This is a genomic window from Candidatus Omnitrophota bacterium (genome assembly GCA_040755155.1).
GTDB lineage: Bacteria > Hinthialibacterota > Hinthialibacteria > Hinthialibacterales > Hinthialibacteraceae > JBFMBP01.
In genome coordinates this window covers 57,672-115,342 of the sequence record JBFMBP010000029.1, presented here as the reverse complement: position 1 = coordinate 115,342, position 57,671 = coordinate 57,672, and the positions used below count along the sequence as shown (strand labels likewise).

The following is a 57,671-nucleotide window of genomic DNA, read 5'->3' as shown; positions in this document are numbered from 1 at the left end:
CACTGCGGCTTCAGCGATCCCAATTTGACGAAGAGAAAATCGTCCTCGCGCAGACAATACTCCAACTGCTGGGCGGACATATCCAGCAGCTCCAGCAATTGTTCATAGGGCAACAGATGCCAATTGCGGCGGATCAGGGTGATGTAAATGCGCTGAAGATCGCCGCCGATGGGCGTTGGCGCGGGCGGCAAGCCCATGGATTCCGCCGCGGCGCGAACATTTTCGGGAGTTGTATCCAAAACCTTCGCCAGGCGTTCCGCTCCCACGGCGGGCCAATTGCGAAAAACGAATGCGTGCATTCGGCTGGGAAAATGTGGAAACTCCAACGCTTGGGGAGCGCTTCCGGCGGGCAGGGAAATCTCAGCGGCTTGAGCGGCGGATAGGAGAAAAGCGGATAAAAGTAGAGCGATGCGAAGCATGATCGTCATCCTATCTATTAATAACTCATGTTACGCAGCCAATGTCCTTTCGCTTTCGGCGTTGGCATTTTATCGCCAATGAGAAGAAGCGTTCAAAAGAACAAGAAGGGCGTCATTTATTTGCGTTATTGAACCACGAAACCACGAAAAGGCTCGAATTCCACGAAATTTTCGAATCACGGATAGCGCGGATTTTTTTGGATTCCACGGAAAAGACCTTTCATGGCGCGATTCCTCTTTTACTTTTTGTTGCGCGTAACATGAGTTATTAATTCAAAATGAATCGTAAATTATTTCCTTTTTACCATAAAATCAAAATAAGGAATATGAAAGCCGTAAAAGAAAAGAGAGGCATGTTTTCATGCCCCTCTTTCCATTCGATCTTTTGCCGGTTGTTCAAGCGCGATTATTGAAACAACGACCAATCGGTGATTTCAGTAGCTTGAGGACCGGGAGCAAATAAGCCGAAGATATGTCCGATAGACAATCCTGGCTCGATGAAACTGGCTTCGAGGTTGCAGTCGAGAATCGAATCGACTTGTTCGACGACGTTGCCATTCTTCTCGAACCAGACAACGATGTTCCAGGCGTAGGAGCCGCCGCTGGTGATTATCAGGTCGAGCGTTTGGTCTCCATCGATGTCGGCGTAGCAAACGCCTTCTGCGCCGTGACCGGGAGCGCCTACCCATAACTCTTTCAGATTAGTCGCCCATTGGGTTGGTCCTAAGCGTTCGATCCATTGAATGGCGGCTTTGGCGGGGCTGTCGCCGTAGAACATGTTGCCGATGATGAAATCCATATCGCCGTCGCCGTCGAAATCGCAGACCGTCAATCCCGCCACGCCGCCCAATCCGGGATGCGACGCCCCCCAGTTCAATTTTCGCGACCAAGCGAGTTTCTTGTCGCCTTTGGCGGTGAGCGTTCCATCCGCATTGACCGTGTAAGCCTGATCGTAGATTTCGCACATCAGGCTTTTGGGACCCGCCTCATCGTTGTCTTCGGTCCAGGCGATATGCAATTCGTCCCCATCGTAATAAATATCTACGCCCAATGGACTGATATCGGCGACAGTGCTGAAGAGAGGCGGCTGAACGGATTCCCATTCCCCATTGGCGTTCAGGCGGCGGTGTTGGAATTCGGTTCCCGTACTGGGGAAATGACTGTCGCCTTGGGAAACGGAGAAGATGCCGCTCCAATCGCTTCGGCCTTTCAGAACGATCATGTCCATTCCCATATCGAAAACATTGGCGCTCCACTGTTCGCCCTGCACTTCCGGCGTCATAAAATGTTCTTTTTCAAGCGACCAGGCGGAATCGGCCTTGCTGTAGGTCCATTTGTAAACCCAATATTCCGTGTCGATATTGAAATCGTCCCAAGCTGTGGTCCAAAGGGTTAAACCATCTTTGACTGCGTTTTGGCAGATTCCCATGCTGGCGAAGCAGCAGAAAACCGCCGTTAGGCAATATGTTTTTACTTTCATTGTTCAATCCTTTCCTTTCGCGGAATCATCTAGTGGTTCAAGCATCGATTATGATTGAGAAACCAATGAAGAATACAATCGTAAATCTTGAAAAATGTAAATAAATCATTCTGGATGAACATACGATGAAAAAATGGCTTTCGTGAACTTATTTCGTTTTGGACTCCCCTGCTGTTTCGCCTTGGTTGAACGAGCCGAGTTCTCTAAACAACCTCCTTTCCACCGATATTTTTATGAGGATAGATTTCGGTATAGGGTAATCATAGAGAGAATCGAGAAATCTTGTCTATAAGGAAAATCCACTGATTTTCAAAGAAAAATCCCCTGGTTTGTTAAAGAGAGGCCAGGGGATTGGGAGGAATTAGTCATCGAGAGAGGTCAATCCTTCTCGAATGGCGAATTTCGTAAGTTTGGCGACAGAGCGAATGTTCAACTTGTCCATGAGATTTTGCCGGTGGCCATCGATCGTTTTTTCGCTTACACCCATCGAGGCGGCGATTTCCTTAGTCGAATAACCTTCCGCGATCTTCTGCAATACTTCGCGTTCGCGGGGAGTGAGACCGTCCACGCCATCCCCTTCTTGCCGGCAGAGACGGTTGACATATTCGTTCACAACAATATTGGTGATGCCGGGACTCAGATAGATTTTACCGTTGATGACGCATTGGATGGCCGCCGCGACTTCCGTTACGGCTCGGTTCTTCAAAAGATAACCCCATACGCCCGCTTTCAAGGCGCGTTCGACGAACCGTTTGTCGGCGTGCATGGAGAGAATGATAATCTTACTATCGGGATTTTTACGCAATATTTGTTGGGCGGCTTCGATCCCGTTGAGTTTGGGCATGCTGATATCCATGAATATCACGTCCGCTTTGGCGTCCAAAGCGAGTTCGACCGCCTGTTGTCCATCCATCGCTTCCGCGACGATTTCCAATCCCGGAACATTTTCCAGGGCGCGGCGGATTCCTTCAATCACGATGGCATGATCGTCGGCGAGAAGTATGCGGGTAGATTTCATCTTCACACTATGTTTCTTTTGGTCAAGGATGAACGGCAAACCATCATTATTCTTGAAAATAAATTCCATGCAACCAGGAAAATCCCCTGATTTGCGATGGATTATTACTTGAAAAAGTAGGATGGGTCGCGTTTTTTGACCCATCGATAATAATGAATGGAATCATTGATGGGTCAAACGGCGCGACCCATCCTACAATTTTAAATGTTTTCTTAAGAGCGCCGGCTGGAAATCTCTTGGCTGCATGGCATCGTCAAAACGATCCGCGTTCCTTTTCCGCGCGCCGAATCGCATTCGAAGGATCCCCCCAGATATTCGATGCGTTCGCGGATGCTGAATAGCCCGAAGCTGTGCCGATGAAGCGCGGAGGAATGAAGTTCGCTAAAGTTAAAGCCAGTTCCATGATCTTCGACGCAAAGGCTGACGCATTCCGGTTTGGACTGAATGGCTACTTTCGCGCAAAGGGCGCCGGAGTGTTTGAGGACGTTGAACAAGAGTTCCCGGACGGAGCGGAACAGAACGCCGCGGGCGTCTTCGCTGACGGTTTTAGGAAGTCCGTCGTCTTCCAATTCGATTTTCATGCCGTAGTGTTTTTCCATTTCTTCGATGAGCCATTCGAGGGCGGGTTCCAATCCCAATTCGTACAAAACGGGCGGGCTGATCTCGAAGGTCAAGGAACGGGCGTCGAGAATCGTCTGTTCCAATAGTGCCAAGGTTTGGTCGAAAATCCGGACGGATTGGGGATCGAGCGAATCTCTTTTGATCGTTTCAATCTGCATTTGGCAGGCGGCCAGGCCGTGGCCGATCCGGTCGTGCAGTTCTTCGGCGATCTGACGGCGGTCGCGTTCTTCGATCAAGGACATTTCCGAAGCGAAGGATTGGAGCTGTTGTTGATAGGAAAGCAGTTTCTTCTGCGCGTTCAAAAGATCGGCGGTGCGCTTGGTCACCAATTGTTCCAGGTTGATATGGCGGGAAATCGCATAGCCTACCGCCGAGAGCGTAATAACGCTGCCGGTGAATAGCAACAGCAAAAATATCGGCTCCTGATACCAGCGGCGGAGAACTTCGAATTGAAAAAGAGCGGGCGAAGCGGATTCGTTCCAATTCCGATCCATCGCCTTTACTTCAAAATGATGCGCGCCGGGAGATAAATGGGAGTAATTGGCGACGGCGTCTTCCGCAAAGGGCGACCATGGGCCGTTATCGATGCGATGGGAATAGAGCAATCGATTTTGCGGGGTGTATTTCCATTTGTCGATTCCGGAAAAAACGAATTTCGCCACGGCGCCGGGGGCGATTTCGTCCGCATTGACGTTGGGATCGATCAATACTTTGGGCGGATCGGGATCGGCTTCCGGGTGATAGAGATTCAGCCCGCGCGATGTCGCAGCCCAAAGTCTTCCTTGGCTGTCTTCAAATACTTTGAAGATGCAAAAGGATGATAATCCCTCCAGTTCGGAATTTTGGATCCACGAATTATGTTCGTAGCGGTAGATGCCATTCCATGTGGCGATCCAAATGGAGCCGTCCCGGCTGCGAATCATGGAGGGAACGCCATCCAGACCCGTGCGGATGACGGACCATTTTTCTCCATCGTATTCGTAGATGCCGTTGCGGTCGGAAAACCATAATTTGCGTTCGCCGTAAGGAAATATGCACATCACGGAATCGCCGGGATATTCGCCTCCCATAGTTTTATAGGTCCCATTGCGATAGACGCCGATTTTTTCGTCCGCCATACCGCCCAACCAAATCGCGCCATCTTGGTCTTCGTAGATGTATCGCAGTTGTTCGAGGTTCCATCGATCGCCCAGATCGGCGAAAGGCCGGAAGGAATCGCCGTCGTAGATTTCAAGGCTGTAAACGAATCGCTGGCGAGTGGAGGTTTTATCTTCGGCTTGAATCCAGATCGATCCATCTTTGCGAGGGAAAATCAGGCTAATTTTCTTGCCTTGCGGATGATTCACGACGCGAAACTGTTCCGTTTCGGGATCGAAGAGAAGCAGGACGGAGTTCGTATTGCGAATGGCGAGTTGACCGTTTTTGAGATAAGCGACGCCGTTGGGTTCCCATTGATAGGCGCTGAAACCGTCTGGCAAGGGATAGATTTTCCATTCTTGATTTTGCAAGCGCAACAGTTTATTGAACGTCGTAAACCATAATCTTCCTTGGGCGTCTACACACATGGCGGCGATATGTTCGTTTAAATTGGCGATGGTTTCGGGCGTTCTCCAGGCCGCCAGGGCAAAGCGGGCGATGCCCGGCGAGAGACTGATCCAAAAGGAATGGTTGGATTCGTAAGTAACTGGCGAGCCGCTTTCCAGGATGGGCAATTGGATGCTGGTCAAGGAAGGGAGTTGGATGTTCGTTTCATGGATTTCGTTGGGCTGGAAGGTCAGATAATCCAAAAAGGGATAATATTCGTCGGATTTCCAAAGCCAAAATCCATTATCCCTTCCCGGCCATCCTGCGAAGATATTTCGATCGGCGACGAATTTGATGCGCCATGCCGTATTGTCGAATTGCATCAAAACGCGCTTGTTGAAATGCGCCGATTGCGCCGAACCGTAGATTTGCCCGTTCTCGTCTTCGACGAGAAAATCGAGGTTGGAAACTTCGTATTCCGGCGGGAAAGGATAATCCGTCCAGGACGCTTCCAGGGAAGAGCGGCGATTTTTCAACATCCATCGCGCCATGCCTTGGCGCCCGGCGATAAGAACATCCCCATCCTTGGCGGTGAAGATGTTGGCGAATCGCAGCAGTTTCGTTTCGGCGGCGGATCGAATCGTATAGGTTTGATTGTGAATGGCGTCGAATTCGGCGAGCCGGTCGGGGAAACAAAGAAACACGCGGTCTTTCTCGACGGACAGAATTTTTACTTGCGTGGAATCGAAGCCATCCAGCGGATAAGCAATCCATTTTCCTTCCAGGAACAGTTTTAAGCCGGACGAATCGAACGACCAAAGCTGATTCTCCTGGCTTTCGAAGAGGGTTCGCCAAATGCCCGGCGAGGGAATTTTACTTACGGCGTAACCGTCGAGACAACTGATTTGATTGACGGATCCGTGGCGAATCCATATTTTCCCGTCATGGCCGACCTGGCATAAACCGCAGGTTTCCCGCAGTCCGTCCGCCGTCGTCCAATACCGCCAATGACCGTTCGGCTGCGTTTGGATTTTGAGAATCGTTGGAGAAAGGAATTGGCTGCCGGTAATGGGAACGCCGCCGCAGAAGCCATGAAAGAACGCCGCATCGGTTGTTTCCGCGGGCGGCTGGACGGTATAGGAAAGAACCAGCGAACCGATCTTGCCGCTTAGAGACCATATCAAAGTCTCTTTTTGCAGAAGGCCGCCGTGATTGATTTGACTCGCCGTCCACTTTGGGGGCAAATTTTCGGCGATCGTTAAATTACGATCTTGATCGGAAGGGCTTTGAATCGTCAACGTTACTTGGATGGGTTTTCCCAGCGAATATTCGTTGGACGAAAAAGAACGAACGGCGAGAATGGAATCCGGCGCGGCATTAACGGCGCTATTGGGAGATTGCGCCGAACATGGGAGAATAAACGCAAGGATGGGAATGAGAATCCTCAAGACCGAAATCGGTAACATCATCGAGCGCTTCATAACGAACGGTCTGTTCCATTCCTCGTTGTCTTTTTCAATTGATTTCAATAGTGCTTTGTTGAAAAAGCGCCCTCACCCTAACCCTCTCCCAGTGGGCGAGGGAACAATTTCCAATAAAATTAAGTACTAGGAGGAAGACTAATACGCCATTATGGATTATCGATCCTAACATAGAGTTTTTGAGATTACAATAGAACGCAGGAAACGGAAAAGACAGAGGAGACGATCATGAGATATATATTATCCATACTAGGCGGGATTTGTTTATTCATGAATATTTCTTCGGCGATGGGCGCAGAACCGTATAATGGAGGCCAAACCAACGATCCTATCCAAACCGGCGTTTTTCGATGGATTGCCAGCCCGCCGTTGGCTTCGCCCGCCGACCGCCTCTCCGATCCATGCTTTTCCGTGAAAGATCCGACCGTGGTTTATTACGAGGGCGCCTGGCATTTGTTCTGCACCATCCGCAGCCAAAAACGCACGCATCAGATTGAATATTCAACCTTCAAGGATTGGAATTGCGCTAATGAAGCCAGCCGGCATATTCTCTCCGTTACGAACGGTTATTTCTGCGCTCCTCAAGTTTTTTACTTTACCCCGCAGAAAAAGTGGTATCTGATTTATCAAACCGCCGACGCTTCCCGCAAGCCCGCTCTTCAACCTGCTTGTTCCACAACCGGCGACATCGCCGATCCCGCATCCTGGAGCAAGCCTACGCTGCTCTTTCGAAGCCAGCCGGACAATATAAAAGCCTGGATCGATTTTTGGGTCATTTGCGACGACGCCAAGGCTCATCTCTTTTTCACCTCGCTGGACGGGCGTCTCTGGCGCTCGGACGCCCTGCTGTCGGACTTTCCCCACGGTTGGAGCCAACCGGAGATTGTTCTCCAGGCCGACATTTTCGAAGCCGGACATATCTATTCCTTAAAGGGGCGCAATCAATATTTTGCGTTGATCGAAGATCAAAAGGGCAGCCGCCGCTATTACAAAGCCTATCTTTCCAAGACGCTGGATGGCGAATGGGCGCCCTTGGCGGATGCCTGGGATAAGCCTTTCGCCTCGCTCGCCAATGTCTCCGATAAGGACGGTCATTGGACGGATTCCTTCAGCCACGGCGAATTATTGCGCAGCGGCTGCGATCAAAAATTAGAGGCCGATCCCGGACAACTGCGTTTTCTTTTCCAAGGCGTCAGCGATGCGGCGATGGCGGGGAAGAAATATGGAGAGATTCCTTGGCGGCTGGGGATTCTGGAACCTGCCAAATGATAAATAGGTCTTCAAATATTGAATGAACCTGATATTGTTATGCCCATAATGGGCATCTGTCATTGGTGGAGATGATAACATGAAATTGCCTATCGCACAAAAAGGATTTACGTTGATTGAGTTGCTGATCGTAGTGGCGATTATCGGAGTCTTAGCCGCTATCGCCGTCCCCAATTTTTTGAATGCTCAAATCAGAGCCAAAATTGCGAAAGCCGTATCGGAACTCAATACGTTTACGGTGGCGAACGAGATGTACCGAACGGATAATGGAAATTATTATCCTCATACGAACGGACATTTTGCTTGGCAAAATAAATATCTAACCACGCCGATCGCTTACGTAAGCGCCGTGCCCAAGGATCCCTTTCAAGACAAACTGCGGCCAACGGACGCTATCGCTTCGCTTACGTTTTACGAATACCACAAAGATCCTATTTGGAACGAGGTTTACAAGCAAATGGGATTTTCCACGGGCGAGTTGGACTACCGAACGAGACATTTGCAAAGCCCGGAAAATATCAAGCGCATCGAAGCGGGGCGTCCCTTTGCATACGAGTTGTGGAGTCTTGGCCCCAATTACCAATTGGATTTTCCTTCGGGGCATTTTGTTTACTACGAGATGAGCAACGGCGTCGGCAGCGTGGGAGATATCGTTTGGATTAGACCGTGAATAGTTATACTTGGCAGGATTGATAATAGTATTATTACATTCGTATCCCCAAACTCTCCTCCAGCTGCTGACGTTTGTAGAGGCGGGCGTAGAGTCCTTCCGACGCGATGAGTTCTTCGTGTTTTCCTTCTTCGACGATTTGGCCTTCCTCCAGCACGATGATATGGTCAGCGCGCTTCACCGTTGAAATGCGATGGCTGATGATGATGGCGGTCGATTGGCGGATGGCGCTTTTCATGCCGCCGAGGATCGCTTCTTCCGTATCCGCATCCACCGCCGAAAGGCAGTCGTCGAGAATGAGGATGGGGCGTTCGAGAATCAGCGCTCGGGCGATGCCCGTGCGCTGCTTTTGGCCGCCAGATAATGTGATGCCGCGTTCGCCGATGAGCGTGTCGAGGCCGTCAGGAAAAGAGTCGAAATCGCGGGTGAGTTGGGCGCGTTCGGCGGCGCCGGCGATCTCTTCTTCCGGCGTTTTTTCCGGTTCGGATTCGCCGAAGAGAATATTGGCGCGGATGGAATCCGAAAAGAGAAATACCTCCTGCGAAACATAACCGATGGATCGGCGCAACGTCATCAATGGAATGTCGTTGATGTCTCTCCCATCGAAGAAGATCGTTCCCCGAGGAATTTTGTAAAGATGCAGCAGCAGATTGACGATGGTGGTTTTTCCGCAGCCGGTTGGACCGACGATGGCGAGAGTTTCGCCGGGACGGACATGGAAGGAAAAGTCTTTTAGCGCTGGGAGACGATTTTCTTCGTAGGCGAAGGTCAAGTCGCGAACTTCGATATCTCCTAGCAGAATTTCACTCGCATCTTCCGTTTCGGGAATTTCGATCTCCGGCTGAACGCATAGAACCGACAGGATGCGCCGCCAGGAAGCCGCTCCGCGATGGATGACGTTGATGATCCAGCCCAGCGCCACGATCGGCCACATCAACAATTGATAATAGATCGTGAACTGAATAAGGTCGCCCAGCGTTAGGCCGCCGTCGATCACCCGATAGCCGCCAAACCAAAGTATTACGACGACTCCCGCATTTCCGATGAAACGGGTGAAGGGAAACAGCAATCCCCGCAATTTGATCTGGTCGATATTGTAATCCACAAAGCGGTTATTCAATCGGCGGAAGCGTTCGTATTCCGCTTCCTCCTGGCAATAGGCTTTAATAACGCGGATGCCGTTGAAATTTTCCTGCACCTGGGCGCTCATGTCCGAGTAGACTTCCTGGGCTTGCCGGTAGGCTTTATGCAGCTGGCGAGTATTCAGATTGACGAAAATCAAGAGGATGGCGATCAGGATCAACAAGATGACGGAAAGTTTTGCGTCCACCGAGAACATCGAATAAAGGGCCAACGCCGTTACGACGACCGTCTGCCCCGGATACATGATTCCCGGCCCTATCAATAATCGAACCTGCTCTATGTCGCTGGCGAAGCGGGTGACGAGATCGCCCGTCTTTATGGAATGATAGAAGCGCGGCGTCAGGCGGGAGATATGCGAGAAGAGATCGTTGCGCATGCGCTCTTCGATGAAGCGGGATGCGCCGATGATGGCCCATCGAGCGTAGAAGAGCAACACCGCCGCGCCGGCCGCCAAGGCCAAAATCCACAGGCAGGAATGAAATAATTCTTCCCGCAAGCCGTTTTTTCCCAGGCTGTCGATAATCCGCTTAACCCAGGCGGGAATCAGAATAAGGACGTAACTGTAAAGGATTAACGCGAGCAGGCCGAGAACATTTTGTCTGGCTACAGGCCGCAAATATGCGAGCAATGTCCTCATGGGACTATGCGGCGAACGGGAAAACGCAGGATTCATAGTATATGGGAAGATATTCGATAATAAATCCGTTTCGGCAACGATCTTACTTTAGGTATTGTATTTCGGCGAGCCGGAAAGGATACCTGCGGACGGCGATTTTTTTCGGGCAGCTTTGAGGAATCGAGATAGAGTAAGGCTAGCTGGCGTTTTCCGGCAAGCCCATCAAACGCCGAAGCATTTTGAAGTGAGTGTGATGGCCTAGGCCAATCAACATGTCGCCTTCGCCGATTATATAATTGGAGGGCGGATTGATAAGGAAATCTCCTTGGTTGGGCCGAATGCCGATAATCATGACTTCCGTCTCCGATTTGATATGGGTTTCTTTCAACATTTTCCCCATCATAGGATTGCCCGATTCGATGAGAATCTCTTCCAGCAGCAAAGGTTCGCGGTCGCCGGGAACCAGCAAGGTTTGATCGAGAAAATCCACAATAGCCGGACGCAACGCCATAGCCGCCATGCGGGCGCCGCCGATGCGCGAGGGCATGACTACGCGGTTGGCGCCGGCGCGCATCAGTTTTTTCTGCGAGCCGTCCTGTTGTCCCCGCGCAATCACGAAGAGTTTGGGATTCAGCACCTTGGCCGTGAGGATGGTGAAGACGTTGGCGGCGTCGTCGGGAATGCAGGCGATGAGTCCGTAAGCCAATTCGATCTGAGCGTCTTTGAGCACTTGGTCTTCCGTGGCGTCGCCGACGACGAATAGTTCGTCGTCGCGAAGCGTATTTTCCAAAATCTCCCGATGGCGGTCGACGACGACGAATCTATGGATTTTCGATTCGCGGAGCCGTTGCACAACCTCCATCCCTACGCGGCCCAGGCCGCAGATGATGTAATGATTCTTCAGCGCTTTGATGTCTTTCTCCATTTTCTTCACCCGCACCGCTTCGGTCAGATGTCCTTCAACGATAAACGCCAAGGCGTTGGCTCCCGCCCAGGCGATGGTTACGACTGCGATGATGGCGAAAAAGACGGTGAAGACTCGCCCCCATCCGGTTTTGGGGACGAAATCCCCATACCCCGTCGTCGTCGCCGTTATGATCGACCAATAAACCGCATCGAGAAAACTATGAGGGCTGTCCCCTTTCCGTCCCTCTTCGACGCGGCCGCTTTCCGCGCTCTTTTCCAGAAAATAGAATCCCGTTGCGCCGATCGAGATGACGACGAAGACCAGCGCTAGCGAGAATTTAAAAGTTTGCAGGGAGGAAAGAGGCCTGTTTTTACGAAACATGGAAGCGTTGTTTTCCGCCGGATGCCGTTTTCTTGGTAATTGATTATCCTATTCGCCGATCATTCATTAAGTACTCGGCGGACTTAGAAGGCGTCGGTGGTCCAATACAGCCAACGCCGTTGAGACGCCAATTCTTGAATTCGACGGTCGAATTTATGAGCGCCGATGTCTTTCCACATGACGTAATTATGTTCGCTTTCGTTTTCGATTAAATCCCTTGCATCGAGAAAAAGGCCGAAATCGGGATTGTGACGGAAAAAACCTCGCAAGGAAAGGCAGTTCGTCTCTTCCGCTTTGCGAGCCATCGTTCCCAACAATTGCGTTAACGTCTCCTCGTCCGGATTCGAGAAGCCGTATTCCGAGATGGTCAAGATCGGTTTCTTTTCATTGTACTGCATGGCGTAAAAATACGCCGCCGGTTTTCCATCTCGTTCGATGACGGTGGGAATGTGGCCCATCCAAATCGAACGCGCCCGCCAATAATCTGGCGTGCGGCGCATGAGGCCGGAAATCCGCGCATGATTCTTGCCGTAAATTTCTTGCAGATAGAGGTAATCGTTTTCGCGAAGCGAGCGATGCCGGATCGGTTTTGGAATATAGCGCAGGATTTTTTTCACCGGGATATTCTGTTCGTACTGATTCACCGTTTTCCATCCCAGGCGTTCATAGAAGGGATGGATGGAGGTATAGAGCATCGATCCGCCCATCCCTTCTTCTTCCATTAAATCCATACCATAGCGCAGCAGCGCCGTAGGATAGCCTTTGCCTCGGCATTCGGGACGCGATCCAACGCTGCCCACGCCGCCGATGCGAACCGAAACGCCGTCGATATAAATCGAACGGTCGAAGATTTGGATGTGAGCAAGATAACGCTTGCCTTTAACGACGGCCAAGCTGAATTTCGTTTGACGCCAAGGGTCTTGCAGCGTGAGAGTGGAAAAAAGCGTGCGCGGCGTATTGGGAAAGGCCGTTTCCAGCACGTCCAATACGTTATGAAACTCTTCCGGCGGAACCGGAACGATGCGTTCGCCTTCAGGCAAAAGGGGTGGAGTAACGGATCGAATTTTCAATTTCGTTTCATGGTTATTAAAGCGAATCGGCGTAAAACGTTTGATAGGATTGATAATGAGGATTGGCCAGCAATCCTTGTTTCCGGCTGGTCGTCAACGTTAACTTTTCGGTCTCTTGGCGGATGGCTTCCGGACTGAGGTTCTCGAATTGCATATCCCACCAGACGCCCCTTTTCAAGGACGCGGGACGCTGGTTTTCATCCAATAGTTTCGCGAGCGCTTCCAGCGTTCCTTCCGCCAAGCCGTCCACGCGGTCGCAGACAAGAACGGAAGCGTCAACGCAGGACGGAAATGAATAGGGGCCGGATTCTTCTATTGGCTGTTCGGATTCCTCCATGCGCCAGATATGCTTATTGGGATTGGCGAAAAAGGCGGTTTTTTGAACGATGGTTTCGGCGATTTGTCTGGCTTGCTGGGGCGATCGTCCGGGAAAAGACATCTCCCAGAAATCGGATCGGCGCACCGATTTTAAGTGGACGGCGTTCAACCGGGTTTGCATTGTTTGCTGCGCCGTCCGGGCGACGTTGTCTGTAATTTTTAATGCAACGAAAAGATAGATGTAACTCATGATAAGTCAAGAATTTTATCTTATGTTCTCCGCTTCGGGAAGTCCTTCATCGTAATTAATGTAAAGATTGAACGAAAGTAATGACTTTATATTTTATTCATTTGTTTTGGGGTTGACATTCTTGATGGGAGGCCGATAGACTTCATAGTAGAGTAGTTCCAGTCCATTTAACAGATTTCTTTTTGAGTTTGAGGGTTAGGAATCCATCGCCTTTTTCCCGGCGAATGCGCATCCACGTCGTTGAGGATTTTTTTTTCGTATTCGGCTGGGAAAAATAGCTGTAATGGATTTCCAAAAATAAAGGGGATGTAAATGTATCTGTCGATTTCCTCCTATACCTGGCTTCCTTCCTCGTTCCTTGGCAAACTCTCCTTATTGCAAGAGTATGGGATCGAGTCGGTCGAAATTTTTTGCACGAAAAGGCATCTCGACATCGGCGATCCCGAGGAAATACAAAAAGCGGGAATGGCGATTCGGGAATTGGGTTTCCGCAGAATATCCATGCACGCTCCCAGCGGCGTCGGCGATCTCTCCAGCCCGGACGAGCAGGAGCGGGAAGAGACCGTTTTCGCCTGCCAGAAGGCGTTGGACGCCGCCTTATTGATGGGGGCTTCCTTGATTACTTTTCACCCCAGCAGCATCGAGAGCGAAAAGTATCAAACGGAAGAGCGCTGGAATTCGCTATGGGAGACCTTGCGCGACATCAGCGGCTACGCCGAGGATCGAGACGTGCGCATCGCCATCGAAAATTTTCCCAGCGCTTATTTCGGCGGCGACGCTCTCAATCTCTATCGCAGTCTGACGGAATTGGATTTGCCCAATGTCGGCATGTGCCTGGATATCGGACGCGCTTTTGCGGGAGGCAACCTATCCGCCGTTTTGGAAGAGTTCGGCGAAAAAATCTTTTCCATCCATGCGAACGACAACCGGGGGCGCGCCGACGAACATTTGATCCCCGGCGAAGGCGATGTGCCGTGGGATGTAGTTTTCCACCGATTGCGCCAATGCGATTATCGCGGTCCCTTCGTCGTAGAAGTGCGCGATGAACGGCCTACGGTGGAAATTTTGCAAAACGTCGTCGATTTCACCGAACGCATGGGATTAAGCGGAGTCGGCCAATTGTCTCGTTGAGCGGATCCTCCCCTTCGTTTTCTTTTCATGACGAAGCCTTGATGCGCCAGGCTCTGGAACTGGCTCATCGCGGCCGTTTCACCGCCTCTCCCAATCCCCGCGTCGGCTGCGTCATCGCCCAATTCGATTCTCCCCAATCCAAACCGCGCATCATTGGCGAAGGCTATCACCTGCGTAAAGGGATGCCCCACGCCGAGCGTGAAGCGCTTTCCGTCTGCTGCGAAGATCCTCGCGGCGCTGTAATGTATGTTACGCTGGAACCTTGCTGCCACTATGGCGCTACTCCGCCGTGTACGGACGCCATTCTGGAAGCGGGCGTCCGCCGCGTCATCGCCGCCGTCCTCGATCCTTTTCCCGCCGTGAGCGGTATGGGGATTGCAATTCTTCGGGAAAAAGGAGTGATGGCCGATGTGGGATTATTGGAAGAGGAAGCCCGTTACGAGAACCGCTTTTTCTTTCATCGCCATGAAAAAGGCCTGCCCTGGGTTGTTTTAAAAGCCGCCGCCTCTCTGGATGGAAAATTATGCACGGCGCCGGGTAATTCCCGATGGATTACCGGCGAGGCCGCCCGCGCTCATGTTCATGAGATGCGCGCCGAAATGGACACTATTCTGGTTGGGATCGGGACTATCGAGAAGGACGATCCTTCTTTAACCGCCAGACCGGAAGGGATAACGCGGGGAGAATTCAATCCGCCCATCCGGATTGTCTTGGATTCCACTCTGAGAATTCGTCCGCAAGCGCGCTTATTCCAAACAATAAATGAAGCGCCCGTTTGGATTTTTTGTCTAGAAATCGCATCCGCTGGGAAGAGAAGGGAATTGGAACAGCTGGGAGCGCGAATATTCGTAACGCCAGGCAAGGAAGGGGCGCTCGATCCTGCGGGAGTTTTATCCCTCCTGGCGCAGGAGAATATTTTGAGCGTTTATATCGAGGGCGGACCGCGCATCCATACCTCATTTTTGGAAGCGCGGCTAGCAAATGAATTGGCGATCTATATCGCCCCCAAGCTGATCGGCGGCGCTGGCGCGCCAACGTTTTATGAAGGCCGTGGCGCGGCTACAATGAAGGAAGCGCCGCTATTGCGAAGAATCGAGCGGCGATTCTTGGGCGATGACGTCTTGATCCAGGGGATCGTCGATTGGAAGGAATGATTCATGTTTACCGGCATTGTGCGCGAAGTAGGAAAATTGGCGGAAGTCGTTCAGCTTGGCGAATCCGCCAGACTGCGCATCTCCGCCCCGATGACCGCGCCGGAGTCCAACCTGGGCGATAGCATATGCGTCAATGGAGTTTGCTTGACAGTCGCCGCGTTGGATGAGGAATGCTTCTGGGCCGATCTTTCCTGCGAGACGTTGACGCGCACAACTTTCGCCAACGCGAAAGCGGGCGCCCTGCTGAATATTGAACCTTCCCTGCGTCCTACGGATAAAATGGGTGGACATATTGTCGCTGGTCATGTTGATGCGGTCGGCGCCATCGAATCCTTGAGCGTGGAAGGAAGGCTTTGGTTTCGTTTTCCCAACCGCCTGGCTCCTTATATCGCCGAGAAGGGATCGATCTGCATCGAGGGGATCAGTTTGACGGTTACGGAAGCGGGTGAAGACCGCGCCGGAGCCGCGCTTATCCCCCATACCATCCAAAACACCAACCTGCGCGCGAAAAAACCGGGAGACCCCATTAATATCGAAATCGATATTCTTGCCCGCTACATCCAAAGGCTGCTATCGATGGGCGCCGTCGAACTTGGTTCTGGATTGACAGCCGAAAAGCTGCGGCAATACGGTTTTTGAGAAGCGGTAATTTTCTCTGGATAGTATTTCGCAATCCAAGAAAACTGCGGGATTTATGTTCAAAATCAATTCAATCCCATTACTCTTTGCGAGTTTCAAGGATAAGATTAATATGATATTGGCAAGGTAGTATTCCCAGTTAATCCGAAAGCAGCTAGCTTGAAGAGCCTACATGAGATTTGCTTATTAAAATGACGCTAAGCGTAGAACAGGCGATCGAAGATCTGAAGCAAGGCAAAATGCTCATCGTTACCGACGACCAAAGCCGGGAGAACGAGGGGGATTTAGTCTATCCCGCGCAAATCATCACCCAGGAACAGGTGAATTTCATCATTACCGTGGCTAAGGGATTGTTATGCGTTTCTATGGAAAAGGATCGGGCGCAGCGGCTCGATCTCGATTTGATGACGGCGCAGAATACGTCCCTGCACCATACTAGTTTTACCGTGAGCGTCGATGCGCTGCAAGGAACGACAACTGGCATATCCGCCAAGGACCGGGCGACAACGATCCGGCGTCTCGCCGATGAAAACGCCAAACCGGAAGATTTCGGTCGTCCGGGGCATGTTTTTCCCCTGATTTCCAAGGTTGGCGGCGTTCTGCGGCGCCAAGGCCATACGGAGGCGGTTACCGATTTGTTGAAAATCGCCGGATTGACTCCCGTCGGCGCTCTCTGCGAAATTCTTGATGAAGAAGGCAATGCGGCGCGAATGCCCGCTTTGGAAGAGCTTTCGCAAAAATACGGCATCGGCATCGTTACGATCGAGGATTTGATCGCTTACCGCCATCGAATCGAAAAATTGGTCAATCAAATATTGGTGACGAAATTGCCCTCTAAATACGGCGATTTTAATCTTCACCTTTTCGAGAATCAGGTGGACGACAAAATCCATTTGGCTTTAGTGAAAGGCGACGTAACCACGCCGGAGCCAGTATTGTTGCGGGTTCACGACGAATGCCTCACGGGCGACGTCCTGGGTTCGCTGCGCTGCGACTGCGGCGAACAATTGGCCGCCGCTCTACGGGCGATCGAAAAGGAAGGGCGCGGCGTTCTGTTGTATATGAAGCAAGAAGGGCGCGGCATCGGCCTCGTGGAAAAACTGCGCGCTTACGTGCTTCAGGATCAAGGCTACGACACCGTGGAAGCGAATCTGAAACTGGGACACAAGCCTGATGAAAGGGATTATGGAATCGGCGCGCAGATTCTTTCTTCGCTCGGCATCCGCAAAATGCGCTTGATGACCAACAATCCGCGCAAGATCGTAGGCTTGTCCGCCTTTGGATTGGAAATCGTGGAGCGAGTTCCCCTGCAAGTGGGACTGAACGAGCATAATATTCATTACTTGAAAACCAAAGAAAAGAAAATGGGGCATATATTTATGTAACTCATGTTACGCAATTCCATCCCCTCGCCCTTTGGGAGAGGGTCAGAGTGAGGGGAGAACTGTAGGGTGGGCTAAAAGCAAAGCGTAGATTGTAGGGTGGGCTCAAAGCGAAGCGTAGCCCGCCAAGTTAGGTTGAATCCCAAAGACTGTAGGGTGGGCTAAAAGCAAAGCGCAGCCCGCCAAATAGGTGAGTCGCTCCCCTCGCGGGAGCGTGGATTGAAACCGGGGGAGATTGAATATGTCGCAATACATCGAAGGAAATCTGAACGCCGCTGGGAAGACTTTCGGCATCGTAGTATCGCGTTTCAATAGTTTTATCACCGAACGATTGCTGGAGGGCGCGTTGGACGCCATTATCCGGCATGGGGGCGAGGAAGAACATATCTCCATCGTGCGCGTTCCGGGATCGTGGGAAATCCCCTTGGTGCTGAAGAAGATGGCGCTCACCGACGAATTCGACGCTTTGATCGCGCTTTCCGCCGTCATTCGGGGCGAAACGCCCCACTTCGATTACGTGGCGGCGGAAGCATCCAAAGGCGTCGCCCATGTGAGCCTGGAGACCGGCGTTCCGATTTCGTTCGGCGTTCTCACCACCAACACCATCGAACAGGCCATAGAGCGCGCGGGAACCAAAGCCGGCAATAAGGGTTTCGACGCCGCCCTCGCCGCTATCGAAATGGCCAATATTTGCGAGCAGTTATGACCCGATCATCCGGTTTTCGCCGCGCTGGGCGCGAATACGCCTTGAGAGTGCTTTTCGGTTTCGATTTTCTTCGCGGGCTGGGAGAAGAACATCCCATTCTTTTTTCGCCGAACTGGTGGAAGGATGACGACTGCCTTTTCATCAATTCGGAATCGGAATCGTTCGCCCGGCAGTTAATCCTAAGCGCTTGCAAGGAACAAAGCCGAATCGATCAATTCATCCAGAAACATTCTAAGCATTGGCGCTTGGACCGCATGTCACCCGTGGAGCGCAACATCCTGCGCCTGTCCGTTTGCGAATTGCTCGACGAAAAGGGCGCTCCTCCCAAAGCGATTATCAACGAAGCCGTCGAACTGGCGAAATGCTACGGCGACGTCGATTCTCCCCGCTTTCTCAATGGCGTTCTGGATGCTTTAGCCGCTAATATCCGCCGATCCGGCAATGAACCTAAAAACAGCGGTTGATTTTCTGTTTTCAAAATTTACTCTTATGAAACACTTCGACAAGAGTTGGTGGGCTACGCTTCGCTTTGAGCCCACCCTACGGCTGACCACTGACCACTGTTTTTGATATTTATGGTTCCAGCTGTTTAGCGGCTAAGCGTCCCAGCATTGTTGTCGCTTCCAATTCGTTGGGATCTTTTTCCAAAATTTGCGCCAGGGCGTCCGCCGCTTTTTGCAGCCTTCCTTCCACGAAATGCAGATATCCCCAGAGAAATTTTACGTTCAAATTGTCTGCCTGTTTGAGGAGATAGCGGTCGAGCAGCGCAAAATGGGCCTTGAAATCGTTCAAATCGCCGTAATAGACCGATAAATCCACCGCTTTGTCGTACCAGGCGGAATGCAGTTTGAGCGCTTGCCGCAACGTGGACGCCGCTGCGCCGTAATCGCCTGTTGCGAAGAGAGCCAGGGCGAAACCCATTTGCGAGGGAGCGTTGCTGGGCTGCTTGTTCGTTGCCTGGCGGAATTCAGGAACGGAGTTTACGTAATCCCGTTGCTTGAACAGCCGGTTGGCTTCCGTCAAATGCTCGGCGAAAGATTGGCTCTCCTCTTGAGGGCGGGGCGGGGGAGACGGGGGAGAAACGGATGGCGGAATTTGGCGTTCGGAGATGGGGGGACGATAAGGACTAACGGCCTCCAGATTCCCGTAAGAGGAAAGAGAAGGCGGCGGGTAATAAGAAGCGTATGGCAGAGGCGAAAAAGAATAAGGCGAATTGACGTAGACGATTTGCGTTTTCGGCAAGGCGAGGCGCGACGTATCGGGCACGCTGAGCGGACGGCGTTTGAATTCGTAGGGATATTGATTGCCGAAGATGGGCCGTTCGTAACGGACAAGAAGAGGATAGGCGTAAGCGTAGCCGCTGCCTGCGAAATAGGGGCGATAATAATAGCGCTGGGATTGGGCTTCCATCGGCGCGAGAAGTACGCCGAGAATGCCCGCGATGGCCAATATGAGGATTATACGATTCATGATCGTTCCTCCCTTCGATTCGGTTCCGGCTTGCGCGAGAGGATTCGATAGTTAGGGCTTGCCGCAGCAAGCCGGATCATTCATGAGCCGCTCTATATTATTTGATGACGGCGAAGGGGAATACGTAAGTATACTCCGGCGGCGCGTCATTTTGATCTTTAGGAAACCGCTCCAGGCGCGTAATGCGGATGCGCGCGGAATCCAGCCGCGTGGAAGGCGCGTTGAAGTAGAGATTGCCCTCCACGATGGAGCGGGGGAAAATCCTGATGGGGCCGGTGGGCAGAGCATTCGCCAAAAGGCTGGGATATGATCGTTCGACGAATACGGGACCGCCGCCGATCCACCAGGGATTGTAGTAATGGCTATAAGCGAAGCCGTACGTGATAAAAGTACGGGAAACCCTGACGTTGGAAACTTCGTTTATCGCTTCTTTCGGCAGGGCGAAAAACTGGCGCCCAGAGCCTTCGAAAAGAAGAAATTCTTTGGGAATGAAGTCGGTTTCTTTATCGGCGAGATTGCTGATGGCGACGGTGAAGGCGGTGAGTTCGCCGTATAACCGGTTGGGCAAACTCGCCTGGCGAATGCTGATGGAGATATTGCCTTGTCTCTGGATAGCCATATCTCCATTGGGAGTCAAATCGATTCCTGGCGCGGGCATGGCTTTGAAGGAAGGCGAGGCGCATCCCGCGCCGATGAGCAAAAAGGCCGCCGCGATCGCCGCCAGCATCGCCATTGGCCTAGCGTTTCTTATTGATCGTACTGCATCGATGAACATAGCGCTGGAATCCCCCGATAATCGAAGTTCTTCTCTTTCTATTATGTATCGAAGAGTCCAAGGCGTCCAGCTGATTTTTCGGGGATTATTTTTTTGCGCAAGCCGGGAAGATCGCAAAAGCGAATTCCCTCGCCGGGAAGGGATGACGATTCCAATCCAGAGCCGTCAATCGGTTCTCCACGTTCGCCGTTGGGTATGGGCGCATAGCATTCGTATGTAAATTTACGTCATTATTTTGGCAATGGCTTTATGGAATTTATAAAATATCAACTCTCCTCCAATCGTTTTTCAATAACCATTTTTCGATTAGAAAAATAAAATCGCTAAAGATTATCTCCTTCTCGTTAAGGTTCATATTTTTGCATATAATTGGAAGATCGTCTTCAAATATTTCATATCGTTGAAATAGGATGGAACCGCAGGGAATGACAATGTTTTTGTCTGAGTAACCAATTTGCAGCCAATTGCGGATAAGAGTAATCGCCTTTTGGATATTTCCATCATGAACGCTAATGTCTTGACCAGAGATATCCGAACAAAATTTTTGATAACGGTATTTTTCTTTATCGAGAATTAAGCAGCGTTTTTCTCTTTGATGTTCGTCGCCAAACCAGGTTGCGCCTAAAAAGATGCCCAACTCAAAAGGCATATTAAACCGAGGCAACAAGTTATTTGCATCGAGTTCCGTTCGCGATAGATCGTGGATGCCCCATTGGCATTCCGAAACGATTTTTACGATTTTATCGATTCTTGTTTGAGCGGCGTTGTCGATTTCCAAGGCGCAACGGGCGGTAAATCCACAGTCGCGAACGGCAAAAACGAGAGCATCAAAAAGGAATTTATAATCGTCGTCAAAAGGACAATTTATAAAAACGTTTTTTTCATAGTTCGCCGTCTTCATTTGGGGGCGCGCCTCATGGGGATCAAGCCATGACGGATGGATTCGATGATTTTCCCATCTTTTCTATGAATAATCAGGTCGTAATTATTTTTTTTCGCTAAACGGCGTCCATAATTAACCGCTTCATTTTTAGTGGCGAAATTTTTAAGCATTTTACCCGCTTTCACTATTGACCATTTATGCAAATCCGAATAAGACACTAATAAGGTTCTTACTTCGTAACAATAATCAATAGCTTTGCTTACAGCTTCTGCATCCAAATTCGTAGGCTTGTCCAAACCGATTATCGTTCTCATTCCGAGTTTTTTTTCATTCTGAGGCGATTTTGGCATTTGTACCGTAGAATTTGATTTTTCTTTTGCTGGATAATTGGACATTTTTCTTCTCGTCTTATAACAGAATATTTCCCTCTCTCGATTATAACGATATCCGTAGGTCAGTCAACAAAAAAACGCCCCCAACCGCATCCCGTTCAATCCATCACTCCTAACGGATTGGCGACGTAGACGCGGGTGCATTGGGAGTAGGTTTCTCCCAGGGGGCTGGGGAAGACGCATTCTACGTAAAAGGCTTTGTAACCCGATTTGGGGAAGGATACTTCAGCGGCGAATTTGGGGGAATTTTCTTCGCCGCAGGGAAGGCTGGACCATTTGTCGTTGCGGAAATCCCGGTCGGAGGAAAGAACGGTCCAGAGGTTCGCGCTGATGACGCTCTCGTCCGCTGCGACTTTCAATACGGCTTCATCTTCTTTTTGCGAAAGACGCCATGTCACTTTGGGATGTTTTTCGCCTCGGGCGCATTGATAGAAGAAGGCGCCCAAAGCGCGCACGGCCTGTTCGCCGCCGCCGAGGTCGTGACCGGCGTTGGGGACGTAATGGATGTACTTTTCGCCTTGGAGATCGTCAAAATAATACTTGATGGCGTCGACCGGCCAATATTCGTCGTTCGTGCCCATGAAAATCAATTTGGGGATGTTAAGTTTCCGGCGGTAGACGTAGGGATCGACAAGATCGGTTAGCACTTTTCCTTCGGGAGAGCCGAGTTTGTCCGGCAAATTCAATTTCGTATAATCCTCGATTTGTTGGCTGTACGATCCAAAGGATTCGACCTGGTGCTTCATTTGCGGTCCCATGTTCAGCGTATCGATGACCATCGGCGCAATGCCTTTGACGCGCTTATCGGCGGCGCCGGTCAGCCAGGTGGTCCAGCCGCGCTTGGAAGCGCCGGAGACGACGAATTTCTTTACTTTCCATTGCAATTTATCGCCGCAGAATGCTTGAACGGCGTCCATCGCCTTGACGGCGCTTTTGACCATAGGAAAAAGAAGCGGCCAATTGGGATCCTTAGTTTTTAGGAATTTATCGAAGGTAAAGGAGATGATTTCGTCTTCCTTTTTACCGTCAAACAGAGGTTGGTTGGGGACTTGGCTGAGGATGGCCGCCGGGCAGCCGCAGCCAACGGCCATGCGTCCGAAAAACTGGAGCGTTTCCTTGTCCGCCTTTTTCCATTTGGGTTGGCCGTTTTCGTTGGAGCCGCCGTTGATGAAAAGCAGCGCGCAATCCGATTGGGCGCGTTCTTTCGGCATGAGAATCGTTAACTGGTGACACCAGGGAATGCCCATCCAGGTTTGGGAGTGGAGTTGGAGATAGTATATATCCAAACCTTCCGCCTCACCGCGATCGTAATTGACCCAGGAATAGGCGGGATCGGGATTTTCAATATATTCTTGGAGAGCGTTTGAAGCGGCGGATGCAGGCATATTTCCAACCAGGAGAAAAGATAGCGCCAAAAGAGCGCCGATGCAAACGAGATGGTCTGCGCGACGACAGTTCATTAAAATACCTCTCTATAAAAGGAATTCCAATCTTATTGATTCAAAAATCAGTTATTATCTTACGCCGCTTCCCGCCGGATTTCACGGCCTACGGATTGAATGGGAATATCCGGCTGTTCGGAGCGGGCGGCTTCCATGATGAATTTGGGCTGATGCCAGACGGCGGGGAGACCGGCCTCGCCCTTTTTGAGCAGTTCTCTTTTGATACGAACGAGGATATCCAAGTACCAGAGTTTTAAGCGGAGGGATGGCAGCCACGATAATACTTTTTTCGTGAACCAGAATACGCGGGGATAACTGGTGAAAAGATGGGCGCATTGTCCGATTTTCTCGATCAATTCCTTGTCGTTCAGTTTGATGCTGTCCGCTAACCGGTCCTGATACTCGCGGGGGATTTCGTTGAGATCGCCGCTGAAGCCGTATTCCGCCGCGCATAACTCGGCGAGTTTCGTTCCTGGGAAGGGTTGGAAGAAGGAGAACATATTGATGTGGGTGCGGGCGCGGATATTGAGTTCAATGGTGGATATCGTTGATTCCACCGTTTCGCCGGGTACGCCGATCATATTTTGGCCCATGACGCGGATGCCGTATTTGTAATAAAGATCGCAAGCGTTTTGAATCTCTTCCGTGCTGATATTTTTGGCGAGAATCTTCTGCCGGAGATCGTCCTGGCCGTTCTCGATTCCCATCGCCACGCGGATGCAGCCCGCTTGGGACAGAAGCTGGGCTTCTTCCTCGTCCGTAAGGTCGCAGCGCACGTTGCACATAAAGGGCAGGCCGATTTCCTCGCCGTAGCGGGGTAAAAATTCCCGCAGCCAGCGGCGGTTGAGGATAAAGGTGTCGTCCTGGAAGGCGATGTAGAGGACTTTGTAAACGTCTTTGAGCCACCTCAATTCGGCGAGAACGTTATCCACGCTGCGGATGCGGGTCCAACGTCCCGCCTGGGTGTCGCGGGAGACGTGATTGAAACAGAAGGAGCAATCGTAAGGGCAGCCTCGTCCCGCAATGACGTAGCCGATGCGATATTTCCAGATGGGGAAATCGCGAATCAGTTCGCGATCGGGGAAGGGAAGTTGGTTGAGGCTTTTATTGTCGATGAAGGGACGCGGGGGATTGGAGACGATCTTGCCGTTTATATTGTAATTCATGCCTGCAACGCCAGTGTAATCTTTTCCCGATTCGTACAGGTCGAGCAATTCGAGCATGGGGTATTCTCCCTCGCCGACGCAGATGGCGTCGACGCCTTCTTCTTCAATCATTTGGGGAAAGAAGGTGGGGTGGTGGCCGCCGAAGAGCGAGAAGCAGGAATATTCCCGCCTCAGTTCGCGGTTAACCTTCAAATATAGCGGCATCTGGCTCGTTGTCGTGGAAAAGGCGAGGATGCCGGGCGCAGTGCGGACAATTTTTTCCACGTAATCAGGACCTTCGTCAACGTTGACGCCGGAAACGGAGTGTCCCGCCTCTTTGAGCACGGCGGAAATGTAGCAAGGACCTAAGGGTTGGTGGCTTAACGATACATTATCGAATACGAAAGTGACTCGCATCATCTACCTCATTTATTGGAACCGAGTTCCATGGATTTATCTATTACGCTGACGATCAACCGCTGTTTCGATCTTACCTTGGCTAAAATTCTGCGATAAAACATTGTATGCTGTTCTATCCAAGATTCTAGTTGAATTCAGGCAAGGGAAGTTTTGATCGATTTCATTCTCTACATCGGAACCGGATTTTGTCTTGCGGCGGGCGGCGAAGCGATCGGCGCTTACACATTGCGGTTTTTAGGAATGCCGTCCGATTGCCCCAAAGCCATCGCGTGGGGCGTAGGGATGGTTTGGCTTTCGGCGTTCCTGATTATATTGGGATCGACGGGAGGCTACGCCGCGCCGGCGTTTTGGGCGATTTGGGCGTTTTATTTCGCCGCCGCCGTCATTCGCGCGATATCTATGCGCAAAATCTGGCTGGCTTATTTTTGGAAAGAAGGGAATCTGTCTTCCAGCGTCTATCAAGTCTGCATCGCCGTCATGCTTATCGTTTGTCTCGGCACGGTTTTTACGCCCGAAACCCGCAGCGATCCTTACGACTATCATCTATCAACGCCCAACCTCTATCTAGCGTATGGGAAGATTGTGGAAATTACTTGGCACGTCTTCACGTATATGCCGAAAAATGGGGAAATTCTCTATGGTTTTGCGTTGGGATTGGGAGACGATTCCCTCGCTAAGCTGATCCATTACCTCTTCGGTGTTTTTATTTTGCTGGCCTTGGGATCGTTCGTCAAACAGCTGTTGCATCCGGAAGCGGGGTGGTTGGCGGCGCAGTTGGCCGCGACGCTGCCGTTATTCGGTTTTTTGGCGACCTCAGCGTATATCGATCTCATTCGCGCCTTTTGGGAACTAATGGCGTTATGGTTTCTTTACTTTGTTTGGCGGGAAGAGAAGGAAGCTATGAAAAGCCGCTGCTTGCTCTTTTCCTGTTTTTTCGCCGGTATGGCGATGGGAACCAAATACGTCGCCTGGCTGGTTTTTTTCATTCCATATACTTTTTTATTGATTTTAACTTTACGAAATTTCTCCGTTCGCCGGTGGCTGCGGCTGCTCTTTCCCGCTGCTGTTTTAGGGCTTCTCCCCATGTTGCCTTGGCTTATTTACAATGCCGTTTGGACAGGCAATCCTGTGTATCCGCTTATGCCTACACTTTTCGGAACGCATACTCCCGCCGCAGGCCAGGCTTACGATTTTTTCCGCCATCACGCTCCCGCGGCGGATACCTATAGCGCTGGGAATATTCTTCCTTTTTGGCTAAATCGCGTTTGGCTTTTATTGTTGGACGGAAATGCGCTGCTGATCCTGGGCGGCGCATCCCTGTTGGCTTCCGTTTGGTGGAAAAAGATCGGCATCGGAGCGCAATTGCCGGGGTATGTTTTCGCAGGATTATCTATCCATATTCTTCTATCGTTCTTATTGTTTTCGCTATTCGTGGATAATAACGACGGACGTTTTTTTGCTTCGACATTGATCCTGTTGGCGATTCCCGCCGTTTTTTCCCTCTATGCCGTCAGGGACGCCCTGCAGAACATGGAATCGCTACAGCGATTTTTACTGCCAGCAGCGGCTATGGTTTTCTTTTTCAATGCGATTACTTATCGTTATGTTCAATTGCAGGATTTGAAGGAATCCGTTTTGCCGATGTTCAGCGCCGAGCAGCGCAGCGATTTTCTTACTAAGCGATTTTTCGCCTATCCCGCCATCGAATGGGCGAATGGGCATCTTCCTCTGGATGCTTACGTATTGGGAATCGGCTATCCCTTACAGCGGAAGCATATTTCCGGCATTAAATACGGCTATCTTCCTTTTTTGGAGAATCTCCCCGAAACGATAGAGGCTTCAGAACTGGCGAAACGGTTAAGCGGCGCAGGGATTACGCATTTGGTCGAACCGTTTCCCAATCTGGCGAAAAACCTCGATTTATCCATTCTCAAACCGGATTATCTCATCCCCGTTTACCGCCATCGGCGAACTTCGATTTATCTGTTGCGAAAGCCTGACGCCAGTGGTTAATAATCCGCCAACGTCCGTCCGCTGGCTTTTGATGCGCAACGGCGCTATCGGCGATACGATTCTGTTATCCAGCGCTATTCTTGCCATTCGTGAACAATACCCTTGCGCTTGGATCGAATTGATGGGGAACAAGGAGCGAATGGAACTGTTGACAGGCGCGGGACTGGCTGATTGCGCCGTCTCTTCCGAATATAAGGGCGTGGAAAGCCTTTTTTGGATGGACGTTCCGATTCATCCGGTTCTTAAAGAATACTTAAGCGCCTTCGATTTTATTATCTGTTATACCGCTTCCAAAGAATTGGCTTTAAAAGAACGGTTGCAGGTTCGCCAAGATCAAATCGTTCGAATACATCCCGCATTGCCTGATGCGGAAGGTTCCATCCATGCCTCTCGGCATTATCTTCATGCGCTGGATGGTTTAGTCCCCATCGATCAATTACAAGCGCCGCGTCTCTCGCTAACGAAAGCGGAAATCGCCGCCGCCCAACGGCGTTTGGATGAACTGGGCATCGATCGTTCGCGCCATTTTTTACTGGTTCTTCATGCGGGGGCGGGGAGCCGTGCGAAACAAGCGCCGCCGCCATGGTTCGCTCATGCGGCGCAGGCATTGCAACGGCGCTGGCCGCTGCAAATATTGCTTACGCAAGGTCCCGCTGACGGGGAGGCGGTGGAAAGCGTTTTGCATTTTTTGGGAAATAGTAATGTGGTTCTTTTGCAAGACGAACCTTTGCGTTCTCTTGCCGCGATTCTAAAACAGGCGGATTTGTTTATAGGGAACGACAGCGGCGTTACGCATATGGCGGCGGCGGCGGGATGCCCGTCGCTGGCGATTTTCACCGCCGCTAATCCGGCGGTTTGGGCGCCTCTGGGCGATCATGTTCGCATTGTAGACGCCCGTCTTTCCGTCTAAAGCCTGCCCGTTTTCATCTTTGGATTGGCGATTATAATGACCATGCCGTTCAATCAATTTCGAAATAAAACCATAGAAAGTCAACAAATGAAATATCAAGCGCCTTGCATCGATTGCGCCAAGCGCCAAGGGATTCGGATTTATCAGTTGGTTCGGAATGGAAATCATCATTCGCTCGAATGCCTGGAATCGTTGCGGCGGGAACTCGACGCCATCATCGATCCCGCCGATCCCGCTTTGAGTCCGGCGGAACTGTCGTTATTCGCCATTCGTTTGGCGCAAAACCATGCGGGTAGCCGCGATCCATTCGCGGAAATAAAAAAGGCGAACAATCGAATGGCTTTGGAATTATACCCTTCATTGAAAGAACGAATTACGCAGAGTTCCGAACCTCTCCATATCGCCAGCAAACTGGCCGCTTGCGGCAACATTATCGACCTGGGGATTCATGAGGATTTCGATATTCAGGCGACGATCGATAAAGTGATGCGTGAGGGTTTCCAGCGCGACGATTACCGGAAATTCGCTGAGGCGCTCGACGAAGCGGAAGGAAAATCGGAGAGATTGCTGCTTTATTTTTGCGATAATGCAGGTGAAATCGTCTTCGATAAAGTATTCATCGAAGAGATACGGAAGCATTATCCCCTTTTGGAAATCGCCGCCGTCGTCCGCAGCGTTCCCGTGCTCAACGACGCCACGATGGAGGACGCTAAGACCGTCGGATTAGATCGGATGGCGAATGTCATAGAAAACGGCAATGACGAATTAGGAACGATCCTAACGAAAGCCAGTAAGGAATTGAAAGCGTTATACGAAAAAGCGGATATCATCGTCTCGAAAGGGCAAGCGAATTACGAAACTTTACCGCTCGCGGATAAGAGGATTTTCTTTATTTTAAAAGCGAAATGCGAAGTGATCGCGGCTTCGTTGGGAGTGAAACTTTGGGATGCGGTGATGATGAGAGGTAATGGATAACTATTTGATAATGATATATATATAACTGATATGAGATGAGAAAAAAAGTGAGGAAGAACTATTGCAAGCGGACGCAGGCAGCGTCGTCCTAAGTTTTTGAGGAGGGGGGGCCTTCCCGCAATAGTTCTCCCTCAAAGAGTTGTGTTGAGAATTACTTTACACAAGTAAGTAAATCACGCTTACAACAAATTGTCAACCTTTTTTTGAAAAAAAAATAAGACCCGCCTTCGGGTGGAGAAAGGCGGGTCTCATAAACAATCTTTAATTGCGATCGATTAGTACAGCATAAATTCTCCCACAGTTGTGGAAGGGCTGAGATCGGCTCCAACTCCAACAGGCGCGCCGGAAGCAACTTTGTAGGGCGGTCCACTGAATGGATCGTCGGTTGCAATGGCGGGATTGTTGAAGACGACGCTGGCATCGCTTCCCTGAATTTTAACGTTGGGAAGTTTATCCTGTTCCTCGACGACAACCTTGTTGGCATCGAAGATGTTTCCAGAGCCGTTGGCTATGACGTTTTGAATCAGCCCGTCATCGTTTGCATCGGCGTTGTTGCCGAAATAGGCGTCCGCCGTAAGAACGATAAAAGCGTTCTTGAAGATGTTATTGTTGACCGTCGCTTTGCGGGGACGTCCCGAAGCGTCATGAAAACGAATGGCGATGGGATCGTTGACAAATGTGCATTGTTCAATAGATACGTCGGGATCGGTTCCGTCGTTTTTAATTAAAATCGAACCCACTTTCGAATTGATTCCCAAATCGCCCACCTCGTCGCGATTGAAATTATCGACGAACAAAGAATTTTTCACTGTAACGGAAGGCGTAAAGCCGCTGCGTCCCGCCGTCTCTACAGCGCCGGTTTCGTTTTCGAAATCGCCAGTTTGGATGGCGTTTTTCGTGAAAATGCAATTCTCTACCATAAGAGAACCTTTACCCGCGCCGCGGGCGCCATGCAGGTTGTTGGAGAAAAAGCAATTTTTTAGAGTAACGTTGTTGGCTTGATCGCGTCCCCGGATGACCATGGGTTCTTCCGCATTGAGGAATTTGCAATTTTCGAAGGTCATGTTGGCGGCGATATCTTCGATATTGACGCCCGCTTCCGTCGCATCGCCGCTGGTATAACCGTGGAAATAGATCGAGTTGATTTCGCTGCGCTCACCGTTGATGGCGCCGTCAAAAGCGCAATCGACGAAATAGTAGGAATTATCGAATCCCTGGCCTGCGATATCGGCGGCATTATTGAAATTGATGAGAGCCTCGCCCGCCGAAGCATCGCCGCTATGAGCGAAGAGAACGTTTTTGAACGTCGCCTGGCCCGCCTGGCCATTCATCCCGTATTGATCGGCATCGATCACGGAGGATTGAAGGATTTCGATATTTTCCACGTTGATGTTGATTCCCAGATAGGAGAAAGTGGCGATGAAATGATCGGTTACGTCATTGGTGAAGACGCCGTAGGTTACAGGAGTCGGGGAGACAGGATTGATCTTGGGACGGTTGGCGGGATCCTTGCCGCGCAAGGTGAAGGGATCGCGCTTTGCCGTCAAGGCGATAACCGAATCCAAGTATCCCGTTTGAGTTTCGGGGAATTTCAGATCGGGATCGGGGATCAATCCGCCAATCATGACCTGTTCGTCATATTCCGCGCTATCAATAATCTCGACGACGTCGGGCGTTCCGTCGGTGACTTCGGCTTCCGTGAACGAATCGATGGCTTTTTGTATGGAGGTGAATTGGGCGCCGGATTTGCCTACCGTCTTCGTCGTGGCGAAAGACGGAACCGCGGCCATGATGAGACCAACAAATAAAATAATGGATTTTTTCAACATAAGATATTTCCTTTCTATTTTTTTTTCTCTTTGCGTTGGCTAGGAAGCATACCTATGGCTTTTTATCCCATACATCACCCCTTTCATAAGAGAAAATCTAGCAACAAATCATAGATGTATATTAATTCAGACCCAATTTATCAGTAATTTTTAGTTTTTTCAAGTTTTTTCCCGCTTTTTCGGTTAAGAGTTTATGAAAAATTCGATAGAAAATTTCATTGTTCCTATTGACGGCTTCCCTTTTTTATTATACACTTGTTCAGTAATCGAGAAATGAAGCGGGGAAATGATGAATGATGAATTCCCCTTTCGGGGAAAGGTTCTTAGCGATTACAAGAAAAAAAAGGAGTGAGCCGGAAAAGCGAAGGGGGAAGGGTGAAAGGCAGGCTGCGCATCGTTTATAAGCCGCCAGACGCAATTGATTTTTTTAAGTGAGCATCTTATGAATCGACGACATCGTTTTGTAATATTCTTAAGGAAAAGGAGAGAGAGAAGATGAATTGGACCGAATTGCTCAAGAGCGAATTGGAAGGCGCCTACAAATCGACGCTGGGACTGGTGGAGATGGCGGAGGACGATCAATTGAATTGGAAACCCGCCACAGGCGGCAACTGGATGACGATGAGCCAAATGCTGATGCATTTAACCAACGCATGCGGCATGTGTTTCCAAGGCTTCCTCACCGGCGATTGGGGATTGCCGGAAGGCGTCAAGTTGGAGGATCTTAAACCCGAAGAGATGTTGCCGCCAGCGGAGAAAATGCCCGCGATCGAGAGCGTAGCGAAAGCGAAGGAGGCTATTATCAAGGATAAGCAGCTGGCCTTCGATATGCTCGCCATAACGACGGAGGAGGATCTGACCAATAAGTTTCTCTCGGCGCCCTGGGATCCACGGAAATTAGCGCTGGGGTATTGGTTGCTGCAAATGGTGAATCATCTCAATCAGCACAAATGCCAATTGTTCTACTATCTGAAGTTGCAGGGGAAGCCGGTGCATACCGGCCATTTGTATGGCATGTAATAATCTGGCGATAAATTTTAGGAGATCGAAATTATTATAGTAGGCGGCGGAATTTTTAAATGACTTTCCGCCGCTTTTTCTCTTTTTCGTAATATTCTGGAAGAACGGAAGAGGTGGGAAGCGTGTTGATTTTCTGTTCCGGCCAGGTCATGCCGGGACGGAAATCGTCTTTCTTCTCCACAGGGACGAGAAGACGCTCTTTGGAATAGATAAAGTCGTTTCTGTCCGTACTGGCGGCTTCCCAATTGGGGCCGAGGATGATGGCGTCTTCGGGGCAGGCTTCCTCGCAGAAACCGCAGAAGATGCACCGCAGCATATCGATCTGGTAAAGGGAAGCATAGCGTTCGCCGTGGGACGCGCGATGTTCCGGCGTGTTTTCCGCCGCTTCGAGGTAGATGGCGTTGGATGGGCAAACGACGCCGCATAGGCCGCATCCCACGCAGCGTTCCAAGCCGTCTTCATGGCGTTGCAATTTATGAATGCCGCGAAAGCGGACGGACTGACGGCGCTTTTGGTTGGGGTAATTGAACGTTATCGGCTTGCGGAATAGATGCCTCAAGGTCAATAACATCCCTTTTACAATAGCCAACGCGATTTGCAGGGATTTATCCCAGCCCAGGTTTTTCATTTGCTGCAAGGAAAGCTGGACTTGAACGCTTTTCTGCTTGGGCGCGATCGGCAAGGGCCGAAAGATGCTTTTGTCCATTTCGTTAACCTCGCCATAGAACCATGCAAGAATTGTAGCGGTTCATCAGAGCGGCGGCAACGTTAATCCCGTTTCTTGGATCCTATGAAGCTATTTTTCTCATTAGGGGAAGCAGAATTAGGATTATTCGCAGGAGTTACGTTGAGGCGGTGGAATCCAAGCCTCATTGAGTTTTTTTTTCGTTATTCCACCGCCTCTTTTTCATTTCGCGTGAGATTTTTGGGGATTTATTCAGATCAATATAGCGGCCAGTTAGCGACATTGACCGGTTCTTGGCCCAAAGCCCAGGCCACTACATTATCCCATAATTTCCAGCCCAGATCCCCTATTACGTCGAAAGCGTAAATTCCCGCCGTGCTTCCATCGGCAAAAATGGGATTGTCCGCCAATCCAACCCCGGTGGCATTTTCAGTACCCCAACCGAAAAACGCCACGCGGGCGGGATTGCCCAATGGGGTTTCATCTTTTTCAAAAGCCCATACAACTGGGCATTGCGGTTCCAATGTATAAGCATTTTCTTGCGGAATGGGAGCCACGGGATCGACTAATTCGATGACTACGTTTTGCTTGAACAGGTTGCGAGAATTCATGGCGAGGACCGTCCAGTTGCCTATGTATGGCTTACCGCTGCCATTGACATCGATCGCCAACGGCGCGAATACTTCCGGCAAACCACGAGCAATGGGATGATCCTTCTTAATTACTTTGAACTCGCGAGCGTTGATATCCTCGTCGCCCGGCATTCCGCTGGACCAATTGGAAATGAGCTGGTAATTGTCGATTAAGTAGGATTCGCAAATGATCGTAGGGATTTTCGCTCCAATGTAAAATGCGCCCGTCTCGCCGGAGCCGGGATTTTCCGAGACGATAATCAGGTCGTTATTTGCCTCCATATATTCGAGACCGAGTTGGTCGTCGGTTTGAGAGCCGTAAATATTAACAATATGTCCTTGCTCTTCCAACCTTTTAATATGATTCAGGATGCCAGCAGAAGCGGTTTGGGTTTCTAGAAGAACTTTCGCATCCTGTACCAATTCAACCCAATCGCTAAAACTTCTGTCGTTGAGATCTACGCCCAACATCCCGTTCTGGACTGCTTCCAATACGATATAACCGATTCGCGCCGACCAGGAAGCCGATGGAACTGAAATAACCGCGCAGGATACGGCTATTACGAAAACGATGAGTTTCTTGTTCATATTTTACCTCCCCAAATTTCCAACATTTTTGAAATAGGACTTCTGCCAAGTTCGTTCAAGACGTTCAGTTTATGTTTTATTGCGGTTTCTCCTTTCGAATATATTAATTTGTTTCTCGATAGTATCGATCATGCGTAAGAATAATTATATGGATAAATATAATTTTTTCAAATTTTTTTGCTGATATTTTTATGATAAAAGAGCCTCTTGCAAAACTCCATAATTCCTCCCCAAGCCTGGGGGAGGTTAGGATGGGGTTTTCTTAAGCCTAATAAAATCACCCCCCCCCTCTAACTCCCCCAAACTTGGGGGGAGAATTAAAGCGTAGACTTTATCCTTTTTGCAAGAGCCTCCTCTATTACTTTAAATTGCGCGTAACATGAGTTATTAATTCATGGCAATATAGGTTGTGGATCATCTTCCAGCAAAATCGCCGCACTAAATCAAGGGTTGGGTGCGGCAGAATTGTTGAATCTGGGTTTATATTGAAAATGAACAAAAAAAATTAAAATTATGTAGTTTACTATGATTTAAGGAGTTAGAATAATATAATTGAGAAACAGTTTAAAGAAAAAAATGAGCACGGTATTTGCTTAATTGGATCATGCAATTCAGACACACTTTTTAAGAAAAGACCTAGTGATCATTTTCAATTTATTTTAATAGTTGCGTTATTGAAAAACCCCCTAACCCTCTCCCAGAGGGCGAGGGAACAATTTCAAATGAAATGAACCACTAGTTGGAGCCATGATGCGCGAGGCTAATCCCAAATATTTTCTCGTTGTTACCCTGAATCATAAGAATATTTCCTTAAAGGACTTGAACCAGTTTTCCATTCCGCAAGGAGATATGGACAGGCTGTTGCTCCATTTGATGAATACGCCCTTTATCGAAGAAGTGGTTGGGCTTTGCACCTGCAACCGGACGGAATTTTACGCCGGAGTCAATTCCGTCAAGGATGCGGCGCACGCCTTCGCCCATGAACTAGCCGATTATACGGGATTGACGCTTGAGACATTGCGGCCATCGCTGACCGTCATCGCCGATGCGGAAGCGGTGGAGCATCTTCTGCGCCTAGCGTCGGGACTGGAATCGATGGTTATCGGCGACGCCCAGATTTTGGGTCAGGTCAAAGAGGCTTATACTCGAGCCGCTCAACTGGGAGTGGTGGAAAAGACTTTCCATACCCTCTTTCAACGGGTGTTTTCCGTTGCCAAGCGAGTGCGCAACGAAACCGGTTTGGGCAAAGGCCGCATGTCCATCGCGGCGTTGGCGGTGGAATGGGCGGGAAAAGCCGTACCTTCCTGGCGCAATGTCGTAGCGACCGTAATCGGCGCCGGGAAGATGGGCGGACTGGCGGCGAAATATTTGAAAGACGCCGGCGTGAAAGAATTGCGGATCGCCAACCGCAGCCCGGAAAAGAGCATCGAATTAGCCAACGAACTCGGCGGCAAGGTTTACGGATTGGACGAGATGGATCGGATTCTCGCCGAGTCTGACGTTATCGTTTCCACTACCTCGTCGCCTGAGCCGTTGATTACGCTCGCAGCGGCGGAAAAGGCGGCGAAAGCCCGTCCCAAGAAACGCATCTTGATCGATGTTACGCTTACGCCGGATATCGAACGATCTGTAGAAGAAGTGGAAGGCGTAACGCTTGTCGACCTGGAAGCCTTGCGGTTATTAGCCCAGGAAAACGAGAAGCAGCGGTCGGAGCAATATCAACGCGCTGAGCAAATCATCGAGGAAGAATTGGATGTGCTAATGCCCTGGTCTTTGCCGTTGCATATCGACGCCCTGGCGGCCAGCATGGGGGAATACGCCAAGGAAATTTGCGAAGACGAATTGCAAGACTTGCTCGATACGCTGCCCGATTTGTCCTTGAAGCAAAAGGAAATCATCGAAGCGAAAATGAAAAAATTATCGGAGCGCATTATCCTAATGCCTCGGCGAAATCTCCGCCAATTTCACAAAGTTACCTCATGCCCCAACGCCTGCAACTGCCTTTCCGAATTATTCAATACGAATCACGGCGCGCGCACGGCTCCCGGCATGGCCGCCGTGAAACCTTTGAAAGATTGAGTCTCTTACAATTAATAGAATATGTCTTTCAATTCTCCCCCCAAGCTTGGGGGGAGTTAGAGGGGGGTTGATTTTGATGGACTTAAGTCAACCCCCTCCTAACCTCCCCAGTCTTGGGGGAGGAATAATAACAGAATTTTGCAAGAGGGCAAGATTTATTTACTATGATGAAATCCACTCTATTCAAGCCAGCGTCCCAGGAGCTGAGCCGGAAAGAACGTTTTCTCAACGCGATTTCCTTCGCTCCCATCGATCGTCCTCCAGTTTGGCTGATGCGGCAGGCGGGGCGATATTTGCCGGAATATCAGGAGGTGAAGCGGCAGTACTCGTTTCAGGAGATGTGCCGCCTGCCGTCGGTAGCGGCGGATGTTTCGCTGCAACCGTTCGACATTCTCGGCGTGGACGCCATTATCGTATTCAACGATATTCTGATTCCTTTGGAATCAATGGGTTTTTCGGTGGAATACGCCGAAGGCGGCCCCATCGTAGCGCCCGCCATACGAAGAGAATCTGACTGGAAATCCATTCGTCCCGCCGATTTTTCCGAAACGCCTCCCGTTTTCGATTCCATTCGGGAAATCCGCAAACGGGCGGGAAGCGGCGTTCCAATTCTGGGTTTCGCCGGGTCGCCTTTCACGCTGGCGACGTATATCGTTGAAGGCGGAGTCAGCCGGAATCTGCGGTATATCAAAGAGATCGCCTACGCCCAACCGCAATGGCTGGAGAGAATGCTGGAGCTTATCACGCCCGCCGTGATTGAATATCTTAAAATCCAAATTCAGGCGGGCGCGGATGCGGTGCAGATTTTCGATACCTGGGCGGGAACGCTGCAGGTGAAGGAATACCGGCGGTTTGCGCTTCCCTATCAGCGGCGAATCGTAGAAGCGATTCAATCCCAAGGAACACCGGTTATCCTATATGTTAAAGGCTCGTCGCCCTATTTGCGCGAAATGAAAGAGACGGGCGCCGCCGTCTTGAGCGTCGATTGGATTACGCCTTTGCGGGAGGTTGCGGAAATCGCGGGAGAAGGCGTTGCGCTGCAGGGCAATCTCGATCCCGCTGTTCTTTATGCGGCGCCGGAAACGGTAAGGGAGCAAGTGCAAGCCCTGTTGCGGGATTTCGGACGCAAGCAAGGTTATATTTTCAACCTGGGCCACGGCGTACTGCCGGAAACGCCAGTGGAGAGCGTGAAAGAAGCGATTAAGGCGGTGAAAGACTATGAGTAACGCCGCATCGGCTATACAAACCATCGATCCTAAAATGATCGAAAAATATTCGCTGCGGGGGCCGCGCTATACCAGCTACCCCACGGCGCCGGAATGGACGGAAGAGGTAGGCGCCGATATCTATTGGAAGCATGTTCGCGCAACCAACCAATCCGGCGCATCCTGTCCGCTTTCGATTTACATTCATATCCCCTTCTGCGGCGAGCGTTGCTATTACTGCGCCTGCAACGTCATCATCACGCAAAGCGAAAAGATAATGGAGCGATACGTTGACTCAGTTAGCCGCGAGGCGCAGCGGACGGCGCAGGAAATCGCGCCCGGACGCCGCGTCATCCAGTTCCATCTGGGCGGCGGTACTCCCACCCATCTGCCTCCGCCATTATTGGAGCGGCTGCTGAGTAAAGTTACAGCGCTTTTCGAATACGACGAGGATTCGGAAAGATCGATCGAGGTGGATTCCCGCGTTACGTCGATCGAGCATCTGCAAGTCTTGCGCCGTTTTGGCTTCAATCGCATATCGCTGGGCGTAGAGGACTTTTTCGCCAAAACTCAGGAAGCTATCAACCGCCCACAAGACGCGGAAGAGACGAATCGCTTCGCGCAGGATTGCCGCCGCCTCGGCTTCGAAAGCGTCAATATCGACTTGGTCTATGGATTGCCTTTTCAAACGTTGAAGACTTTTCATGAGACTTTGGATATCATTTATCGCATCGATCCCGACCGCATCGCGCTTTATAACTACGCCCACTTGCCCGAAAAAGTTCCCCATCAGCGCAAGATCGAAGAGACCAGCCTGCCCAATGCGCAAGAACGCACGGCGATCTTGAAAGCCGCCATCGAAGGCTTCACCGAGCGCGGCTACGCCTATATCGGCATGGATCATTTCGCCAAGCCTGATGACGAGTTGACGCTCAGCCAGAAAGAAGGAACGCTGCAACGGAATTTCATGGGCTTCACGACGCGGGCGGGCGCCGACTTGTACGCCTTCGGCGTTTCCGCCATCAGCAGCCTTCCCGCCCTTTATGCGCAAAACGAGAAAAATTTGAAACAATATACGGATAAAGTCGAACGCGGCGAAGCGCCGATCGAGCGCGGCGTCGAACTGACTCCCGACGACCGTATGCGCCGTTGGGTTATTATGGAATTGATGTGCAATCTTCGCGTTTCCGCCGAACGTTTTCGGGAATTGTGGGGCGAGGATTTTCATCGCTATTTTGCGCAGGAGTTGCAATCGTTGCAGCCATTCGCCGCCGATGGACTCTTGGAGCCGGATATGTCGCAGGAAATTCGCGTGACGGATATCGGGCAGATCATCATCCGTCCCATCGCCATGGCTTTCGACCGGCGGCTGGCGTTGGCGCGGCAAAGGGGCGGACAGACGGCGTTTTCGAAGACGCTATGAATCAGCTAGAATCGATATAAGCGTCTCTTTAAAAATGGTGGGCTACGCTTCGTTTCGAGCCCACCCTACGGTGCTGAAAACGATGGAGATATTTTTATGAGTGCAATCATACGGCTAAATCCCGTTTTGAATCTTACGTCGGAAGAATTGGAGTTATTCTGCCGGAAAAATCATATTCGAAAATTATCCTTGTTCGGTTCGGCGTTGCGCGGCGAGCTCCGTCCTGATAGCGATATCGACATTCTTGTGGAATTTATATCAGGAGAAGAGCCGGGATTGATCGGTTTTGCAGGTATGGAAATAGAATTAAGCAAGCTCATTGGCCGCAAAGCCGATCTTCGAACCCCTGGCGATTTGAGCCGGTATTTTCGCGAAGAGGTAGTGAATTCGGCAGAGGTTCAATATGAACAAGAGTGACCGGATTCGGCTCCAACACATGTTGGATTGGACTTTGGAAGCTTCACAAATTGCGCAAGGACGAAAGAGAGAAGATTTAGATTCCGACAGAATATTTTTCAACGCGGTCATTCGATGTATAGAGGTCATAGGTGAAGCAGCTTCTAAAATTTCTTTAGAATGCCGATATCAATATCCTCAAATTCCTTGGGAAGATATTATCGGAATGAGGAATCGTTTGATTCATGCTTATTTTGACATTCAAACGGATATCGTATGGAAAACCGTAGTAAATGAATTGCCTTATCTCCGTCAGGAGTTGGAAAAGATCGTCTCTATGATGAGAGAGAAAGATATATGATTCGAATCCAATTATTCAATTTTTCTTGTCATCATATAATCTAACATTTGCTAAGAGTCGTAGGGTTGGCTCAAAGTAAAGCGTAGCCCACCACCAATTTTCACCAATCGCTTTTTTTGAGGTTTATGGACGGTTCAATGACAAAAATCATTATCATCGGCGCGGGGATCTCTGGCCTGACAGCAGCTTATTGGCTCAAACGGAAAGGTTTTTGCGCTACGGTTTTGGAGAAGAACAACCGTCCCGGCGGTTCAATCGAAACTTCTCGCGGCGGCGGCTATCTTTTTGAACGCGGGCCGAATTCGTTTTTGGATAACGCGCCCGAAACGTTGGAACTCTGCTCGCTGCTCAATCTGGAAAACGAATTGCTCAAGCAATCCATGCGCGGCAATGCGCGGTATATCTATTTAAACGGCAAACTGCATGAAGTTCCATCGGGATTGGGCGCATTGTGGAAAACGGAACTCTTATCCGGCAAGGCTAAAAGAGGCTTGTTGAAGGAAATTTTTCGATCCGGCAACCGTTCGCCGGAAGACGAAAGCCTGGCGCAATTCATCCGCCGCCGGTTTGGGGATGAAATATTGCAAAACATCGTCACGCCGTTTGTTTCCGGCGTTTATGCGGGCGATCCTGATAAATTGAGCCTGCGCGGGACCTTTCCCATGCTTTATGATTTGGAGCGCCAGCATGGCGGATTGATGCGCGGCGGCATCGCCCGCATGTTCAGACGTAAAAAGCCCACTGACGCCAAAAAGAAGCCTCACGCAAAAAATCTTTGTTCCTTCGTCGATGGGTTGCAGACGCTGACGGACGCCTTGGCGCGCGAGTTGGGAAACGATCTGCGCTTGAATACCGGCGTTCGGGAAGTTGGAAGAAATCCCGATGGCGGTTATATCGTCCAAACGGAAGGCGGGGAAGCACTGACTGCTGACATAATACTTTTCGCTGCGCCCGCTTATGCGCTGCCCGATATGCTTAAATCTTTATTGCCGCAATCCACCGCATATTGGTCTTCGATCCCTTATAACCGTTTGTGCATCGCCTGTCTCGGCTGCCGCAAGCAAGACATACGGCATGGTTGTCAAGGATTCGGCTTTCTAGCGCCGCGCGGGCAGGGAATCCGCATATTGGGCAGCATCTGGAATTCCAGCCTCTTCGCCCGCCGCGCTCCCGCAGGCGAACGCTGCTTCAGCGTGTTTATCGGCGGCGGACTGGATCCGCAGGCGTTCGATTTGTCCGACGAAGAAATCATGCGGCAGGTGCGGGAAGACATGAAAATTTCCCTTGGCGCCGATGGGGAAGCAGTCCACCAAGAAATCGCCCGTTGGGAGCGCGCCATCCCGCAATATCCCATCGGCCATGTGGAGGCGATGGAGAGAATCCGCCAGGAACAGAGCGCTTTGCCCGGACTTTTTTTCACGGGGAATTATTTGAACGGCGTCTCCATGAACGATTGCATTCGCAACGCCAAGGAAACGGCGGAAAAGATCGCTCAGACTCTTGCGGGGACGCATTCATTATGACTGTGGATGTGATCCTGCTTTCCTACGGCGAGCCGCCGTCGGCGACATTCTTCCAGCAATGGGCTTATTCCTGCCGCATATTGAATAAGCTGACGCGGCGGGCGGCTCCGATTCCGCGTCCCCTCATTCCATTCATCGGCGTTTTCCGCGCTTGCAAGCGGGTGATGGCTTGGCGGCGATACGATTATGGTTCTCCTTTGGATGCCATCACGGAAAAGCAGGCGCAAGCCATTCAAGAGGCGCTGAATCGAGAAAGAAAAGAGATAACTTGGCGCGTTCGCGCCGTTTTCGAGTTTCGGCAGCCGCTCTTTGTTCCCTGCCTTCGCGATCTACGCGCCTCCGATTGCGAGCGGTTGGTCATCGTTCCGCTTTACGCCGCCTATTCGGGATTCACGGCTGAAATTTCCTTGCTTGATTATAAGAAATTTCAAAAGCGATACGGCGATTCACTGCCGCGGGCGAAATACGTTTTGTTTCGCCCTTGCCTGAGAGAATTAGCCAATATCATGGCGGAATTTATCCTATCGCAAATAAAAAACGTGGAGTGGATTGATCCCCAAAATTCGGCGCTCCTTCTCGGCGCTCACGGCACGGTAACGACGCCTATACGCGGCATAAAAGATGCGGGGTATAAGGATACGTTTACTTTATACAAAATGATCGAAGAAAAATTGCGGCCGTCATTCCGAGAGATCGATATCGGATGGTTGAATCATCGCGTGGGCGGCGAGTGGACGCAGCCTACGTTGGATGTATCCGTGCGCCGGATGATGCAGGAAGGAATAACGCGCTTTGTCTATTTTCCTTTCGGATTCATTGCTGATAATGCGGAAACACAATTGGAGGGCAAGATTGTTTTTGAAAATCTCGGCGTTAAGGACTATCTTCATCTTCCTTGCATCAATACGGATTCGTCCTTTATTAACATGTTAACAAAACGCATTATCCGATGCGCGGGAGCGAGCGCGGCATGAATGAAAACAATGTATTTAAATTAGGAACGCGCGGCAGCCCGTTGGCGCTTTGGCAGGCGGAGCGGGTAAAAAGTCTTCTGGAAGCGAAGCGGCCCGGCGCAGTAATCGAACTCGTTATTATTCAAACGTCCGGCGATAAAATTTTGGATAAGCCGTTGGTGCAAATCGGCGGCAAGGGCGTATTCACCAAGGAGATCGAAGAATCGTTAATCGACGGCGCCGTCGATTTCGCCGTGCATAGTTTTAAGGATTTGCCCACGATCCAGCCGCCGGAATTGGCGATCGTCTCCATTCCGGAACGAGATTCCCCATTTGACGCGATTCTATCCCGCAGCGCCGCTAATCTGCGCGATCTGTCTCCCCATCCCGTAATCGCCACTGGCAGTTTAAGGCGGCGGGCGCAGATTCTGGCTTTGCGTCCCGACGCCAACGTGGTTGACCTGCGGGGCAACGTCAACACGCGGATGCGTAAATACCGCGAATCGAATTGGGACGCTATGATTATGGCTTTAGCCGGAATCCGGCGCATGGGGTGGGAAGACCAAATTTCCGGAGCGCTGGCGCCAGAGGAAATGCTGCCCGCGCCCGCGCAAGGCGCCCTCGCTATCGAAGCCCGCCAGCAGGACGAGAGAACTCGCGAACTGTTATTATCGATCCACGACGAAGCCACCGCCGCTGGCGTGTTAGCTGAACGCGCTTTCCTGGCTACATTGGAAGGCGGCTGCCAAGTGCCAATGGCGGCCTATGCGGAAATGCAAGAGAGCGTTCTAACCTTGCATGGGCTGATCGCCGGTCTCGATGGCGCACCTTGCATTCGCCAAATGCTGCAAGGCGATGCGAAGCATCCCATCGAACTGGGAAAACAGCTGGGGGAAAACATTCTGCAAGCGGGGGGGTGGAAGATTATCGCTTCGCTGCAGGAAAAGAATATTCGGCGCGAGTGAGTTGGGAATGGTGGGCTACGCTTCGCTTTGAGCCCACCCTACGAAACTAGGCGTCCTGATTCAGACAATCTGTTATGTAGTGTAAACGGAAAGCGAAGCGCAACCCGCCATTCTCCCCATATTAAGCAAAGTCTAGTTTTCAAACTCGATATATGTCAAAGTGTTTTGAATAAAAGGATGAAATCTCTTATACCAGCCTGCGTAAGGTTGGTTGCTTATAAATTCCCTCGCCCTTTGGGAGAGGGCTAGGGTGAGGGAAATAAAAATCTAATCCTATCAACCCTCACCTAACCTCTCCCAATCTTGGGAGAGGGATAAAAAGCGACAATCTCAATGCAGGTTGGTATTAGGTGACAGATGTTTATTTTTAGGATGAAACTCAATAGCAACAGGGGAATTCGCATGAAGAAAACTTTTACGCCGAAACAATACGAGATGCCTTGGCCCTATACGGGCGCCTTATTTGGTTGGGAAGAAGAAGCGGCTTTAGTCAGGATGATCCGCGCCACCTCCGAGAAGCGCCGTCCATTGGATCGCCGTTCGCCGGAAATCGCCGCGTTTGAAGAACGGTTCGCCGCTTATATCGGCGTCGAACATGCGATATCGGTTAGTTCGGGAGGAACGGCGCTGGAATTGGCGGCGCGGCTATTGAAGATCGGCGCGGGCGATGAGGTATTGATCACGGCGTTGACGTTCAAAGCTACGGTTCTGCCCGTCGTGCTGGCGGGCGCCCGGCCGGTTCCCGTGGATATCGAATACGACAGCCTCAACGTAAACTTGGAGCGGCTGGAAGCGCAGATTACGCCGCGAACGAAGGCGATTTTCGTTATTGACTACGCCGGATTGCCTTTGGATCCGGAAGCGGTCATGGCCATTGGCCGCAAGCATGGCTTGCCAGTGGTGGAGGATGCGGCTCACGCTTTAGGCGCCGCCTATCTCGGCGTGAAATGCGGGGCGTGGGCGGATATCACTTGTTTCAGTTTTCAATCGCAAAAGAACATCAGCACGCTGGGGGAAGGCGGCATGATTACGACGCCGCATAAAGAATATGCCGAGCGAGCGCGCGAATTGCGCAACTACGATCACGAGCGTGAAGCGGGTTCGAACTACCGCTTGTCGGCGGCTCAATGCGCTGTGGGAATCGAGCAACTCAAGCGCCTGGAATTTGTCAACAAAAAGCGCCGCCGCATTGGCCGCCGCATGTCCGCCGCGTTGCGGGATATCGCAGGATTCGTTACGCCCTGCGAGCCGGAAGACGCAACGCACGCTTATCACATGTACCCTTGCCGGTTGGACGAAGTAGTATTCGGCGCGGCGCGCGACGTTGTTCGAAAGAAATTGCTTGACGATTACGCCGTGGAAACGTCTTTCCAATACGCCCCGTGGTACACGTTTCCCGTAATCCAAAAGGCGATGGGAGATTTCGAACCGTGCCCGGTTATGGATCGCGTCGCCCGCGAGCTTTTCGGTCTACCAATTTATCCCGGATATGCGGACGATGAAGTGGATTACTTGATTTGGGCGGTTCACGAGACATTGGCGTCGCTTTAGGAGATAAGGTGGGCTACGCTTCGCTTTAAGCCCACCCTACGATATTGCTTTGAGCCTACCCTACGAAATTACGATTTTCGATATGTTTCCGAAACGCGATTGGAGAGATGAATGGATGACGTTATGGATACAAACCCAAAAATCGCGCTGCCGCCGTTGACGAAAGACCAATATTGGTGGCGTTGGCGCATTCTGATCGCCACTTATTTTAGTTATTCGGGTTATTATCTTTGCCGCAAAGCTTATGGATTATGCAAGAAAAGCATCGGCGAAGAGTTTTCTTTGAACGCGACGCAGCTGGCGCATATTTGGAGCGCCTTTCTCGTCGCTTATATGGTGGGACAATTTCTCAACGGCATCTTAGGCCGAAAACTCGGCCCGCGCCTTTTGCTTCTGATCGGCATGGCCGTCTCACTCGGCTGCAACATCGCGTTCGGTTTTGCCAATTCCTATGAAACGTTCGTTGGATTCATGATTCTCAACGGCCTGGCGCAAGCCAGCGGCTGGCCTGGCAACGTCGGCGGCGTCGCCCATTGGCTGCGCAAGGAGGAGCGCGGCCAGATCATGGGCGTTTGGTCTACGAATTACCTGGCGGGGAATCTGGGCGTGAAGTTTCTGGCGGGATTCATGCTGGGCTATATGGGATGGCGCAGCGCGTTTTGGGCTTGCTCGCTGGGAATGGGGCTGATCTGGATTTTGTTTTATATTCTTCATCGCAACCGTCCGGAAGATGCGGGGCTGGAGCCTATTACGACGAAGGATGACGAATCCGCCGAACCGCCCGACGAACGCCAGAGCGCGACTTTCACTGGTTTTTTGCGGGTGTTGGGCAATCCCGCCATCGTTATGATGGGACTCTGCTATTTTACGCTCAAGTTTCTGCGCTATTCCTTGGATTCCTGGCTACCCTACTTTCTATCGCAGAGCCAGTTTCAATTGCCGGGTGATCTCGCTGCCTTTTATTCCTCCATTTTCGATGGCGTGGGTTTTGCGGGCGTGATTATCGCCGGATGGGCGTTGGATAAGATATTCAAAGGCAATTGGCGGCTGTTGTGCGCCCTCATGGCGGCGTGCATGACGTTCTCTTACGTTTTGGTGATTCTCTATGGTTCGTACAGCCCGTTTCTTCTCGCTTGCTTGTATGGACTCGTGGGCTTCATGCTTTATGGTCCCGATAGCATCCTGAACGGCGCGGGAGCCATCGCCACGGCTGGACGTAGCGACGCCCTCAGCGCCGTCGGGGTTATCAACGGCATTGGCAGCATTGGCCCTGTAGTGCAGGAAGAGGTGATCGGGCGTCTTTACGATCATTATCAGAATATGGAATTCTTTAAAATTCTTTGCGTATATATGAGCCTGGCGGCGACTGTGATGTTATTTTTTCTTGTCGTCATGGATTGGAGGCGCCATCGCGGCGCGGCTGCCGCGTCGTTGTGAAAGGATAGCGAATGATGATCGGCGTGGGCATTATCGGCCTGGGCAAGAGCGGATTGGAGATTCACGTTCCCTGTCTGGAGGCGATTCCGGAGTTTCGCATCGCCGCCGGATGCGACGCGACGGAAGCGCGGCGGACATTGGCGCAGCAGCGCGTTTCGGGAATGCGCGCCTACGCGAATCTCGAAGATTTTTTGGCAGACGAGAGCGTCCAATTGGTTGTCGTTACTACGCCAACAGCCAGCCATGAGGCCATCGCCTTGCAGACGTTGGAAGCGGGCAAGGATTTGCTGGTAGATAAGCCGCTGGCGCTCGACCTGGCGGGAACGGATCGCATCATCCAATCCGCTCAGGAAAAAGGCCGCCTGCTGACGATGTTCCAAAACCGGCGCTGGGAGCCGGGCTTCGCCTGCCTGCAGAAATTATTGGCGGACAGCGTAATAGGCAAAGTGTTGGGCATCGAATCGCGGCGCATGAAGTTGGATTCGACGCTCAATTACCCGGCGCAAGAGTTTCGTCCAACCTGGCGGCAAGAAAAACAATTCGGCGGCGGCGTGATCTACGACTGCGTTCCCCACGATCTCGATCAACTGCTGCTCTTGGCGCCGGGCGCCATCGAATGCGTCTATGCGGAAACCAAGACGGCACTCTGGTCTCAGGAGGTGGAGACGGCCTATTTCGCCAGCCTGACCTATTCCGATGGTCTGAATATCAAGGCGGAAACGTCGCGCATCTCTCCCCATTCCTTCCCGCGCTGGTACGCCATCGGTGAGGAAGGATCGATTGTCATCGAAAGCGACAAGGGACCGGCGGTTGTGCGCCGCACGCGGCTGTTTAAAACCGGCGTCCGTGAAATTGCCGAGTGCGAGCATCCCGTTCCCCATCCCATTCTTCCCGAAGGCATCCTCTTCTACCAAAACTTAGCCGAATATATGCGCCAACGCGAACCGCTCATGGTTCCTCCCGCGCATATACGGAGAGTCATGGCTGTTATGCAAGCCATCCGCGAATCGGCGGAGGGGCGGCGGGTGGTTGTGGTGGATGGGGAGGGGAAGGAGTAAGTGAATTAATTAAAGATCAAAAAATTCCAAAATTAGTATGGATAACATAAATTTTATTAGTATATTTAGCTTATAAGGATAAATATGATGTGCAATGTATATAGCAATTGTTGTATTAATTGTTTTACTGACATTGCAATTAAAAATTACATTGAATCATCAGAAGATGGTGTATGTGATTTTTGTGGTTCCCAACAAATCCCTATAATAAAGGTGGAAGAAATAATTGAATTCATTGATGAATGTATTGGAAAAAAATATGAGCATTCAGCGAATCATATACCTTGTGAATATGCTGAAGGTGGTTATCAAATGCCCACTTTATTAATAAATGAAATTCTTGAAAGTGAGGAAACGATATCTGAAAATGAACAACTTCTTGAAATAATATCTAAAAACTCAGAATATGATACAAAAGATCTTTCTGTGAAGCATCCATTCCTTGGACCTGGCGATTATTTCGAAACATGGGAAAAATTCTGTGATTACGTTAAACATAAATCAAGATATTCATTATTTTTTCAATACAGAAATAAGTATTATGAATTTGAAGATGTTAATGTAAAACGAGTTGAAGATTATGATAAAGAAAAAGAAGAGATTATTGATTTATTCAATAAATTTGAAATATTTTTACTGGATAACATATACGAAATAGAACCAGGGAACCTAATATTCAGAGCTAGGATTAACAAAACTAATAAGATATTTGAACATGAAGATTTGACGAGTCCGCCTATTGATAAAACTATAAATTGCCGGATGAATCCAATCGGAATATCTTACTTTTATGGTGGAGAAGATGAATCGACATGTATCGCTGAAGTGAATCCAAAAATTAATGAAATTGTTGTAATTGCTGAATTTAGAACTTTAAAAAAGTTGAAGGTGCTTAATCTTGTGGATTTTTCACCATCTAAAAGTATATTTGAGGAAGATTATAATTTTTTAGTTGATGAACTACTTATACCGTTTTTAGATGAATTTTCAATTGATATATCAAAACCTATTAGTAAGGATATAGATGTTCTTGAATATATACCGACTCAAATATTTTCTGAATTTATTAAAAATATTTCTGGGGATCAACAGATTTATGGGATTCGATATAAAAGCGCAGTAAAGATTGATGGAATTTCTCTTGTACTATTTCGTGATCGAGAAATATCATTAAGTTCTGATAAGTGGATAGAATTTGTGAAATCGTATGATAGGAAAATTGAGAATATCGAATTTATTACAGCATATCCCACGGATCGATATCCTGAATAATCCGCATTCCCGGTTTGCGCTGGCTGAGAAATTGCTGCACTTTTTCGCTGGCTAGCAGCGGGCGGAAGGCGCGGTGGTCGCGGCTTTTCAGCGCTACTTGCCAGCGGTAGTAGTCGCGCAGGCGGTAGAGAGGCGCTTCTACCGGCGGCAGCAGCGTAATGTCCCTTATATTTTTTAATCCTTCGTTCAACAGGACGTATAAATCCCACGCCTTGCCCCGCGCCGCGTCTTCGCTGTTGGATTCGATGCGCCAGAGAACCAGACGGGAAAACGGGGGGAAGCCGATCAGGCGCCGGTAGCGGATTTCTTTCTCGTAGAAGGAGGCGTAATCCTGCCTCAAGGCGAGTTGGATGCTGTAATGGTCGGGATAATAGCTCTGCACGAAGACTTCGCCGGGATGCTCGCCCCGGCCTGCGCGTCCGGCGACCTGCGTCAATAAGGAGAACGTGCGCTCCGCTGCGCGAAAATCGGGCAGCGATAGGGAGTAGTCGGCGTTGATGACGCCGACCAGCGTGACGTTGGGAAAGTCCAATCCTTTAGCGATCATCTGTGTTCCCACTAATACGTCCGCTTCGCCCTGGCGGAAGGAAGTCAGAAGGCGGTCGTGATCTCCCTTCTTGCGGGCGGCGTCGCGGTCTAAGCGGATGACGCGAATATCCGGGATCAATTCTTCCAGGACGTGAACTACTCGCTCGGTGCCGAAGCCTTTCTGCCGGATGAACTTGTCTCCGCAAGAAGGGCAAATCTGAGGCAGCGGGCGGCGGGAGTCGCAATGATGGCAGACGAGCAGATCGTTCGACCGATGATAAACCATCGCAACGCTGCAATGATCGCAGACGAGAGTATGGCCGCAATGGCTGCACGACAGCGTCGTGGCGAAGCCCCGGCGGTTGAGGAAGAGGATGGATTGCTGCCTGGCTTCGCAGCTGCTCCATAACGCTTCCTGCAACTCGTTGGCGAGTACCTCTTCGTTTTCCGAACGTCCCCGCATATCGATCAACTGCACTTCGGGCAGCCCGTGAGGCGAGACGCGGCGGTCGAGGCGCAGGATGTGGTATTTTTTGCGATCTGCGTTGAAAGAGGATTCCACTGAGGGCGTGGCCGAGCCGAGCAGGCAGAGCGCGCCCGCCATGCTCGCCCGCGCCGCCGCCAAATCACGCGCATTGTAACGCGGGCTGGGATCGGATTGCTTGTAGGAGGGATCGTGCTCCTCGTCCACGATCAAGAGGCCGGGATTGTCCAAGGGCGCGAAGATGGCGGAACGGGCGCCGATGACGACGCGGCGCTTGCCCTGCTTGATGAGCCGCCATTCGTCGTAGCGCTCTCCCTGGCCCATGCCGCTATGCAGCATTCCCGTCAAATCGCCGAAGCGCGACTGGAAGCGGTTCATGGTTTGGGGAGTGAGCGAAATCTCCGGGATCAGCGCCAGCGCCGAGCGCCCTTGTTGCAGCGTCCGCTCGATGGCTTGAAGATAGACCTCCGTCTTGCCGCTGCCGGTGATTCCGCGCAATAGAATCGGTTTGGGCGAGGGAGTTTCCAACGCGGCGCAGATGCTGGATAGCGCCTGCTCCTGTTCGTCCGTCAGCGTGAAAGGCGGCGCCTTAGAGATGGATTCGAAAATGGGAATGGAGCGCAGCGACTCCCGCGCTTCGATTTTGACCATTCCATGTTTTTCTAGCGTTTTTACGATGGAAGATGATACGCCCACCTCGCGGGCGATGTCGGAAGGGGAGAGAAGCGCTTTGCGATTGATAAGAAATTCGAGAACGCGCCGTTGGCTGTCGGTTCTAATGTCGTCGGGAATGCGGCCTGTTTCTTGAATGCGATCGTCCAGCAACACGACCTTAATCATTTTGGGCCGGATGGCGGGAGCGAAGGGATAAGCAGCGGAGAAGGTTTCCCCTAACGAAGCGAAATAATAATCCGAAACCCATTTCAAGAAGTTCAGCAGTTCCTGGCTGAATAACGGCTCCTCATCCACTAGGCGGCCGATTTCCTTGATTTGAGATACATTTTCTGGAGGTTCGCTGCGCAGAGCCGCCGCGAAGCCAAGGCGTTGGCTTTTTCCGAAAGGCGCATAGAAACGGCAGCCCGGCATCACTTTTCCGATCAACGAATCGGGGATGCGGTAGGTAAACAGCAACCGCGCCGGAATCGGAAACGCCGCTTCTACGAATGGGCAGTTATCGGACATGCTTCACTCTCGCTGGTTGGATGCGGCGCTGACGCTGGGTATTATCTATAAATTACGCTTGCTATTCCATCCGAGAATCATACAAAAAAAAAGAATAGAAAAAATCGAGTTGGTTCCATTGCTTTTTACCTGGATTATGTCGTAGTATAAATCAATCTTTTTTTTGGCGCGAGAAAACAGTTGGACAAAACAATAAGGAAAAAGGGGAGGAAAAATATGAAATCCGTATGCGCAGTGATGTTGTGCGGGATCGTCGCCGTTTTGTTTATCGTAGGATGCGCGACGCAAGAAAAGAAAACAGCCGATGCCGAGCATCCTAACTTTCAACAGCTTTGCTCGAAATGTCACACGCTGGATAGGGTGGATATCGCCCATAAAGCGGTGACGAAGCAGGAAATGAAGAAAATCATGGAAAAAATGGCTAAAAAGCCGGGGTCGGGGATCGATTTACATAATATCAATGATATAGTGGAACAAATCTATTGATTAATATGGGTTTAACCGTTGTTGTTTAATATTGTTTCTTGATTAATTCAAAATGCGGGGATAAATGGTCCCGCTTTTTTTTTGTTTGTTTCTTTTTTAATTCCTGTTACGCATTCCGTGTTCCATCGCCCTCTACCGATCTTTACCCACAAGTCGGAGGGATTAATCAAGGGCAGAAACAACCTTGCCCTTGCCACCCCCAAGTTTTTCCTTTGCTTCCGTCAAATCCCGGCGCATTTCACGGCTTCGCAGGAGCATTTTGGCGGAAAGTACGGGTTTTGTCATCAATTTTCCCTCACCCTAACCCCCAAAGGGCGAGGGAATTGAGTAATATGAGTTTTAATTGCCAATAGATCGTCCAATTTCAAATGCTTGGAAATTGACTTCGTGGATTTTCTCCGGCAGGTTGGCGCGTATCGAATCCAGCCAGAACGATCGATCGATATCCATGTTGCGGCTCAATACGCCTAATAACGCGACGTTCAGGCTTTTCTTATTGGTAAGTTTGTTTTCGTCGATCATGGAGGGCGTAATCAAGACGCCGCCTTCGCGCAGTTGATGGCGGTTGTTTTCTACTTGATCTTCCGATAAAACGACCAGGTAATCCGCTTCGCCTTCCGGAACCATCGGGCTGAACACGGCTTCGCCGTAACGAATGTCGCTGCAAACCGAACCGCCGCGTTGGCTCATGCCGTGCACTTCGCTTTTTTTGATGTCGAATCCCGCCAGAAACACCGCTTCGGAAATAATATCCGAGGCTTTCAAAACTCCCTGGCCGCCGAGTCCGGCAACGATGATGTTGGCGATTTTGCCGGCCATTGTTATTCCTCCATTTCCGCGCAGCATTCGCATTCGGCGATTTCAGCGGCTTTTTCGTATTCGCGGATTTTTTTCGCCGCCAAAATGCAGGGGCGGCGGGCGATGAGTAGAGTCAGTTCTTCTTTTTGCAAACTCTCGCGCAGGATTTTTTCGAATTGGTCCTGATTTTTCGAAGGATCGATAACATGAACGTTCGGAACGCCGATAGATCGGGCTAAATCTTCCAAAACGACTTTACCCGTCGGCTGGTGATCGAGAGTGCGTCCAGTAGCGGGGTGCTCCTGCAATCCGGTCATGGCGGTGGTTCCATTATCTACGATGATGACGACGTGGCCGGTTGCGGGAGGGTTGTAAACCATTTCGATCAAGCCGGTAACGCCGCTATGGACGAAAGTGCTGTCGCCAATGATGCTAACGACTCGCCGAGCTTGTTCGCCGGGCAATACGCGCCGCAATCCCAGGCCGACGCCGATGCTGGCGCCCATGCAGACGCAGGAATCCATCGCTTCGAACGGCGGCAGAACTCCCAGCGTGTAGCAGCCGATATCTCCGGCGACGATGCAATCCAATTTTCTTAGGATTTCGAAAACGGAGCGGTGGGGGCAGCCCAGGCAGAGCTGCGGCGGTTTGCCCTTGGGGGGCGGCGTCTCCTGCGAAACGTCTCCTTTAACAATGCGTCTTACCCGATTGACGTTCAATTCGCCGAAGCGATACATATCGTCTTTGCCTTCCACGGAAATTCCCGCGGCGCGTATCGCATCGACGAGGTAAGGATCGCCCTCTTCGATAACGAGGCAACGATCCATTTTTTCCGCAAAACAACGGATTGATTCCAGGGGAAGAGGATGGGTCATGCCCAATTTTAGGAGGCTGGCTTCCGGCGCGGCTTCGCGGGCGTGCACGACGGAGACGCCCGAAGAGATAATTCCTAACGCCTGATCGCCTTCGACGATTTTATTTAGGCCGCTTGTTTCATTCCAAGCGGCGATTTTTTTGATTTTCTGGCGCAATTTTTTATGGGCGATGCGGGCGTAAGCGGGAATCATTACCCGGCCTTGGATATCGCATTGAAAACTTGCGGGAGATGGAGGCGGCAGAGGTCTCGGCTTGACGATGGTTTTGGAATGGCATATCCGCGTCGTCATGCGCAAGAGAACCGGAATGCGCCATTGTTCGGAAATCTCGATGGCGGCGGCCATAAAATCGAACGCTTCCTGCGAATCGGACGGCTCAAGCATAGGCAGGCAGGCGGCCTGGGCGTAATGCCGGTTATCCTGCTCGTTCTGGCTGGAGGCCATGCCGGGATCGTCGGCGGAAACGATAATCAGCGCCCCAGAGACTCCCGTATATGCTGCCGTGAAGAGGGGATCGGCGGCTACGTTCAAGCCGACATGCTTCATAGTAACCAGGGTGCGTCCGCCGCCGAAAGCGCTGCCCAATCCCACTTCCAACGCCGTTTTCTCGTTGGGGGACCATTGGGCATGTCCTCCCAAATCCGCGAAAGTCTCCAGGATTTCCGTGGATGGCGTGCCGGGGTATCCCGTTCCCAAAGCGACGCCCGCATTGTGCGCGGCCAAGGCCACGGCTTCATTTCCGCTCAATAACATGCGCTCGGTAATCTTCATTCCTTGGACCGTTTCTTAATCATTCATAATTATGTGCGAGAAGAAACATGATGGAGTTATTTTGCTTATCGTGTTGAATCACGAAAGCGCGAAATGGCGCGAATTTCACGAAATTTTCGAATCACGGATATCCCGGATTTTTAGGAATTTCACGGAAAAGTCCTTTTTATGGCGTGATCCAAATGCTTATTCGATTTTATGATTTTTTTCGTGTTTTTCATTATTCCTTCGTGTTTTCGCGATTCAAACGATGAAGGTAAAAGATTCCTTTCATGTCCCATAGCGCGCAATATGAGTTAATAACTCATGTTGCACAGCAAATATTTTCATGTCATCGGAAAAATCGTTCAAAAAAGGTATTGATATCTCCATAATTATGGCGCTTTCGAAATGGAAAAAGAGTCGAATGCCGGGAAATTTCTTCTCCCAGCCTTGAAAGGCTGGGCTATTGTCAATTGCCCCTTTAAAGGGGCAAACGTTAATAGCCCGCCGTTTCAACGGCGGGTAACTTTATGCGCGATAGGGAATCTTATGTTCCGCTCTCCTAAAATCAAGAGCCGTCAGGAAATCGCGGCGGCTGGTCTTGTCAAACAGCCATTGCCCAATCTTTTCCCTAGCATCTCCGCCATAAGAACGGCGTCTTTGACGATAAGAACGAAAACGTCCGCCGTGATGGATTGATCGCCGTCCACTCGCGCATGGCTGGGATTGGGATGAACCTCGATAATCAACCCATCGGCTCCGGCGGCGAGAGAGGCGCGGCTCATGGGGCGCACCAGCGAGGCGACTCCGGTTCCGTGGCTGGGATCGGCGATGACGGGAAGATGGCTCTTTTCCTGCAGAATGGGAATGGAACTTAGGGAAAGAGTGAAGCGGGTTTCGGTCTCAAAGGTGCGAACGCCGCGTTCGCAGAGAATCACCTGCTCGTTGCCGCGTACAAGAATATATTCCGCCGCCAGTAGGAATTCCGTGAGAGTGGCGCAGAGGCCGCGCTTGAGCAACACCGGCTTTTGCAGCGAACCGGCCACTTCCAAAAGGGGGTAGTTCTGCATATTGCGCGCCCCGATTTGGATTACGTCCGCATATTCGGCTACTAAATCGGCCTGATCGACGCTGAGCAATTCGGTTACGATGGCTAGGCCTGTCTCCTCCCGCGCCGCCGCCAACATTTTTAAGCCATCCAACTTGTGTCCCTGGAAGGAATAAGGGCTGGTTCGCGGCTTGTAGGCGCCTCCGCGCAGCGCCGAGCCTCCGGCGTCTCGCACTTGCCGGGCGGCGGTAACGATTTGTTCTTCGCTTTCCACTGTACAGGGGCCGCCGATGATGGCGATGGCGCCTCCGCCGACCATCATCGGGATGCCATCCTTCGGTTCGATGGAAATAACGCTGTCCGCCGGATGCAGAGCGCGGCTGGCGAGTTTGTAAGGGGCGGATATGGGAATGACCCGGCTGACGAATTCGCAAGCGCTCAGCTCTTCCGGCAGAACCTGATGGTTGATTCCGATGACGCCGATGATGGTGGCGTCTTCGCCCTGGCTGATCATAGGCCGGGCGCCGCCTTGAACGATTACCGCGACGACCTGGTCGATGTGAGATTGGTTGCATCCGTGTTTCATTACGACGATCATGAGTCTCTCCCTTGAGCATCGCCAAAAGAGAAAAGCCGCTGGGGAGAATCTCCAGCGGCTTTTCTTTTCGGCTTATTTTTCGGTATGCGCTAGAACAATCCTCCCCTTATTCCTATGGTAGGATACCAAAAGTAAAATCGATAGGAATAAGCGGTATTGAGAATCATCTGGGCATAATCCGTTTTATTTTTTTTTAGAATAGCAACATTTTAATAGGACAATGAATTATTGTCAATTCATACAAGCGATGTTCAGGCAACTAAATCAAAAAAGTATTTTTTGTTAATATCTCATGTTACGCAGCCAGAAGAATCGTTCAAAAGAACAGGAAGGTCGTCATTTATTTGCGTTATTGAATCACGAACTCACGAAAAGGCTCGAATTCCACGAAATTTTCGAATCGCGGATATCGCGGGTGCATTTGGATCTCACGAAAAAAGCAATTCACATCGCGATCCTATGCGCTAATTTTTTTTTCTTTTTTTTCGTGTTTTTCTTTTTCGTTTCGTGTTTTCGCGATTCGAAAGGGCGATTCTAATCGACTACTTAAACTTCTTAATCCCGCGTAATATGAGTTAATAAATCGATAAAATCAAACGCCGATTTTTGGGGAAAAATGCGGTTGCAGCCATTCACAAACGGCTTGAAATTAGAGATGATAGGCCGACTCTGTTCAATTTTCATTAGACCATCGGCGCAAGGAGTGGAGTTATGATTTGGAATCCAGAGATGGAATGCATGCCCATCGGCGAAAGGAGGGCGCTTCAGTTTTACCGTTTGCGCAACGCGATTCGCCGAGCCTATGAAAAGATTCCCTGCTACCGTAAAAAATTCGACGAATACGGTATTAAGCCATACGATATCAAGCACTTAAGCGATATCTCCCAACTTCCTTTCACTACTAAGGACGATCTACGGCAGAATTACCCCTTCGGCATGTTCGCCGTACCGATGAAGCAGATTGTGCGCGTTCATTCCTCATCGGGAACGACGGGAAAGCCGGTCGTAGTCGGTTATACGAAGGAAGATATCGATATCTGGGCCGAAACGATGGCGCGCACGATTTGCTGCGGCGGGGGTACGAGCGACGACATCATTCAAATCGCTTACGGGTATGGCTTGTTCACCGGAGGTTTGGGCGTGCATTATGGCGCGGAGAAGGTGGGCGCCACCGTCGTCCCCATTTCCGGCGGCAATACCAATCGGCAAGTCATGATTATGCAGGATTTCCAGGTTACGATGTTGGCTTGTACGCCGTCCTACTCTCTTTACATCGCTGAAGTTATGGAAGAGATGGGAGTAGACCCCGCCAGCCTCAAACTCAGGGCGGGCATCTTCGGCGCCGAACCTTGGAGCGATCAGATGCGAAAAGAGATCGAAAAGCGCCTGAAATGCAAGGCGATCGATATCTACGGTCTCTCGGAAATCATCGGCCCCGGAGTCGCCAGCGAATGCGAAGAGCAAAATTGCCTGCATGTCTTCGACGACCATTTCTATCCCGAAATCATCAATCCCGCCACGGGGGCGCCGCTGCCGCCGGGCGAAAAAGGCGAACTCGTATTTACCTGTCTGACGAAAGCCGCCTTTCCCGTTATCCGCTTCCGCACTCGCGATCTCAGTTGCCTGCATGCCGAACCCTGCCCCTGCGGGCGGACGCATATTCGCATGGAACGCATCACCGGGCGGACGGACGATATGCTCATCATCCGGGGCGTCAATGTCTTTCCTTCGCAGATTGAAGAGGTTCTTTTCCAAACCCAGGGGGTGGAGCCGCATTATCTCATCATCGTCGACAAACGCGGCGCGTTGGACGAATTGACCGTGCAGGTGGAAGTCGAGGAAAAAATCTTTTCCGATGAGGTGAGACGGCTGGAGGAGTTGCAAGACCGCATCCAAAAACAGATCGAGTCGATATTAGGCATCGGCGCGCGCATCCAGCTCGTCGAACCGAAAACCATCGAGCGCAGCATGGGCAAAGCCAAACGAGTGTTGGATCGCCGGTTGCAGAATGGGGCGTGAAAAGGGAAATGAAGGAGTCATGAAATGAAATTGCGTCAAATCTCCGTTTTTGTGGAAAACCGGACGGGACGGGTGGCCGAAGTGGCAACGCTGTTGAGAGACGGAAACATCAATATCCGCGCCGTCACCCTGGCGGATACGCACGATTTCGGAATCGTGCGGCTGATCGTCAACAACGTCGACGAAGCGTTGAAAATACTGCGCGACAATAAATTCACGGCCTTGGATACGGAAGTCGTCGCCCTCGAAATTCCCGATGCTCCCGGCAGCCTTTGCCGCGTGCTCGATCTTTTAGGCAAGGAAAATGTGAACGTGGAATATCTCTATGGCTTTGTCGAGCGATCCGGAGAGAAAGCGATATTAATCTTCCGTTTCGAAGATGCGGATCATGCCGTCAAAGTGATTCAGGCGAATGGATTGCGCATCTTAAGCGGCGAGGAACTCTACAAACTTTAATAAATCCTGGGCTTTATCTTAAGAACAATCGACATCGCCGTTTAGGAGCCTTAAGCGAGGATGGACAGTAAAATCCCATTATGCGAACCGAATCGGGTGTGGAATCCCGAATTCGAATGCCTTCCTGAAGAAGCGACGCGCGCCCTTCAGTTGAAGCGTCTCGTCAACACCGTCAGCCGCCTGATCGAGAACGTACCCTTTTACCGTAACCGCCTGAAGAATGCAAGCGTAACGCCGGATTCCATCCGCAGCCTGGACGATCTTCGCCGCATCCCCTTCACAACGAAAGACGATCTACGCGAACACTACCCCTACGGTTTATTAGCTACGCCGATGGAGAAGGTGGTGCGCATTCATGCTTCGTCGGGAACGACGGGCAAACCCACGGTGGTTCCCTATAGCCGCAAAGACCTCGATACCTGGTCCGAATTGGTAGCCCGTTTGCTGATGGCGGGAGGCGTGACGGAAAAGGATATCGTCCAGATCGCTTTCGGATACGGCCTTTTCACCGGCGGATTCGGCTTGCATTACGGCGCGGAAAAATTGGGGGCCGCCGTCATCCCCATATCCAGCGGCAACTCGGAGCGACAGATTCAAATCATGAAGGATTTCGGGGCTACGGCGTTGGTTTGCACTCCCTCCTACGCTCTTCATTTGGGCGAGATATTGCGGGAGATGGGCGTCGAATCCAAAGATCTTTCCTTGCGCTTCGGCCTTTTTGGCGGCGAGCCGTGGACGGAAAACATGCGGGTCCAGATTCAAAAAAGCCTGGGAATTCTCGCTACGGACAACTACGGCCTTTCGGAAGTGATGGGGCCGGGCGTGGCGGGCGAATGCCTGGAACAGAACGGATTGCATATCTT

Annotated in this window: 50 protein-coding genes (2 of these 50 cut by a window edge); 28 read left to right on the top strand and 22 right to left on the bottom strand. The window is 50.8% G+C overall.

Annotation, left to right across the window (positions count from 1 at the left end; all coding sequences use genetic code 11):
• The 4 genes from AB1656_03355 to AB1656_03340 all read right to left on the bottom strand — a co-directional run.
• Positions 1 to 419 carry the 5' end (the start) of a hypothetical protein gene (locus AB1656_03355; protein ID MEW6234402.1) on the bottom strand. 1,867 nt of this gene lie to the left of the window's left edge, so 419 of the gene's 2,286 nt are visible here — the first part of the coding sequence; the start codon lies at positions 417 to 419; its stop codon lies beyond the left edge, outside the window.
• Positions 420 to 825: 406 nt separating this feature from the next.
• The gene (locus AB1656_03350; GenBank protein ID MEW6234401.1) at positions 826 to 1,899 is read right to left on the bottom strand and encodes an FG-GAP-like repeat-containing protein; all 1,074 of its coding nucleotides are present in this window, start codon (positions 1,897 to 1,899) and stop codon (positions 826 to 828) included.
• Between the two features lie 361 nt (positions 1,900 to 2,260).
• Positions 2,261 to 2,917, bottom strand: coding sequence for a response regulator transcription factor (locus tag AB1656_03345; protein ID MEW6234400.1), 657 nt, complete (start codon positions 2,915 to 2,917; stop codon positions 2,261 to 2,263).
• Positions 2,918 to 3,129: 212 nt separating this feature from the next.
• Positions 3,130 to 6,531, bottom strand: coding sequence for an ATP-binding protein (locus AB1656_03340; GenBank protein ID MEW6234399.1), 3,402 nt, complete (start codon positions 6,529 to 6,531; stop codon positions 3,130 to 3,132).
• Between the two features lie 240 nt (positions 6,532 to 6,771).
• On the opposite strand from AB1656_03340, the gene AB1656_03335 reads away from it, so the two are divergent.
• Both AB1656_03335 and AB1656_03330 read left to right on the top strand, forming a co-directional pair.
• Positions 6,772 to 7,812, top strand: a complete 1,041-nt coding sequence (locus AB1656_03335) for a non-reducing end alpha-L-arabinofuranosidase family hydrolase (GenBank protein ID MEW6234398.1) — start codon at positions 6,772 to 6,774, stop codon at positions 7,810 to 7,812.
• A gap of 79 nt (positions 7,813 to 7,891) precedes the next feature.
• Positions 7,892 to 8,482 (top strand): prepilin-type N-terminal cleavage/methylation domain-containing protein, encoded by a 591-nt coding sequence (locus AB1656_03330; protein MEW6234397.1) that lies wholly within the window; start codon positions 7,892 to 7,894, stop codon positions 8,480 to 8,482.
• A gap of 34 nt (positions 8,483 to 8,516) precedes the next feature.
• On the opposite strand, the gene AB1656_03325 is transcribed toward AB1656_03330, so the two are convergent.
• The 4 genes from AB1656_03325 to AB1656_03310 all read right to left on the bottom strand — a co-directional run bounded on the left by AB1656_03325 (position 8,517) and on the right by AB1656_03310 (position 13,167).
• The gene (locus AB1656_03325; protein MEW6234396.1) at positions 8,517 to 10,241 is read right to left on the bottom strand and encodes an ABC transporter ATP-binding protein; all 1,725 of its coding nucleotides are present in this window, start codon (positions 10,239 to 10,241) and stop codon (positions 8,517 to 8,519) included.
• Positions 10,242 to 10,437: 196 nt separating this feature from the next.
• The gene (locus AB1656_03320) at positions 10,438 to 11,529 is read right to left on the bottom strand and encodes an NAD-binding protein (GenBank protein MEW6234395.1); all 1,092 of its coding nucleotides are present in this window, start codon (positions 11,527 to 11,529) and stop codon (positions 10,438 to 10,440) included.
• A gap of 83 nt (positions 11,530 to 11,612) precedes the next feature.
• Positions 11,613 to 12,599: a GNAT family N-acetyltransferase gene (locus AB1656_03315; GenBank protein ID MEW6234394.1), complete on the bottom strand. Its 987-nt coding sequence runs from the start codon at positions 12,597 to 12,599 to the stop codon at positions 11,613 to 11,615.
• 16 nt (positions 12,600 to 12,615) lie between these two features.
• Positions 12,616 to 13,167 carry a hypothetical protein gene (locus tag AB1656_03310; GenBank protein MEW6234393.1) on the bottom strand — a complete coding sequence of 184 codons (552 nt, stop codon included), beginning with the start codon at positions 13,165 to 13,167 and terminating at the stop codon, positions 12,616 to 12,618.
• 312 nt (positions 13,168 to 13,479) lie between these two features.
• Between AB1656_03310 and AB1656_03305 the strand changes: the two genes are divergently transcribed.
• From AB1656_03305 to nusB, 6 genes are all read left to right on the top strand, one after another.
• Positions 13,480 to 14,298 carry a sugar phosphate isomerase/epimerase family protein gene (locus AB1656_03305; protein MEW6234392.1) on the top strand — a complete coding sequence of 273 codons (819 nt, stop codon included), beginning with the start codon at positions 13,480 to 13,482 and terminating at the stop codon, positions 14,296 to 14,298.
• A 41-nt stretch (positions 14,299 to 14,339) separates the two neighbouring features.
• Entirely contained in the window at positions 14,340 to 15,452 is a 1,113-nt protein-coding gene (gene ribD / locus AB1656_03300; GenBank protein MEW6234391.1) for a bifunctional diaminohydroxyphosphoribosylaminopyrimidine deaminase/5-amino-6-(5-phosphoribosylamino)uracil reductase RibD, read from the top strand.
• A 3-nt stretch (positions 15,453 to 15,455) separates the two neighbouring features.
• Positions 15,456 to 16,091 carry a riboflavin synthase gene (locus AB1656_03295; protein MEW6234390.1) on the top strand — a complete coding sequence of 212 codons (636 nt, stop codon included), beginning with the start codon at positions 15,456 to 15,458 and terminating at the stop codon, positions 16,089 to 16,091.
• A gap of 191 nt (positions 16,092 to 16,282) precedes the next feature.
• Positions 16,283 to 17,476 carry a bifunctional 3,4-dihydroxy-2-butanone-4-phosphate synthase/GTP cyclohydrolase II gene (locus tag AB1656_03290; protein ID MEW6234389.1) on the top strand — a complete coding sequence of 398 codons (1,194 nt, stop codon included), beginning with the start codon at positions 16,283 to 16,285 and terminating at the stop codon, positions 17,474 to 17,476.
• A gap of 238 nt (positions 17,477 to 17,714) precedes the next feature.
• Positions 17,715 to 18,179: a 6,7-dimethyl-8-ribityllumazine synthase gene (ribE, locus tag AB1656_03285; protein ID MEW6234388.1), complete on the top strand. Its 465-nt coding sequence runs from the start codon at positions 17,715 to 17,717 to the stop codon at positions 18,177 to 18,179.
• On the top strand, positions 18,176 to 18,643 hold the full coding sequence (gene nusB, locus AB1656_03280; protein MEW6234387.1) for a transcription antitermination factor NusB: 468 nt from the start codon (positions 18,176 to 18,178) through the stop codon (positions 18,641 to 18,643). The genes ribE and nusB overlap by 4 nt, the downstream gene beginning before the upstream one ends.
• A 109-nt stretch (positions 18,644 to 18,752) precedes the next feature.
• Here nusB and AB1656_03275 read toward each other — a convergent pair whose 3' ends face one another.
• From AB1656_03275 to AB1656_03250, 6 genes are all read right to left on the bottom strand, one after another.
• A complete protein-coding gene (locus AB1656_03275; GenBank protein ID MEW6234386.1) occupies positions 18,753 to 19,649 on the bottom strand; it encodes a tetratricopeptide repeat protein in 897 nt (298 codons plus the stop codon).
• 97 nt (positions 19,650 to 19,746) lie between these two features.
• Positions 19,747 to 20,382, bottom strand: coding sequence for a hypothetical protein (locus AB1656_03270; GenBank protein MEW6234385.1), 636 nt, complete (start codon positions 20,380 to 20,382; stop codon positions 19,747 to 19,749).
• A gap of 298 nt (positions 20,383 to 20,680) precedes the next feature.
• Positions 20,681 to 21,325: a hypothetical protein gene (locus AB1656_03265; GenBank protein MEW6234384.1), complete on the bottom strand. Its 645-nt coding sequence runs from the start codon at positions 21,323 to 21,325 to the stop codon at positions 20,681 to 20,683.
• A complete protein-coding gene (locus AB1656_03260; protein ID MEW6234383.1) occupies positions 21,322 to 21,702 on the bottom strand; it encodes a DUF2188 domain-containing protein in 381 nt (126 codons plus the stop codon). Before AB1656_03260 ends, AB1656_03265 begins: the two co-directional genes overlap by 4 nt.
• Positions 21,703 to 21,797: 95 nt before the next feature.
• The gene (locus AB1656_03255; protein ID MEW6234382.1) at positions 21,798 to 23,159 is read right to left on the bottom strand and encodes a PhoPQ-activated protein PqaA family protein; all 1,362 of its coding nucleotides are present in this window, start codon (positions 23,157 to 23,159) and stop codon (positions 21,798 to 21,800) included.
• A 59-nt stretch (positions 23,160 to 23,218) separates the two neighbouring features.
• The gene (locus AB1656_03250; GenBank protein MEW6234381.1) at positions 23,219 to 24,706 is read right to left on the bottom strand and encodes a radical SAM protein; all 1,488 of its coding nucleotides are present in this window, start codon (positions 24,704 to 24,706) and stop codon (positions 23,219 to 23,221) included.
• Positions 24,707 to 24,856: 150 nt separating this feature from the next.
• Here AB1656_03250 and AB1656_03245 point away from each other — a divergent pair, with 150 nt between their 5' ends.
• From AB1656_03245 to AB1656_03235, 3 genes are all read left to right on the top strand, one after another.
• Complete coding sequence (locus AB1656_03245) at positions 24,857 to 26,719, top strand: glycosyltransferase family 39 protein (GenBank protein ID MEW6234380.1); 1,863 nt, start codon at positions 24,857 to 24,859, stop codon at positions 26,717 to 26,719.
• Positions 26,712 to 27,629 carry a glycosyltransferase family 9 protein gene (locus AB1656_03240; protein ID MEW6234379.1) on the top strand — a complete coding sequence of 306 codons (918 nt, stop codon included), beginning with the start codon at positions 26,712 to 26,714 and terminating at the stop codon, positions 27,627 to 27,629. The genes AB1656_03245 and AB1656_03240 overlap by 8 nt, the downstream gene beginning before the upstream one ends.
• A gap of 87 nt (positions 27,630 to 27,716) precedes the next feature.
• Entirely contained in the window at positions 27,717 to 28,604 is an 888-nt protein-coding gene (locus AB1656_03235) for an ARMT1-like domain-containing protein (GenBank protein MEW6234378.1), read from the top strand.
• A gap of 275 nt (positions 28,605 to 28,879) precedes the next feature.
• Here the strand turns inward: AB1656_03235 and AB1656_03230 are convergent, their stop codons facing one another.
• Entirely contained in the window at positions 28,880 to 30,433 is a 1,554-nt protein-coding gene (locus tag AB1656_03230) for a hypothetical protein (protein MEW6234377.1), read from the bottom strand.
• A 495-nt stretch (positions 30,434 to 30,928) separates the two neighbouring features.
• Here AB1656_03230 and AB1656_03225 point away from each other — a divergent pair, with 495 nt between their 5' ends.
• Positions 30,929 to 31,453 (top strand): DinB family protein, encoded by a 525-nt coding sequence (locus tag AB1656_03225; protein ID MEW6234376.1) that lies wholly within the window; start codon positions 30,929 to 30,931, stop codon positions 31,451 to 31,453.
• 55 nt (positions 31,454 to 31,508) lie between these two features.
• Here AB1656_03225 and nuoI read toward each other — a convergent pair whose 3' ends face one another.
• Entirely contained in the window at positions 31,509 to 32,159 is a 651-nt protein-coding gene (nuoI, locus tag AB1656_03220) for an NADH-quinone oxidoreductase subunit NuoI (GenBank protein ID MEW6234375.1), read from the bottom strand.
• Positions 32,160 to 32,395: 236 nt separating this feature from the next.
• Positions 32,396 to 33,358, bottom strand: coding sequence for a hypothetical protein (locus tag AB1656_03215; protein MEW6234374.1), 963 nt, complete (start codon positions 33,356 to 33,358; stop codon positions 32,396 to 32,398).
• 747 nt (positions 33,359 to 34,105) lie between these two features.
• Here AB1656_03215 and hemA point away from each other — a divergent pair.
• The 12 genes from hemA (at position 34,106) to AB1656_03155 (ending at position 47,581) form a co-directional block, all read left to right on the top strand.
• Positions 34,106 to 35,437 (top strand): glutamyl-tRNA reductase, encoded by a 1,332-nt coding sequence (hemA, locus tag AB1656_03210; GenBank protein ID MEW6234373.1) that lies wholly within the window; start codon positions 34,106 to 34,108, stop codon positions 35,435 to 35,437.
• 164 nt (positions 35,438 to 35,601) lie between these two features.
• Entirely contained in the window at positions 35,602 to 36,663 is a 1,062-nt protein-coding gene (gene hemE, locus AB1656_03205) for a uroporphyrinogen decarboxylase (protein MEW6234372.1), read from the top strand.
• On the top strand, positions 36,656 to 38,065 hold the full coding sequence (hemN, locus tag AB1656_03200; protein ID MEW6234371.1) for an oxygen-independent coproporphyrinogen III oxidase: 1,410 nt from the start codon (positions 36,656 to 36,658) through the stop codon (positions 38,063 to 38,065). Before hemE ends, hemN begins: the two co-directional genes overlap by 8 nt.
• 96 nt (positions 38,066 to 38,161) lie before the next feature.
• Positions 38,162 to 38,482, top strand: a complete 321-nt coding sequence (locus AB1656_03195) for a nucleotidyltransferase family protein (GenBank protein ID MEW6234370.1) — start codon at positions 38,162 to 38,164, stop codon at positions 38,480 to 38,482.
• Positions 38,483 to 38,501: 19 nt separating this feature from the next.
• Complete coding sequence (locus AB1656_03190) at positions 38,502 to 38,822, top strand: HepT-like ribonuclease domain-containing protein (GenBank protein MEW6234369.1); 321 nt, start codon at positions 38,502 to 38,504, stop codon at positions 38,820 to 38,822.
• A gap of 137 nt (positions 38,823 to 38,959) precedes the next feature.
• Positions 38,960 to 40,345 (top strand): protoporphyrinogen oxidase, encoded by a 1,386-nt coding sequence (gene hemG / locus AB1656_03185; GenBank protein MEW6234368.1) that lies wholly within the window; start codon positions 38,960 to 38,962, stop codon positions 40,343 to 40,345.
• Complete coding sequence (locus AB1656_03180) at positions 40,342 to 41,319, top strand: ferrochelatase (GenBank protein MEW6234367.1); 978 nt, start codon at positions 40,342 to 40,344, stop codon at positions 41,317 to 41,319. The genes hemG and AB1656_03180 overlap by 4 nt, the downstream gene beginning before the upstream one ends.
• Positions 41,316 to 42,263 (top strand): hydroxymethylbilane synthase, encoded by a 948-nt coding sequence (gene hemC, locus AB1656_03175; protein MEW6234366.1) that lies wholly within the window; start codon positions 41,316 to 41,318, stop codon positions 42,261 to 42,263. The genes AB1656_03180 and hemC overlap by 4 nt, the downstream gene beginning before the upstream one ends.
• Before the next feature lie 402 nt (positions 42,264 to 42,665).
• Positions 42,666 to 43,814 (top strand): DegT/DnrJ/EryC1/StrS family aminotransferase, encoded by a 1,149-nt coding sequence (locus AB1656_03170; GenBank protein MEW6234365.1) that lies wholly within the window; start codon positions 42,666 to 42,668, stop codon positions 43,812 to 43,814.
• Between the two features lie 111 nt (positions 43,815 to 43,925).
• A complete protein-coding gene (locus AB1656_03165; protein MEW6234364.1) occupies positions 43,926 to 45,251 on the top strand; it encodes an MFS transporter in 1,326 nt (441 codons plus the stop codon).
• Between the two features lie 11 nt (positions 45,252 to 45,262).
• Complete coding sequence (locus tag AB1656_03160) at positions 45,263 to 46,309, top strand: Gfo/Idh/MocA family oxidoreductase (GenBank protein ID MEW6234363.1); 1,047 nt, start codon at positions 45,263 to 45,265, stop codon at positions 46,307 to 46,309.
• 84 nt (positions 46,310 to 46,393) lie between these two features.
• A complete protein-coding gene (locus tag AB1656_03155; protein ID MEW6234362.1) occupies positions 46,394 to 47,581 on the top strand; it encodes a HEPN-associated N-terminal domain-containing protein in 1,188 nt (395 codons plus the stop codon).
• On the opposite strand, the gene priA is transcribed toward AB1656_03155, so the two are convergent.
• A complete protein-coding gene (priA, locus tag AB1656_03150; GenBank protein MEW6234361.1) occupies positions 47,547 to 49,775 on the bottom strand; it encodes a primosomal protein N' in 2,229 nt (742 codons plus the stop codon). The two genes, AB1656_03155 and priA, sit on opposite strands and share 35 nt — an antisense overlap.
• A gap of 216 nt (positions 49,776 to 49,991) precedes the next feature.
• On the opposite strand from priA, the gene AB1656_03145 reads away from it, so the two are divergent.
• A complete protein-coding gene (locus tag AB1656_03145) occupies positions 49,992 to 50,261 on the top strand; it encodes a hypothetical protein (protein ID MEW6234360.1) in 270 nt (89 codons plus the stop codon).
• Between the two features lie 162 nt (positions 50,262 to 50,423).
• Here the strand turns inward: AB1656_03145 and AB1656_03140 are convergent, their stop codons facing one another.
• From AB1656_03140 to aroF, 4 genes are all read right to left on the bottom strand, one after another.
• Positions 50,424 to 50,546: a hypothetical protein gene (locus tag AB1656_03140; GenBank protein ID MEW6234359.1), complete on the bottom strand. Its 123-nt coding sequence runs from the start codon at positions 50,544 to 50,546 to the stop codon at positions 50,424 to 50,426.
• A 54-nt stretch (positions 50,547 to 50,600) separates the two neighbouring features.
• Entirely contained in the window at positions 50,601 to 51,080 is a 480-nt protein-coding gene (locus AB1656_03135; protein MEW6234358.1) for an indolepyruvate oxidoreductase subunit beta, read from the bottom strand.
• Positions 51,081 to 51,082: 2 nt separating this feature from the next.
• Entirely contained in the window at positions 51,083 to 52,705 is a 1,623-nt protein-coding gene (locus AB1656_03130; GenBank protein MEW6234357.1) for a thiamine pyrophosphate-dependent enzyme, read from the bottom strand.
• Positions 52,706 to 53,265: 560 nt separating this feature from the next.
• Positions 53,266 to 54,333 carry a 3-deoxy-7-phosphoheptulonate synthase gene (gene aroF / locus AB1656_03125; GenBank protein MEW6234356.1) on the bottom strand — a complete coding sequence of 356 codons (1,068 nt, stop codon included), beginning with the start codon at positions 54,331 to 54,333 and terminating at the stop codon, positions 53,266 to 53,268.
• A gap of 711 nt (positions 54,334 to 55,044) precedes the next feature.
• Here aroF and AB1656_03120 point away from each other — a divergent pair.
• The 3 genes in view from AB1656_03120 to AB1656_03110 are tightly spaced (at most 60 nt apart) and all read left to right on the top strand, a layout consistent with a single transcriptional unit that may run on beyond the window.
• Positions 55,045 to 56,352, top strand: a complete 1,308-nt coding sequence (locus AB1656_03120) for a phenylacetate--CoA ligase (GenBank protein ID MEW6234355.1) — start codon at positions 55,045 to 55,047, stop codon at positions 56,350 to 56,352.
• A 24-nt stretch (positions 56,353 to 56,376) separates the two neighbouring features.
• Positions 56,377 to 56,808 carry an ACT domain-containing protein gene (locus tag AB1656_03115; protein ID MEW6234354.1) on the top strand — a complete coding sequence of 144 codons (432 nt, stop codon included), beginning with the start codon at positions 56,377 to 56,379 and terminating at the stop codon, positions 56,806 to 56,808.
• A gap of 60 nt (positions 56,809 to 56,868) precedes the next feature.
• Positions 56,869 to 57,671, top strand: the 5' portion of a protein-coding gene (locus AB1656_03110; protein MEW6234353.1) for a phenylacetate--CoA ligase. It continues 544 nt past the right edge of the window; only the first 803 of its 1,347 coding nucleotides appear in the window; it begins with the start codon at positions 56,869 to 56,871; the stop codon falls past the right edge of the window.

What these genes read in the sequence shown, in the direction of transcription:
- AB1656_03215 (MEW6234374.1), bottom strand. Translation starts at nt 33,358, where the DNA reads ATGAACAAGAAACTCATCGTTTTCGTAATAGCCGTATCCTGCGCGGTT.
- priA (MEW6234361.1), bottom strand. Translation starts at nt 49,775, where the DNA reads ATGTCCGATAACTGCCCATTCGTAGAAGCGGCGTTTCCGATTCCGGCG.
- AB1656_03225 (MEW6234376.1), top strand. Translation starts at nt 30,929, where the DNA reads ATGAATTGGACCGAATTGCTCAAGAGCGAATTGGAAGGCGCCTACAAA.
- AB1656_03140 (MEW6234359.1), bottom strand. Translation starts at nt 50,546, where the DNA reads ATGACAAAACCCGTACTTTCCGCCAAAATGCTCCTGCGAAGCCGTGAA.
- aroF (MEW6234356.1), bottom strand. Translation starts at nt 54,333, where the DNA reads ATGATCGTCGTAATGAAACACGGATGCAACCAATCTCACATCGACCAG.
- AB1656_03115 (MEW6234354.1), top strand. Translation starts at nt 56,377, where the DNA reads ATGAAATTGCGTCAAATCTCCGTTTTTGTGGAAAACCGGACGGGACGG.
- nuoI (MEW6234375.1), bottom strand. Translation starts at nt 32,159, where the DNA reads ATGGACAAAAGCATCTTTCGGCCCTTGCCGATCGCGCCCAAGCAGAAA.
- AB1656_03290 (MEW6234389.1), top strand. Translation starts at nt 16,283, where the DNA reads ATGACGCTAAGCGTAGAACAGGCGATCGAAGATCTGAAGCAAGGCAAA.
- hemE (MEW6234372.1), top strand. Translation starts at nt 35,602, where the DNA reads ATGATGAAATCCACTCTATTCAAGCCAGCGTCCCAGGAGCTGAGCCGG.
- AB1656_03165 (MEW6234364.1), top strand. Translation starts at nt 43,926, where the DNA reads ATGGATGACGTTATGGATACAAACCCAAAAATCGCGCTGCCGCCGTTG.
- hemC (MEW6234366.1), top strand. Translation starts at nt 41,316, where the DNA reads ATGAATGAAAACAATGTATTTAAATTAGGAACGCGCGGCAGCCCGTTG.
- hemA (MEW6234373.1), top strand. Translation starts at nt 34,106, where the DNA reads ATGATGCGCGAGGCTAATCCCAAATATTTTCTCGTTGTTACCCTGAAT.
- AB1656_03135 (MEW6234358.1), bottom strand. Translation starts at nt 51,080, where the DNA reads ATGGCCGGCAAAATCGCCAACATCATCGTTGCCGGACTCGGCGGCCAG.
- AB1656_03320 (MEW6234395.1), bottom strand. Translation starts at nt 11,529, where the DNA reads ATGTTTCGTAAAAACAGGCCTCTTTCCTCCCTGCAAACTTTTAAATTC.
- AB1656_03335 (MEW6234398.1), top strand. Translation starts at nt 6,772, where the DNA reads ATGAGATATATATTATCCATACTAGGCGGGATTTGTTTATTCATGAAT.
- AB1656_03260 (MEW6234383.1), bottom strand. Translation starts at nt 21,702, where the DNA reads ATGTCCAATTATCCAGCAAAAGAAAAATCAAATTCTACGGTACAAATG.
- AB1656_03295 (MEW6234390.1), top strand. Translation starts at nt 15,456, where the DNA reads ATGTTTACCGGCATTGTGCGCGAAGTAGGAAAATTGGCGGAAGTCGTT.
- AB1656_03230 (MEW6234377.1), bottom strand. Translation starts at nt 30,433, where the DNA reads ATGTTGAAAAAATCCATTATTTTATTTGTTGGTCTCATCATGGCCGCG.
- AB1656_03310 (MEW6234393.1), bottom strand. Translation starts at nt 13,167, where the DNA reads ATGAGTTACATCTATCTTTTCGTTGCATTAAAAATTACAGACAACGTC.
- AB1656_03195 (MEW6234370.1), top strand. Translation starts at nt 38,162, where the DNA reads ATGAGTGCAATCATACGGCTAAATCCCGTTTTGAATCTTACGTCGGAA.
- AB1656_03270 (MEW6234385.1), bottom strand. Translation starts at nt 20,382, where the DNA reads ATGGCGATGCTGGCGGCGATCGCGGCGGCCTTTTTGCTCATCGGCGCG.
- ribE (MEW6234388.1), top strand. Translation starts at nt 17,715, where the DNA reads ATGTCGCAATACATCGAAGGAAATCTGAACGCCGCTGGGAAGACTTTC.
- AB1656_03190 (MEW6234369.1), top strand. Translation starts at nt 38,502, where the DNA reads ATGTTGGATTGGACTTTGGAAGCTTCACAAATTGCGCAAGGACGAAAG.
- AB1656_03130 (MEW6234357.1), bottom strand. Translation starts at nt 52,705, where the DNA reads ATGAAGATTACCGAGCGCATGTTATTGAGCGGAAATGAAGCCGTGGCC.
- AB1656_03235 (MEW6234378.1), top strand. Translation starts at nt 27,717, where the DNA reads ATGAAATATCAAGCGCCTTGCATCGATTGCGCCAAGCGCCAAGGGATT.
- AB1656_03170 (MEW6234365.1), top strand. Translation starts at nt 42,666, where the DNA reads ATGAAGAAAACTTTTACGCCGAAACAATACGAGATGCCTTGGCCCTAT.
- AB1656_03275 (MEW6234386.1), bottom strand. Translation starts at nt 19,649, where the DNA reads ATGAATCGTATAATCCTCATATTGGCCATCGCGGGCATTCTCGGCGTA.
- AB1656_03145 (MEW6234360.1), top strand. Translation starts at nt 49,992, where the DNA reads ATGAAATCCGTATGCGCAGTGATGTTGTGCGGGATCGTCGCCGTTTTG.
- AB1656_03305 (MEW6234392.1), top strand. Translation starts at nt 13,480, where the DNA reads ATGTATCTGTCGATTTCCTCCTATACCTGGCTTCCTTCCTCGTTCCTT.
- nusB (MEW6234387.1), top strand. Translation starts at nt 18,176, where the DNA reads ATGACCCGATCATCCGGTTTTCGCCGCGCTGGGCGCGAATACGCCTTG.
- AB1656_03120 (MEW6234355.1), top strand. Translation starts at nt 55,045, where the DNA reads ATGATTTGGAATCCAGAGATGGAATGCATGCCCATCGGCGAAAGGAGG.
- ribD (MEW6234391.1), top strand. Translation starts at nt 14,340, where the DNA reads ATGCGCCAGGCTCTGGAACTGGCTCATCGCGGCCGTTTCACCGCCTCT.
- hemG (MEW6234368.1), top strand. Translation starts at nt 38,960, where the DNA reads ATGACAAAAATCATTATCATCGGCGCGGGGATCTCTGGCCTGACAGCA.
- AB1656_03255 (MEW6234382.1), bottom strand. Translation starts at nt 23,159, where the DNA reads ATGAACTGTCGTCGCGCAGACCATCTCGTTTGCATCGGCGCTCTTTTG.
- AB1656_03345 (MEW6234400.1), bottom strand. Translation starts at nt 2,917, where the DNA reads ATGAAATCTACCCGCATACTTCTCGCCGACGATCATGCCATCGTGATT.
- AB1656_03340 (MEW6234399.1), bottom strand. Translation starts at nt 6,531, where the DNA reads ATGATGTTACCGATTTCGGTCTTGAGGATTCTCATTCCCATCCTTGCG.
- AB1656_03180 (MEW6234367.1), top strand. Translation starts at nt 40,342, where the DNA reads ATGACTGTGGATGTGATCCTGCTTTCCTACGGCGAGCCGCCGTCGGCG.
- AB1656_03265 (MEW6234384.1), bottom strand. Translation starts at nt 21,325, where the DNA reads ATGAAGACGGCGAACTATGAAAAAAACGTTTTTATAAATTGTCCTTTT.
- AB1656_03160 (MEW6234363.1), top strand. Translation starts at nt 45,263, where the DNA reads ATGATGATCGGCGTGGGCATTATCGGCCTGGGCAAGAGCGGATTGGAG.
- AB1656_03250 (MEW6234381.1), bottom strand. Translation starts at nt 24,706, where the DNA reads ATGATGCGAGTCACTTTCGTATTCGATAATGTATCGTTAAGCCACCAA.
- AB1656_03330 (MEW6234397.1), top strand. Translation starts at nt 7,892, where the DNA reads ATGAAATTGCCTATCGCACAAAAAGGATTTACGTTGATTGAGTTGCTG.
- AB1656_03155 (MEW6234362.1), top strand. Translation starts at nt 46,394, where the DNA reads ATGATGTGCAATGTATATAGCAATTGTTGTATTAATTGTTTTACTGAC.
- hemN (MEW6234371.1), top strand. Translation starts at nt 36,656, where the DNA reads ATGAGTAACGCCGCATCGGCTATACAAACCATCGATCCTAAAATGATC.
- AB1656_03350 (MEW6234401.1), bottom strand. Translation starts at nt 1,899, where the DNA reads ATGAAAGTAAAAACATATTGCCTAACGGCGGTTTTCTGCTGCTTCGCC.